This window comes from Rhodococcus sp. PvR044 (genome assembly GCF_040548995.1).
In the GTDB taxonomy this organism is placed as follows: Bacteria; Actinomycetota; Actinomycetes; order Mycobacteriales; family Mycobacteriaceae; genus Rhodococcus_G; species Rhodococcus_G oryzae.
This window is the reverse complement of sequence record NZ_JBEPSX010000007.1, coordinates 114,661-170,645: the sequence shown is the minus strand read 5'-3', so window position 1 is coordinate 170,645 and position 55,985 is coordinate 114,661. Positions and strand designations below refer to the sequence as shown.

General features: G+C 67.4%; 54 protein-coding genes and 1 pseudogene (2 of these 55 only partly in view). 34 read left to right on the top strand and 21 right to left on the bottom strand.

The window, feature by feature from the left end; translation table 11 throughout:
• On the bottom strand, positions 1–338 hold the beginning of the coding sequence (locus tag ABIC28_RS17745) for an inorganic phosphate transporter (RefSeq protein WP_097209672.1). The gene continues 667 nt to the left of window position 1, outside the view; the window shows 338 of its 1,005 coding nt (coding positions 1–338); the start codon lies at positions 336–338; the stop codon falls past the left edge of the window.
• A gap of 374 nt (positions 339–712) precedes the next feature.
• On the bottom strand, positions 713–1,864 hold the full coding sequence (locus ABIC28_RS17740; RefSeq protein ID WP_269590245.1) for a serine hydrolase domain-containing protein: 1,152 nt from the start codon (positions 1,862–1,864) through the stop codon (positions 713–715).
• A 293-nt stretch (positions 1,865–2,157) separates the two neighbouring features.
• On the opposite strand from ABIC28_RS17740, the gene ABIC28_RS17735 reads away from it, so the two are divergent.
• The 4 genes from ABIC28_RS17735 to ppsA all read left to right on the top strand — a co-directional run bounded on the left by ABIC28_RS17735 (position 2,158) and on the right by ppsA (position 8,111).
• Positions 2,158–3,261: a 3-oxoacyl-ACP synthase III family protein gene (locus tag ABIC28_RS17735; RefSeq protein WP_354580113.1), complete on the top strand. Its 1,104-nt coding sequence runs from the start codon at positions 2,158–2,160 to the stop codon at positions 3,259–3,261.
• Positions 3,245–4,156: a beta-ketoacyl-[acyl-carrier-protein] synthase family protein gene (locus ABIC28_RS17730; protein ID WP_097209669.1), complete on the top strand. Its 912-nt coding sequence runs from the start codon at positions 3,245–3,247 to the stop codon at positions 4,154–4,156. The genes ABIC28_RS17735 and ABIC28_RS17730 overlap by 17 nt, the downstream gene beginning before the upstream one ends.
• A gap of 180 nt (positions 4,157–4,336) precedes the next feature.
• Entirely contained in the window at positions 4,337–5,740 is a 1,404-nt protein-coding gene (locus ABIC28_RS17725; RefSeq protein WP_354580110.1) for a WS/DGAT/MGAT family O-acyltransferase, read from the top strand.
• Positions 5,741–5,804: 64 nt separating this feature from the next.
• Positions 5,805–8,111, top strand: a complete 2,307-nt coding sequence (gene ppsA / locus ABIC28_RS17720; protein WP_354580108.1) for a phosphoenolpyruvate synthase — start codon at positions 5,805–5,807, stop codon at positions 8,109–8,111.
• A 99-nt stretch (positions 8,112–8,210) separates the two neighbouring features.
• Here the strand turns inward: ppsA and ABIC28_RS17715 are convergent, their stop codons facing one another.
• Positions 8,211–9,374, bottom strand: a complete 1,164-nt coding sequence (locus ABIC28_RS17715; RefSeq protein ID WP_354580106.1) for a steroid 3-ketoacyl-CoA thiolase — start codon at positions 9,372–9,374, stop codon at positions 8,211–8,213.
• Between the two features lie 164 nt (positions 9,375–9,538).
• Between ABIC28_RS17715 and ABIC28_RS17710 the strand changes: the two genes are divergently transcribed.
• The 6 genes from ABIC28_RS17710 (at position 9,539) to ABIC28_RS17685 (ending at position 16,341) form a co-directional block, all read left to right on the top strand.
• On the top strand, positions 9,539–9,904 hold the full coding sequence (locus ABIC28_RS17710; protein WP_354580104.1) for an ArsR/SmtB family transcription factor: 366 nt from the start codon (positions 9,539–9,541) through the stop codon (positions 9,902–9,904).
• A gap of 287 nt (positions 9,905–10,191) precedes the next feature.
• A complete protein-coding gene (locus ABIC28_RS17705; RefSeq protein ID WP_354580102.1) occupies positions 10,192–10,863 on the top strand; it encodes a hypothetical protein in 672 nt (223 codons plus the stop codon).
• A gap of 94 nt (positions 10,864–10,957) precedes the next feature.
• Positions 10,958–12,829, top strand: a complete 1,872-nt coding sequence (locus tag ABIC28_RS17700; RefSeq protein WP_354580184.1) for a phosphoenolpyruvate carboxykinase (GTP) — start codon at positions 10,958–10,960, stop codon at positions 12,827–12,829.
• 264 nt (positions 12,830–13,093) lie between these two features.
• A complete protein-coding gene (locus ABIC28_RS17695; protein WP_502945045.1) occupies positions 13,094–14,776 on the top strand; it encodes a SulP family inorganic anion transporter in 1,683 nt (560 codons plus the stop codon).
• A gap of 3 nt (positions 14,777–14,779) precedes the next feature.
• Positions 14,780–15,172, top strand: coding sequence for a DUF5313 family protein (locus tag ABIC28_RS17690; RefSeq protein WP_354580098.1), 393 nt, complete (start codon positions 14,780–14,782; stop codon positions 15,170–15,172).
• 356 nt (positions 15,173–15,528) lie between these two features.
• On the top strand, positions 15,529–16,341 hold the full coding sequence (locus tag ABIC28_RS17685; protein WP_354580096.1) for an alpha/beta fold hydrolase: 813 nt from the start codon (positions 15,529–15,531) through the stop codon (positions 16,339–16,341).
• Positions 16,342–16,396: 55 nt separating this feature from the next.
• Here ABIC28_RS17685 and ABIC28_RS17680 read toward each other — a convergent pair whose 3' ends face one another.
• Entirely contained in the window at positions 16,397–17,359 is a 963-nt protein-coding gene (locus ABIC28_RS17680) for a 1-phosphofructokinase family hexose kinase (RefSeq protein WP_354580095.1), read from the bottom strand.
• 177 nt (positions 17,360–17,536) lie between these two features.
• On the opposite strand from ABIC28_RS17680, the gene ABIC28_RS17675 reads away from it, so the two are divergent.
• A complete protein-coding gene (locus ABIC28_RS17675; RefSeq protein WP_354580093.1) occupies positions 17,537–17,674 on the top strand; it encodes a hypothetical protein in 138 nt (45 codons plus the stop codon).
• The gene (locus ABIC28_RS17670; protein WP_097213288.1) at positions 17,671–18,552 is read left to right on the top strand and encodes a universal stress protein; all 882 of its coding nucleotides are present in this window, start codon (positions 17,671–17,673) and stop codon (positions 18,550–18,552) included. The genes ABIC28_RS17675 and ABIC28_RS17670 overlap by 4 nt, the downstream gene beginning before the upstream one ends.
• A gap of 37 nt (positions 18,553–18,589) precedes the next feature.
• Here ABIC28_RS17670 and ABIC28_RS17665 read toward each other — a convergent pair whose 3' ends face one another.
• Genes ABIC28_RS17665 through ABIC28_RS17655 form a run of 3 tightly spaced genes read right to left on the bottom strand, consistent with a single transcriptional unit; the run spans position 18,590 to position 21,244 of the window.
• The gene (locus ABIC28_RS17665) at positions 18,590–20,080 is read right to left on the bottom strand and encodes a bifunctional aminoglycoside phosphotransferase/ATP-binding protein (protein ID WP_097213289.1); all 1,491 of its coding nucleotides are present in this window, start codon (positions 20,078–20,080) and stop codon (positions 18,590–18,592) included.
• An 18-nt stretch (positions 20,081–20,098) separates the two neighbouring features.
• Positions 20,099–20,950, bottom strand: coding sequence for a universal stress protein (locus ABIC28_RS17660; RefSeq protein ID WP_097213290.1), 852 nt, complete (start codon positions 20,948–20,950; stop codon positions 20,099–20,101).
• A 36-nt stretch (positions 20,951–20,986) separates the two neighbouring features.
• Complete coding sequence (locus ABIC28_RS17655) at positions 20,987–21,244, bottom strand: SHOCT domain-containing protein (RefSeq protein ID WP_354580090.1); 258 nt, start codon at positions 21,242–21,244, stop codon at positions 20,987–20,989.
• A gap of 229 nt (positions 21,245–21,473) precedes the next feature.
• On the opposite strand from ABIC28_RS17655, the gene ABIC28_RS17650 reads away from it, so the two are divergent.
• On the top strand, positions 21,474–21,737 hold the full coding sequence (locus ABIC28_RS17650) for a DUF1876 domain-containing protein (protein ID WP_097213399.1): 264 nt from the start codon (positions 21,474–21,476) through the stop codon (positions 21,735–21,737).
• Here the strand turns inward: ABIC28_RS17650 and ABIC28_RS17645 are convergent.
• Complete coding sequence (locus ABIC28_RS17645; RefSeq protein ID WP_209926484.1) at positions 21,713–24,082, bottom strand: heavy metal translocating P-type ATPase; 2,370 nt, start codon at positions 24,080–24,082, stop codon at positions 21,713–21,715. The two genes, ABIC28_RS17650 and ABIC28_RS17645, sit on opposite strands and share 25 nt — an antisense overlap.
• 306 nt (positions 24,083–24,388) lie before the next feature.
• Here ABIC28_RS17645 and ABIC28_RS17640 point away from each other — a divergent pair, with 306 nt between their 5' ends.
• Positions 24,389–25,783: a wax ester/triacylglycerol synthase domain-containing protein gene (locus tag ABIC28_RS17640; protein WP_354580087.1), complete on the top strand. Its 1,395-nt coding sequence runs from the start codon at positions 24,389–24,391 to the stop codon at positions 25,781–25,783.
• A gap of 21 nt (positions 25,784–25,804) precedes the next feature.
• Here the strand turns inward: ABIC28_RS17640 and ABIC28_RS17635 are convergent, their stop codons facing one another.
• Both ABIC28_RS17635 and ABIC28_RS17630 read right to left on the bottom strand, forming a co-directional pair.
• A complete protein-coding gene (locus ABIC28_RS17635; protein ID WP_097213293.1) occupies positions 25,805–26,389 on the bottom strand; it encodes a CBS domain-containing protein in 585 nt (194 codons plus the stop codon).
• An 85-nt stretch (positions 26,390–26,474) separates the two neighbouring features.
• A complete protein-coding gene (locus ABIC28_RS17630) occupies positions 26,475–29,189 on the bottom strand; it encodes a cation-translocating P-type ATPase (protein ID WP_354580084.1) in 2,715 nt (904 codons plus the stop codon).
• A 149-nt stretch (positions 29,190–29,338) separates the two neighbouring features.
• Here ABIC28_RS17630 and ABIC28_RS17625 point away from each other — a divergent pair, with 149 nt between their 5' ends.
• From ABIC28_RS17625 to ABIC28_RS17615, 3 genes are all read left to right on the top strand, one after another.
• Positions 29,339–30,250, top strand: a complete 912-nt coding sequence (locus ABIC28_RS17625) for an ABC transporter ATP-binding protein (RefSeq protein WP_097213295.1) — start codon at positions 29,339–29,341, stop codon at positions 30,248–30,250.
• 4 nt (positions 30,251–30,254) lie between these two features.
• Entirely contained in the window at positions 30,255–31,040 is a 786-nt protein-coding gene (locus ABIC28_RS17620; RefSeq protein WP_269590258.1) for an ABC transporter permease subunit, read from the top strand.
• 1,409 nt (positions 31,041–32,449) lie between these two features.
• A complete protein-coding gene (locus ABIC28_RS17615) occupies positions 32,450–33,211 on the top strand; it encodes a dienelactone hydrolase family protein (protein WP_354580081.1) in 762 nt (253 codons plus the stop codon).
• 54 nt (positions 33,212–33,265) lie between these two features.
• On the opposite strand, the gene ABIC28_RS17610 is transcribed toward ABIC28_RS17615, so the two are convergent.
• The gene (locus tag ABIC28_RS17610) at positions 33,266–33,931 is read right to left on the bottom strand and encodes a DUF8020 domain-containing protein (protein WP_097213298.1); all 666 of its coding nucleotides are present in this window, start codon (positions 33,929–33,931) and stop codon (positions 33,266–33,268) included.
• Between the two features lie 350 nt (positions 33,932–34,281).
• Positions 34,282–35,115, bottom strand: coding sequence for an alpha/beta fold hydrolase (locus tag ABIC28_RS17605; RefSeq protein WP_354580079.1), 834 nt, complete (start codon positions 35,113–35,115; stop codon positions 34,282–34,284).
• A 752-nt stretch (positions 35,116–35,867) separates the two neighbouring features.
• Between ABIC28_RS17605 and ABIC28_RS17600 the strand changes: the two genes are divergently transcribed.
• Together ABIC28_RS17600 and ABIC28_RS17595 are read left to right on the top strand one after the other, a co-directional pair.
• Positions 35,868–37,016 carry a tyrosine-type recombinase/integrase gene (locus ABIC28_RS17600; RefSeq protein WP_097213299.1) on the top strand — a complete coding sequence of 383 codons (1,149 nt, stop codon included), beginning with the start codon at positions 35,868–35,870 and terminating at the stop codon, positions 37,014–37,016.
• Between the two features lie 108 nt (positions 37,017–37,124).
• Positions 37,125–39,506 (top strand): ATP-binding protein, encoded by a 2,382-nt coding sequence (locus tag ABIC28_RS17595; protein ID WP_097213300.1) that lies wholly within the window; start codon positions 37,125–37,127, stop codon positions 39,504–39,506.
• Between the two features lie 39 nt (positions 39,507–39,545).
• On the opposite strand, the gene ABIC28_RS17590 is transcribed toward ABIC28_RS17595, so the two are convergent.
• Positions 39,546–39,818 carry a cupredoxin domain-containing protein gene (locus ABIC28_RS17590; protein WP_179800662.1) on the bottom strand — a complete coding sequence of 91 codons (273 nt, stop codon included), beginning with the start codon at positions 39,816–39,818 and terminating at the stop codon, positions 39,546–39,548.
• 310 nt (positions 39,819–40,128) lie between these two features.
• On the opposite strand from ABIC28_RS17590, the gene ABIC28_RS17585 reads away from it, so the two are divergent.
• Both ABIC28_RS17585 and ABIC28_RS17580 read left to right on the top strand, forming a co-directional pair.
• Entirely contained in the window at positions 40,129–40,506 is a 378-nt protein-coding gene (locus ABIC28_RS17585) for a hypothetical protein (protein WP_097213302.1), read from the top strand.
• A 46-nt stretch (positions 40,507–40,552) separates the two neighbouring features.
• Positions 40,553–41,107: a type 1 glutamine amidotransferase domain-containing protein gene (locus ABIC28_RS17580; protein ID WP_097213303.1), complete on the top strand. Its 555-nt coding sequence runs from the start codon at positions 40,553–40,555 to the stop codon at positions 41,105–41,107.
• Positions 41,108–41,148: 41 nt separating this feature from the next.
• Here the strand turns inward: ABIC28_RS17580 and ABIC28_RS17575 are convergent, their stop codons facing one another.
• The gene (locus tag ABIC28_RS17575; RefSeq protein WP_354580193.1) at positions 41,149–41,364 is read right to left on the bottom strand and encodes a hypothetical protein; all 216 of its coding nucleotides are present in this window, start codon (positions 41,362–41,364) and stop codon (positions 41,149–41,151) included.
• A pseudogene (locus ABIC28_RS17570) lies at positions 41,336–41,545 on the bottom strand (hemerythrin domain-containing protein); the annotation flags it as partial. The pseudogene ABIC28_RS17570 and the gene ABIC28_RS17575, both read right to left, overlap by 29 nt.
• A gap of 171 nt (positions 41,546–41,716) precedes the next feature.
• Between ABIC28_RS17570 and ABIC28_RS17565 the strand changes: the two are divergent.
• Positions 41,717–42,409, top strand: coding sequence for a PAS and ANTAR domain-containing protein (locus ABIC28_RS17565; RefSeq protein WP_373560280.1), 693 nt, complete (start codon positions 41,717–41,719; stop codon positions 42,407–42,409).
• A 194-nt stretch (positions 42,410–42,603) separates the two neighbouring features.
• Here the strand turns inward: ABIC28_RS17565 and ABIC28_RS17560 are convergent, their stop codons facing one another.
• A complete protein-coding gene (locus ABIC28_RS17560; RefSeq protein ID WP_354580075.1) occupies positions 42,604–43,566 on the bottom strand; it encodes a TIGR03557 family F420-dependent LLM class oxidoreductase in 963 nt (320 codons plus the stop codon).
• 306 nt (positions 43,567–43,872) lie between these two features.
• Entirely contained in the window at positions 43,873–44,373 is a 501-nt protein-coding gene (locus ABIC28_RS17555; RefSeq protein ID WP_354580073.1) for an STAS domain-containing protein, read from the bottom strand.
• 183 nt (positions 44,374–44,556) lie between these two features.
• Here ABIC28_RS17555 and ABIC28_RS17550 point away from each other — a divergent pair, with 183 nt between their 5' ends.
• The 5 genes from ABIC28_RS17550 to ABIC28_RS17530 all read left to right on the top strand — a co-directional run bounded on the left by ABIC28_RS17550 (position 44,557) and on the right by ABIC28_RS17530 (position 46,692).
• Complete coding sequence (locus ABIC28_RS17550; RefSeq protein WP_179800663.1) at positions 44,557–44,997, top strand: ATP-binding protein; 441 nt, start codon at positions 44,557–44,559, stop codon at positions 44,995–44,997.
• Positions 44,994–45,776: a SigB/SigF/SigG family RNA polymerase sigma factor gene (locus ABIC28_RS17545; RefSeq protein WP_097213308.1), complete on the top strand. Its 783-nt coding sequence runs from the start codon at positions 44,994–44,996 to the stop codon at positions 45,774–45,776. The genes ABIC28_RS17550 and ABIC28_RS17545 overlap by 4 nt, the downstream gene beginning before the upstream one ends.
• A gap of 109 nt (positions 45,777–45,885) precedes the next feature.
• Complete coding sequence (locus ABIC28_RS17540; RefSeq protein WP_097213309.1) at positions 45,886–46,155, top strand: DUF7218 family protein; 270 nt, start codon at positions 45,886–45,888, stop codon at positions 46,153–46,155.
• Positions 46,156–46,179: 24 nt separating this feature from the next.
• The gene (locus tag ABIC28_RS17535; RefSeq protein WP_097213310.1) at positions 46,180–46,353 is read left to right on the top strand and encodes a CsbD family protein; all 174 of its coding nucleotides are present in this window, start codon (positions 46,180–46,182) and stop codon (positions 46,351–46,353) included.
• Positions 46,354–46,491: 138 nt separating this feature from the next.
• Positions 46,492–46,692 (top strand): hypothetical protein, encoded by a 201-nt coding sequence (locus tag ABIC28_RS17530; protein ID WP_097213311.1) that lies wholly within the window; start codon positions 46,492–46,494, stop codon positions 46,690–46,692.
• A 15-nt stretch (positions 46,693–46,707) separates the two neighbouring features.
• Here the strand turns inward: ABIC28_RS17530 and ABIC28_RS17525 are convergent, their stop codons facing one another.
• Together ABIC28_RS17525 and ABIC28_RS17520 are read right to left on the bottom strand one after the other, a co-directional pair.
• Complete coding sequence (locus tag ABIC28_RS17525) at positions 46,708–46,863, bottom strand: DUF6131 family protein (protein WP_097213312.1); 156 nt, start codon at positions 46,861–46,863, stop codon at positions 46,708–46,710.
• 99 nt (positions 46,864–46,962) lie between these two features.
• Positions 46,963–47,136, bottom strand: coding sequence for a hypothetical protein (locus ABIC28_RS17520; protein WP_354580069.1), 174 nt, complete (start codon positions 47,134–47,136; stop codon positions 46,963–46,965).
• Between the two features lie 255 nt (positions 47,137–47,391).
• Here ABIC28_RS17520 and ABIC28_RS17515 point away from each other — a divergent pair, with 255 nt between their 5' ends.
• Entirely contained in the window at positions 47,392–47,667 is a 276-nt protein-coding gene (locus tag ABIC28_RS17515; RefSeq protein WP_354580067.1) for a hypothetical protein, read from the top strand.
• Here the strand turns inward: ABIC28_RS17515 and ABIC28_RS17510 are convergent.
• Positions 47,637–48,905, bottom strand: coding sequence for a hypothetical protein (locus tag ABIC28_RS17510; protein ID WP_502945044.1), 1,269 nt, complete (start codon positions 48,903–48,905; stop codon positions 47,637–47,639). The two genes, ABIC28_RS17515 and ABIC28_RS17510, sit on opposite strands and share 31 nt — an antisense overlap.
• A 112-nt stretch (positions 48,906–49,017) precedes the next feature.
• Positions 49,018–50,295, bottom strand: coding sequence for an ATP-binding protein (locus tag ABIC28_RS17505; RefSeq protein ID WP_097213315.1), 1,278 nt, complete (start codon positions 50,293–50,295; stop codon positions 49,018–49,020).
• Between the two features lie 218 nt (positions 50,296–50,513).
• On the opposite strand from ABIC28_RS17505, the gene hypF reads away from it, so the two are divergent.
• The 6 genes in view from hypF to hypD are tightly spaced (at most 33 nt apart) and all read left to right on the top strand, a layout consistent with a single transcriptional unit that may run on beyond the window.
• Positions 50,514–52,907, top strand: a complete 2,394-nt coding sequence (gene hypF / locus ABIC28_RS17500) for a carbamoyltransferase HypF (protein ID WP_354580065.1) — start codon at positions 50,514–50,516, stop codon at positions 52,905–52,907.
• Positions 52,904–53,647, top strand: a complete 744-nt coding sequence (locus ABIC28_RS17495; protein ID WP_269590264.1) for a HypC/HybG/HupF family hydrogenase formation chaperone — start codon at positions 52,904–52,906, stop codon at positions 53,645–53,647. Before hypF ends, ABIC28_RS17495 begins: the two co-directional genes overlap by 4 nt.
• Complete coding sequence (locus tag ABIC28_RS17490; RefSeq protein ID WP_354580064.1) at positions 53,644–54,333, top strand: D-sedoheptulose-7-phosphate isomerase; 690 nt, start codon at positions 53,644–53,646, stop codon at positions 54,331–54,333. Before ABIC28_RS17495 ends, ABIC28_RS17490 begins: the two co-directional genes overlap by 4 nt.
• Positions 54,330–55,442 carry a hydrogenase expression/formation protein HypE gene (gene hypE, locus ABIC28_RS17485; protein WP_097213319.1) on the top strand — a complete coding sequence of 371 codons (1,113 nt, stop codon included), beginning with the start codon at positions 54,330–54,332 and terminating at the stop codon, positions 55,440–55,442. The genes ABIC28_RS17490 and hypE overlap by 4 nt, the downstream gene beginning before the upstream one ends.
• Positions 55,443–55,472: 30 nt before the next feature.
• Complete coding sequence (locus ABIC28_RS17480; protein WP_027501456.1) at positions 55,473–55,745, top strand: HypC/HybG/HupF family hydrogenase formation chaperone; 273 nt, start codon at positions 55,473–55,475, stop codon at positions 55,743–55,745.
• 33 nt (positions 55,746–55,778) lie between these two features.
• Positions 55,779–55,985: the 5' portion of a hydrogenase formation protein HypD gene (gene hypD / locus ABIC28_RS17475; RefSeq protein ID WP_354580061.1), read on the top strand. It continues 930 nt past the right edge of the window; 207 of the gene's 1,137 nt are visible here — the first part of the coding sequence; its start codon is at positions 55,779–55,781; its stop codon lies beyond the right edge, outside the window.

Here is a 55,985-nt window from a genome sequence, read left to right as displayed (position 1 = left end):
CCGACCAGTCCACCGACGAGAGCGTGCGACGAACTCGACGGCAGCCCCAGCCGCCACGTCAGCAGGTTCCACGCGATCGCCGCCGTGACCGCGGCGCCGACCGCCGTGATCGTTGTATCTGCGGGCAACTCGACGACCCCGCCGACTGTGTCGGCTACGGCCGTTCCGACGAGCAGCGGTCCCGCGAAGTTCCCGGCCGCGGCGAGCATCAGTGCGTGTCCGGGGCGGGCGGCCCGGGTGGCGACGAGCGCGGCGATCGAGTTTGCCGAGTCGTGGAAGCCGTTGGTGAGGTCGAACGCGAATGTCGTCGCGATCGCCAGGAGCAGGGCAATCTCCATCGTTCAGTCCGTGGGGCAAGCGCCGCTGGGTGCGCGTCGCAGTCGAGGTACAGGGGACTCAGGCCTGTCGGTGAATGTCGTCGTCGCCAGTCCACGCGGACCATAGGAAAGCGCGGCTGTCATGGCGTCCTCGATGACGTCGGGACCGAGGTCCCGCAACGGATCCCGGGGCACCCTGTCACGGACACACGCCTGCAACGTCGCTTCGTCGGATTCTCCTCATCTACTCAACCACCCACGAGTGTGCGTATCACGGATCCGCCTGTGCTGAGCACCCTTCGGAAAAGCGAACCACGGAATGGCGCGACCCTCCGAACGACTCCAGCCGAGAAGGTGCCTCTGCCTGCGATGTGAAGCGCGACCAGGAGTCCTGGCTACAGTCGCCGCGCGATCGACTCGGCCTCCGCACCCAGTTTCGCCAACCGCAGGTCGGCGAGGGGGGTGAGGGTGTTGCCCATCCGGTTGGTCACGAACGCCACCGACAGACCCGTGTCCGGGTCGGCGAAGGCCCCAGAGCCACCGAGGCCGTAGTGACCGAAGGCGTACGGCGACTGTGTTCGGCTCGCGACGAACGCGGCGTGGTAACCGAGCCGCCAGTTCATCCGGATTCCGAGCACGTAGTCCCTGGCCGTTGTCTGCACCTCACCGATCTGCGCGAGGCCGTCCTCGCTCAGGAATCGGGTGCCGTCCACCATGCCCCGGTTGGCGATCGCCCCGTACATGCGAGCCAGGCCACGGGCGCTGAAGACCCCGTTCCAGCCGGGCATGACGTGGTCGTGGATTGCCGGGTTCCTGACGAGTTCGTCGAACCCTTCCGGCATGCCTGCGGCGGCGAGGTTGTGCAGCCCCGGGGTCCGCGACAGGAGGTGGGACGCCACATCCCATGGGATCCCGAAGGGAGTGATTCGCGGAAAGGTTTTCGCGATGCGTCGGCGCTCTTCATCTGGCACCTGGAACCAGAACTCGGGGATGCCGAGGGGGCCGGCGATCTCGGTTCGGACCAAGTCGGTGAACGACATTCCGGTGACCCGGGTGGTCAGTTCGGCGACGAGCGATCCAAAGGTCACCGCGTGATAGCCGGGCATGACACCGCGCCGTCGGTCGGGAACGGCCGCTGCCAGCGCGGTCACCACCCCGTCGTGATCCAGGAGCGCCAAGCGTCCCGGTACCAGGCCACGCACACGATGGAGTCCGGCCCGGTGGCTCAGCAGTTCGCGCACCGTGATGGAATCCTTGCCCGCGCTCGCGAATTCAGGCCAGTACTCGGCGACCGCGGCGTCGTAGTCGATCAGCCCACGGTCGGCGAGGCGGTGAAGGACAGTGCTCGCGACGCCTTTCCCTGTCGAGAACGACATAGAGACGGTGCTGGACCGCCAGCGCGTGGTCGGAGTGGACCAGCCAGACCAGATATCGACGACCGGTTCACCGTGCAGGTACACCGCCAGCGCGCCACCACCGTCCGGCGTCCGGTTGAACAGCCCGAAGAACTGCTCCGCCAACGGCGCGAAGGTCGGGGCCACCACCATCGCCGTCGGCTTATACAGCCCACCACACGAGTCCGGGCGTCCGGATTCGTTGTCGTCCGACCTTCCGTGTGCGTGCATCATGGTGTCCGCTTTTCGCTGTTCGGGGGCCGCCCTCACACGTCCCTATCTGTGTATACAACGCTGAGATACCCCCGGGGGATTCCCGCCGAGGCATCGACAGACAAACCAGCGTCGCCGCCGGGCACGGCTGTGAGAAACCCGAAGAGAGGCCGAAATACTCTGGTCCGCACGCCAGCGCTGCGAGATCGTAGAGGGGCGGAGGTGGCAGTTCGATGGTCAAGCATTGGCTCGTGATGGAGACCGAGAACCCAGATGGTCGGTTGCCCTTCCACACCCGGGTGGCCGGTGCCGGACGGCATCTGCCGGCGACGCGGCTGACAACCGACGACCTGATGGCGGCCACCCGCCATACGACGCACATCGACCTCGAACGACTGACCGGGATCCACGAACGTCGGATCTCGGTCGGAGACGACGACTCCTACACACTCGCGACCACTGCGGCGCAGGATGCGCTGCGGCATTCCGGGCGGACCGCGGAATCGATCGACGTCGCGATCAGCTGCAGTATCACCAAGTTCCGTGACGGATTGACCCAGTGGCTCGAACCGACCATGAGCAGCGCCGTCGCCCGTGCCCTCGGCGCCGGGACAGCGATGACTTTCGACCTCGCGAACGCCTGCGCCGGGATGTTGACCGGTGTCACCGTGGCGAACAACTGGATTCGGCAGGGACTGATCGAACGGGCCCTGATCGTCAGTGGGGAGTACATCTCCCAGCTCGGCCAGAACGCGGCCCAACACATCCACAACATCATGAGCAAGGAGTTGGCGTCGCTGACCCTGGGCGACGCAGGCGCTGCTCTGCTTCTCGAGCGTGCCCCTGCCGGGTCTGCCGGGATCCGGCTGGCCGGGTTCACGACGGTGGCCGACTACAGCCGGCTGTGCCTCGCGTACCCGAAGGGTGACGATCCCGGCGCCCGCATGTTCACCAACTCGCGGGGGATCCAGAAGGCTGCCATCGCAGACACCCCCCTTCTGCTGCACGAGGTCCTCGACACCCTCGGCCTGTCCATTCACGACATCGACCACGTGATCACACATCAGACTTCTGCTCGAGCGATCCGTAAGGGGATGGCCGAAGTGATGGCATCGTTCGGCGACTCACCCCGGCACGACGCCGTCATCACCGTCGACAAATACGGGAACACGGCCTCCACGAGCCACACCGTCGCACTGGTAGAAGAGCTCGAGGCTGGCCGAATCCGACCGGGGGAGACGGTTGCACTGATCGCCCTCGCGTCCGGCCTGGAGATCGGAATCGTCCTGGTGGAAATCGACGAGGAGTTGGTGGCAGGTTATGGGCACCGTCATTGATCGACTGGAGATCGTGCACGGTCGGTGGCGATCACGGCACAGCGCCCTGCATCTTGCCGTGGCCGCGGCGAAGTCCTGCCTGGAGGGTGCCGGGCGCAGTGCGAACGATCTCGATCTGCTCGTCAACACGGGCTTGTACCGGGATCGGAACCTCGGTGAGCCCGCACTCGCCGCGATGATCCAGGAAGACATCGGCGCGCACCCCGAGGACCCGCACACCGATTCCCACGGCACGTTCTCGTTCGACGTCGCGAACGGCACCTGCGGAATGCTGACAGGCCTGCAGATCGTCGATGGATTCCTGCGCTCGCATGCGATCCGATGCGCGCTCGTCGTGGCCAGTGACGCCGATCCCGGTCATGGCATGAGCGAACACTTTCCGTTCTCCGCCACCGGGGGAGCGATGTTGTGCAGCTGGCGTGGCGGTGGCTACGGGCTGGGTTCGGTGACCTGGGTGAACGAGCCCGACGACGGCGAGTCGTTCCGAGCCACGGTCGCTCAAGGTGACAACCGGAACGTCCTCCACATCAGCCAGTCCGATTCCCTGGACGAACGCTATGCGTCCGCGTCCGCTGCGGCCGTGACCTCGTGCCTGGCGCGCGCCTCCCGCGGCCTCGACGAAGTCGACACGATCGTGGCCGCACCGGCCCGCCCTGGCTACCGAGCAGCGCTCGCGACCCGACTGGGTGTTCCCGAGACCCGGATCAGCGTGGCCGAAGACGTTCGCATGCACACGGCCGCGTTGGTGGGCGCGCTCGACCACGGCCGTCACCGCATGGCGGCCGGCACCCGCACGCTGATCGTCGCGGCGGGGGCGGGTGTGACTGCCGGTGCCGCCCTCTACGAGGAGCCACCGGTGCCGGACACAGTCCGGAGGCATCGTGATCGGGAATGAGACCGCCGCGATGGGACACTTGACGATCCCGACGATCCCGAACCGACGGACAGTCGAATCGGCCGTCGCACTCGCCTGTAGGGCACCGTCGATACACAACAACCAGCCCTGGTGGTCGGTCACCGGCCCCGACCACCTGATGTTTCAGGATGACGACCGCCCGAAGCCGAGGTGAGACAGATGGCATCCGACAACCTCAGCTTCCTCGACGCGGGCTTTCTCGAGACAGAGGATTCCGATCGACACGCGAGCCTCAACATCGGGGCACTCTCGATCATCGAAGGCCCGGCTCCCGACCAGGACGAGTTCCGCGAGGCCGTCGCCGTCCGTCTGCTGAACCTTCCGCACGCGGAGCAGAAACTGCACACCGCCCCCATGGATGTGGGCGCCCCGTCGTGGGCAGACGACCCGAGCTTCGACCTCGACCGACACCTGCGACGCGTCGCGCTCCCCGAGCCCGGAGGGGACGACGAACTGTTCGGCTTCGTCGGACGGGTGATGGCACACCGGTTGGACCGCGACCATCCACTCTGGGAGTGCTGGGTTGTCGAGGGCCTCGCCGACGGCAGGTGGGCAATCCTCGCCAAGCTGCATCACTGTCTGGCAGACGGCATCACCGGGACGAAGCTGTTCGATGCCATGTGTGACGAGCCGGACCCGCGAGTCACCCCGGAGCCCGGACCGGCGCCGCCGCGGGTGCGGGCTGCGGGACTCGTGGAGTCCCTGATGTCTCCGCGCCGTCAGCTTCGGCTTCTGTCCACCGTCGTGACCGCTCCACAGCGAATGGCAGCGGTGGCCGCCGGAGCTGTCGAAGGTCTCGCACGGCTACTGACGGGGATGGTGACCACCTCGTCGGCTACCTCTCTGAGCGGGCCGATCGGCCGGCAGCGTCGGTACTGCGGGGCCCGAGCCAAGCTGGCGGATGTCCGCGAGATCTGCGACGCCTACGACGTCACCGTCAACGACGTCGCCCTGTCGGCAATCGCGAGCGGGCTACGCACAGTCCTTCTGCAACGAGGCGAGCAGCCCGACGCCCACGCGGCGCGAACCCTCGTACCCGTGTCGGTGCGCTCAGGACGCGACCGTGACTCGACACACAACCAGGTCTCGCTGATGCTGCCGTTCCTTCCCGTCGACATCGAGGACGACGTCGAACGCCTTGTCACGGTGCACGAACGGCTCACGGCGCACAAGAACCAGGGCGAGGCGGAAGGGGGTAAAGCGTTCACGTCCCTGGCGCAGTACGGGCCGTTCATGCCGATGGCATGGGCCGTTCGACTGGCCCTTCGCTACCCGCAGCGCAGCGTCGTCGCCGTTGCCACCAACATTCCCGGACCACGCGACGAACGACATGTGTTGGGACGGAAGATCCTCGACGTCTTCCCCTACGTGCCCATCGCGGTGCGCCTGCGTATCGGCATCGCGATTCTCAGCTACCACGACCGCCTCGCCTTCGGACTCACCGGCGACTACGACACCACTGCCGACCTCGGCGACCTGGCCCGGGCAATCGAGCGCGCGGTCGAGTCTCTCCTTCCCGCACCCGCGCGCCACGCCGACGTCGATTTGCCATTCAGGGACTAAATGCCCTGGATTCGGCCCCTGCACTGGCGTTTGCTGAGTGTCAGCGGCCACTAGGAGGCGAGCCATGCCTGACCAAGGTGCGACGACATCGAAGTACGTACTCGGACTCGACGAGGTCGGACTCACCGACGCCGCAACAGTGGGCGGGAAGGCCGCCAACCTCGGTGAGCTGACCCGCTTGAGGCTGGCGGTGCCGACCGGATTCGTAGTCACCACCGACGCCTACCTCGAGACAATGGGGCAGGGCGGTGTCCGGTCTGAGCTGTACGCACACCGGGTTCCGGACGCCGGCGCTGGGCCGTTGAGCGACCAGGCCGAGCGGCTGCGGGGGATCGTTCTGGCCGCGCCGATACCGGATGATGTGCGAGACGGGATCGCGGGTGCGTATCACCGCCTCGGCGACGGCATTCGGGTCGCGGTTCGGTCGTCTGCCCCCGCCGAAGATGCGGCGGACACGTCGTTCGCGGGAATCCACGACAGCTTCACCAATGTCAGCGGCGACGATGCGGTGCTCGATGCGGTGCGGCGGTGTTGGGCGTCGCTGTGGTCCGAACGGGCCCTGAGCTACCGGGCCGCACGCGGCTACGGTGAGGAGCCATCGCTCGCCGTCGTGGTGCAGACGATGGTGTCCTCGGACCGTTCCGGGGTCGTCTTCACGGCGGATCCCCGGACCGGCTCGCGCGAGCGGATCGTCATCGAAGCCGCGCGCGGTCTCGGCGAGGTGGTGGTCGGTGGACAGGTCGAACCGGATACCTACACGATGGACAAGGACTCCGGCACGCTCGTCGAGATGCATCTGGGCACCCAAACGTTTCAGATCCGAGGCGATTCCGCCGGCGAGAGTCAGGAAGAGATCGCGCCGGCGGCACAGCGGCATCGGGTGCTAGACGAGGGGATGCTGAGCCGGATCGCCGAGCTGGCCACGACCATCGAGAAGAGTTACGGCGCACCGCAGGACCTCGAGTTCGCCATTGCCGGCGATGACCTGTGGGTGGTGCAGACCAGGCCGATAACGACATTGGAGACATCGGTCCAACCGACACAGCCCAGCGAGGCGGCCCCCGTCGACGTCCTGGCGAGCGGCCTCGGGGCAGGACCAGGGTCCGCGAGCGGCCGGGTCTGTGTGCTGACGTCCCCGAAGGACGGCGATCGCCTCCGCTCCGGCGACGTCTTGGTGGCCCCGATGACGAGACCGGATTGGATCCCGATTCTGCGGCGCGCGGCCGCGATCGTCACCGATCGAGGGGGCATCACGTGCCACGCCGCAATCGTGGGCCGAGAACTCGGCCTGCCGGTCGTGGTAGGTGCGCACAATGCGACGACGGTCCTGACCGATGGGCAGGTCGTCACGGTCGACGGCAGCAAGGGCGTCGTGGTTGCCGGAGCCGACGTCCACGACCGCGCCGTTGCGGCGCCTGCGACGCCCTCCACCAGAACAGGTGGCAGCCGAGCGGGACAGACCGCCACCGCGATATATGTCAACCTCGCGTCCCCCGACACCGCGGAAGCCGCGGCCGCACTCGCCGTTGACGGAGTGGGCCTGCTCAGAGCCGAATTCATGATCACCGAGGCGCTGGGCGGGAAGCACCCGAGCAAGTTGATGGAGGAGGGGCACAGGGATGACTACGTCGAGTCCATGGCCGAGGGCGTGGGCCGGATCGCGGAGGCCTTCTCGCCTCGGCCCGTCATCTACCGCGCGATCGATCTGCGGAGCAACGAGTTCGCCAATCTCGACGGCGGCGAATGCGAGCCGGTCGAGGAGAACCCGATGATCGGGTACCGGGGTTGTTTCCGGTATGTCCGTGAGCCGGAACTGTTCGCCCTCGATCTCGACGTGCTGCACCGGGTACGCCAGCGGTTCGCCAACGTGCACCTGATGATCCCGTTCGTCCGCACTCGGTGGGAGCTCGCCCGGTGCCTCGAACTGGTCGACGCTCACCCGCTGGGGCGAGACCGGAGCATGCTCCGCTGGATCATGGCCGAGGTTCCCTCGGTCGCGTACTGGCTGGACGAGTATGCCCGTCTCGGGATCGACGGGCTGTCGATCGGAACCAACGACCTCACCCAGTTGGTCCTCGGCGTCGACCGGGACTCGGACATCTGCGAAGACCTGTTCGACACGATGGATCCGGCGGTCCTGGCGACGATCGATCTCATCCTGGATCGCGCCCGAGCGGTGGGGATGACGACGTCGCTCTGCGGTCAAGCGGTGTCGAGCGCGCCCGCACTGGCCGAGCACCTCGTCCGGAGGGGCATCAACTCGGTGTCGGTCACACCGGACACCGTCGAGCAGACCCGCCGCACGGTCGGCATGGCCGAGCGCCGAATCCTGCTGGAACACGCCCGGATCGGCGACCGACCACGCGAATGAACTCAGGCCGAATCGTGCGCCGCCCGACAGTCGACGAGGCGGTCCACATTGTGACCTGGTGTCGGCCGGCGGACCCATCCGACGGCCGACACCACGAGGTCAGATCCGCTCGATGATGGTGCCGGTGGCCAGCGCGCCGCCGGCGCACATGGTGATCAGTGCGGTGGACTTGTCCGTCCGCTCGAGTTCGTGCAGTGCGGTGGTGATCAGGCGGGAGCCGGTGCTGCCGACGGGGTGGCCGAGGGCGAGGGCGCCGCCGTTGACGTTGACCTTGTCCATGTCGGGGCCGTGCACCCGAGCCCAGGACAGTGCGACGGACGCGAAGGCTTCGTTGACCTCGAACAGGTCGAGGTCGCCGATCTTCATGCCTGCCTTCTCGAGCACCTTGGCGGTGGCCTGGACGGGGCCGTCGAGGTGGAATTCGGGTTCGGCGCCGACGAGCACCTGGGAGACGATCCGGGCGCGGGGCTTGAGGCCGAGGGCGAGGGCGCGGTCGGAGTCCATCAGCAGCACTGCGGCGGCGCCGTCGGAGATCTGCGAGGCGGTGCCCGCGGTGTGGATGCCGCCCTCGATGACCGGCTTGAGCTTGGCGAGCGACTCGAGCGTGGTGTCGCGCAGGCCCTGGTCCCGGGAAACCACTGTGGTCTCGGCGGTCGGCAGCTTGTCCTCGCCGATGACGGGGGCCGTCACGGGCAGCACCTCGCGGTCGAAGCGTCCCTCGGCCCAGGCCTGCTTGGCCAGGGCCTGCGAGCGGACTCCGAGTTCCTCGATGTCCGCGCGGGTGATGCCGCGACGCTTGGCGATCCGCTCGGCGGCCTCGAACTGGTTGGGCATGTCGATGTCCCAGGACGCGGGGCGGCGCGGGCCTGCCTCGGTGCCGACGTTGGCGCCGAGCGGGACCTGGCTCATCTGCTCGACGCCGCAGGCGACGCCGATGTCGATGGCGCCGGTGGCGATCAGCCCGGCGATCAGGTGGTTGGCCTGCTGCGCGGAGCCGCACTGGCAGTCGATGGTGGTGGCGCCGGTCTGCCACGGCAGACCCGCGGCCAGCCAGGCGACCCGGGTGACGTTGTTGGACTGTGCACCGGCCTGGGTGACGCAGCCGCCGATGGCCTGCTCGACGAGGAGGGGGTCGATGCCCGCCCGCTCGAGCAGTCCGACCTGAACCGCGCCCAGGGTCTCCGCCGCGTGCAGGCCGGACAGCCAACCCCCTCGCTTGCCGATCGGGGTACGGACTGCCTCGACGATTACTGGTGTGCCCACGGTGAACTACCTCTCAAAGAAGAACCCAAACTAGAACTTGTTCTTCATATCAGTCGACCTCGCTAAATTGCTAAGATTCGCAAGTAGCGTTCGGATTGTGGAATGATGCCGGCGAGGCACGATGTCGCGGACTCACCGCCCATCGGAGAACAGCAGGAGGCGCCATGGTCGCAAACTCGCGCCAACCGCTCTATCAGATGAAAGCGGACTTCTTCAAGACACTGGGTCACCCGGCGCGCATCCGGGTTCTGGAATTGTTGAGCGAGCGCGATCACGCCGTCTCGGAGATGCTGCCCGAGGTCGGGATCGAGCCCGCGAATCTGTCGCAGCAGCTGTCGATTTTGCGACGCGCCGGACTCGTCACCGCCAGGCGGGAAGGCCTGTCGGTCACCTATGCGCTGACCTCACCGAAAGTCGCGGATCTGTTGACGATCGCCAGAGGGATCCTCACCGGTGTCGTTGCGGGCCAGGCTGAACTGTTGGAGGACCTACCAGAGTCGGCCGCATTGGCCAGCGACTCCGCCAGCTGACAAGAAAGCTCGGACGTGGATCCGTGCCAACCTTTAATTGCAGAATTTCTTAAATGCATACCTTGCACGAACGGACAACGAGGGTGACTGACGAGGACGACGACACGCGTGGACGCTCCGGCCACGCGGACCTGCAGCTATTGGGGCTCAACGTAGCCGTGGTGACAGTTGCGGAGGCTCAAAACCGTCGTTCTCGGGCCGTCCCGCCGCGCTCGCCGTGGACATCGATGGAGCAGTACGCGGGCTTGATCCGTACGCACACACCGATTCGCGTGTTGCGGCTGCCCATGACCACGGGCGACGCGAGGGTCATCGCGGTGCAGATTGTCGCACTCGCACCACCCGTGTCGGTTGCGTTCGTGACCGGCCTCGCCGCCCGGGAGTCCTCGCAGGTCAAGGGTGAGGTGGCGGCGCGCGGAGGGCCCTTGATCATCACCGAACTCGACGTGGTCACCGCCGGGCTTGCGGCGACCACGATCTCCCTCCTTCGTCGACGCGGCGCCGCGCCTCGTTCGGGGAGGGTGGTGGTCAATGGTCCCGAGTGCGCACCCCTGCTCGGCCCGACCTTGATGAAGTCCGGGATCGGGCAGATTGCCAACTGGCACGGCGGCGACGCGCACGCCTTCCCACTGCGTCGATTGATGGAGCGAAACGACGTTCTGATCGACCTCGCCGGAACTGCCGCGGACACCGACGCACCGGGCCGCACCGTGCCGTACCCGACGGACCCGTACTCGGTGGGGCAGCTGGTTGTGCCGGGTCTGATCAGCGCCATGTGTGGGCACGACGCGAGGGAGGTGACCTCGGAGGTGCTCGCCGCCACCGCGCGGGCACTGGCACTGACCACGCCGGCCGGGCAGGCGCTGCCCGCGCCGGACGACGGTCTGGTCATCCGCGCGATCACCCGCCAGGTCGGGCGCATCTTCGCCCATCTCACCGACCGCAGCAGGCACCAATAGCAGTGCACACAGCTTCGTTCGCACCACATTCGACGACTTTCGCGAGGAGAACACCGTGACCACACCCGCAACCGACATCGGGGCCGCTCCGACAATGCACGATGAGATCGTGTCCTGGGTCGCGGAGGTCGCCGACCTCACCGGGCCCGACGCCGTGGTGTGGTGCGACGGATCTGCCGGCGAATGGGATCGCCTGACGACACAACTGGTCGGCAAGGGAACCTTCGTCCGCCTCGAGGGCAAGCCGAACTCCTTCTGGTGCGCCTCGGACCCCGAAGACGTCGCGCGCGTCGAGGATCGTACGTTCATCTGCTCCCGCTTCGAGGCCGATGCCGGGCCGACGAACAACTGGATGGACCCCGTCGACATGAAGACGGTGATGACCGAGCACTACCGCGGTGCGATGTCCGGTCGCACGATGTACGTCATCGCGTTCTGCATGGGCCCCATCGACGCGGCCGAACCGAAGTTCGGTGTACAGGTCACCGACTCGGAGTACGTCGCCGTGTCCATGCAGATCATGACCCGCTCCGGGGCCGCGGTGTGGGACAAGCTCACCACCGGAGTCGACTTCGTCAGGTGCTTGCACTCGGTCGGCGCCCCGCTCTACCCGGGCCAGGCCGACTCCGCCTGGCCGTGCGATGGCACCAAGTACATCTCCCACTTCCCGGAAGATCGGACGATCTGGAGCTACGGCTCCGGCTATGGCGGCAATGCCCTGCTCGGCAAGAAGTGTTACTCGCTGCGCATCGCCTCGAAGATGGCCAAGGACGAGGGCTGGCTGGCCGAGCACATGCTCATCCTCAAGCTCACCTCTCCAGAGAAGAAGACGCACTACATCGCGGCGGCCTTCCCGTCCTCGTGCGGCAAGACCAACCTCGCGATGCTCGAGCCCACCCTCGCCGGATGGACCGCGGAAACCGTCGGCGACGACATCGCCTGGATGCGCTTCGGTGACGACGGCCGGCTCTACGCGGTCAACCCCGAAGCGGGGTTCTTCGGCGTCGCCCCCGGCACCGGCGTCCACACGAACCCGCATGCCATGGCAACCATCGAGCGGGGCAACTCGATCTTCACCAATGTCGCGCTGACCGACGACGGCGACGTCTGGTGGGAAGGCATGACAGATCGGCCGCCGGCCCACCTGACCGACTGGAAACGCCGAGACTGGACCCCGAACTCGGGTGAGCGTGCAGCGCACCCGAACTCGCGGTACTGCACCCCGATCGCGCAGTGTCCCACCGTGGCCCCCGAATGGAACGACCCGGCCGGGGTGCCGATCTCGGCGATCTTCTTCGGCGGCCGCCGCGCCACCACCATCCCTCTGGTTGCCGAATCGCTGAGCTGGCAGCACGGGGTCTTCCTAGCCTCGACCCTGTCGTCCGAGACGACGGCCGCCGCGACCGGTCAGGTCGGCGTCGTGCGACGAGATCCGATGGCGATGCTGCCGTTCCTGGGGTATCACGTCGGCGACTATTTCGCGCACTGGCTCGAGATCGGAGCGAAGGCGGATCCGGCCAAGTTGCCGAAGATCTTCTACGTCAACTGGTTCCGACGCGGCGACGACGACCAGTTCCTGTGGCCAGGATTCGGGGAGAACTCCCGGATCCTCAAATGGGCACTGTCGCGGATCGACGGCGAAGGCGTGGCCGACGCGACGCCAATCGGCTACGTGCCAACTCTCGATGCACTCGACCTGGCGGGAATGAAGTTCGACCGCACCAAGATCGCTGCCGCACTGAAGGTCGACCCGGTCGAGTGGATCGCCGAAACACGGCTGATCGACGAGTGGTACGCCACCATCGGCGGCAACACCCTGCCCGATGTCCTGCGCGAAGAACTCGGCGCCCTCAAACTCCGACTGAGTGCGCCTTCTCTCGCCGATCCGCTTCCTGGCAAACCTGCCACAACACGAGACGCCGACTTCCGCCGCGTGCGGGTCCGCACCCGCCGCGGCAAGGCCTGACGGCCGCGGCACACGATCCAGGCATGGAGCGCATCACGTCGATCCACCCGCGTTCCGTGCCGTCCCGGACCCGGCGCGAGGAGAGGGATCGCCCTCCTCGCGCCGGGTCGCCGCTTCCGCCGGCAGGGCCTGATTCCCCCTCAGCAGGCCCTGCCGGCGGAAGTGAATTGCTTGAGAGATTCACGGCACACTGAGGAACTGCACATGTCTGAACTCGAAGTCCCGACCGGGCCCGCGAAAACGACCGGCCCCGCCGGAGCCCGTATGGCCGGGGCCTTACGGTCGGTCGCCGAACTCCTGCCCAGATGGAGCGAGTGGAAACCCGCACTCCGGGCACCCGGTGCGGACCTGCTCGCCGGCCTGATCGTCGCGCTGGTGGCGCTGCCCTTGGCCTTGGGCTTCGGAGTGAGCACCGGCCTCGGCGCCGCCGCGGGCCTGACGACTGCGGTCATCGCCGGAGCGGTCGCGGCGGTGTTCGGCGGTTCCCGCTTCCAGGTGTCGGGCCCGACCGGAGCGATGACGGTGGTCCTGGTGCCGATTGTCGCCCAGTACGGGCCGACCGGAGTTCTGGCGGTCGGGTTGATCGCGGGGGCGGTCCTGGTCGGGCTGGCGTTCGCGGGCGTCGGCCGGGCCGTGCGGTACATGCCCGCCCCGGTGATCGAGGGGTTCACCGCCGGCATCGCCGTCGTCATTGCCCTCCAGCAGATCCCGGCCGCACTGGGGATCTCCGGCGCGGAAGGCGAGAAGGTGTGGCAGTCCGCGTTCGACGCGGCTCGCAAATTCGTGGCGGACCCGTCGATCCTGACACCGTCGATCGCGCTGGTGGTGGCCGTGGCGATCCTCATCGGCGGACGCTACTTCCCGAGGGTCCCGTTCTCCCTCGTCGCGGTCGCCGGAGCAACCGCCGTTGCTCAGCTGTTCGGCTTGGACATTGCGCGAATCGGCGCCATTCCGTCCGGGTTCTCCACGCCGACGCTGAGCTTTCTCCGCCTCGGTGATCTCACCTCCCTGATCGCGCCGGCCCTCGCTGTCGCAGCGTTGGCGGCACTCGAATCGCTCCTGTCGGCGACGGCCGCCGATTCGATGGGCGTCGGCACGCGCCACAATCCCGACCGGGAACTGTTCGGGCAAGGCCTGGCGAACATCGCCGCACCCCTGTTCGGAGGAGTCCCCGCCACCGGCGCGATTGCCCGGACCGCCGTCAATGTCCGCTCCGGCGCCCGTACCCGACTTGCCGCCCTGACCCACGCGCTCATCCTCGCCGCGATCGTGTACCTGGCCGCCGGGCTGGTCGCCGAGATCCCCCTCGCCGCCCTCGCGGGAGTGTTGCTGGCCACCACCGTCCGGATGGTCGAGACCGCCTCCATCCTCGCCATCGCCCGCGCCACCCGCGCCGACACCGTGGTGATGATCGCAACGTTCCTCGTCACCGTCGTGTTCGACCTGGTCACCGCGGTCGCCGTCGGCGTCGGGTTCGCCGCGATCCTCGCCCTGCGGGCGGTCGCCAAGTCCGCGCGGATCGAACAGGTACCCCTCGAGCACGACGATCACCTAGCCGAGGAACACGAACTCCTCCGCGAACACATCGTCGCCTACCGCATCGAGGGCGCGTTGTTCTTCGCCGCCGCGCACCGCTTCCTCCTCGAGCTCGCCGAGGTCTCGGACGTGAAGGTCGTGATCCTGCGCATGTCACGGGTCACCGCCCTTGACGCGACCGGCGCCATCGTCCTCAAGGACGCCATCACCAAACTCGAACACCGCCACATCGCTGTGCTGATCTCAGGCGCCAAACCAGAGCATCTGCGCCCGCTCGAGGTCCTCGGTGTGTTCACCACCAAGGACAGCGAGGACCGCCACGTATTTGACACCACCCCGCGAGCGATCAGCTATGCCCGAACGCTCGTCCTGCCCGAAAGCCGCTACGCCTCCACCAGCACAGAGGACTGACCGATGCCAGAGACCCAACCCACCACCACACCGACGACACGCCAGCGTCTCGGCTACCTCGGCGGCCGAACCCTGCCATCAAGCCTCCACGGCTGGGTCGTCAACGACATCACGGGGCCCGGAGCCACCCGCCGGTACGCGATCCGCTGCCTGGTTCCCCTCGTCCCCATTCTCGCGGCCCTGTTGTTCATCCCTGGACCGTGGCTCATCCGGATCAGCATGGTCCTGCTGCTGTTCCTGCCGTTCGTCTACTTCCTGTTCGCCCTGAAGAACATCTACCTGCGTCACCGCCTCGTCAGCCACGGCCTCGACCCGCAGCTCCTCGACAAACACAAGCAGTCTCGGCTCGACAAGGAACGTGCGGAGTACGAGACCCGATACCGATCGGCCCCCTAGACGATGCCTCATCCAGCGAAAGCTCCTGCGTGCGTCCACGATCTGCGACACGGGGGCCCTTCGGCATGCCGTCGCACGTTGCGCCGGAATCACCATCTCGGCAGAGGTCCACGCGCCGCGAACCCCGACACGACAAGAACTGACAGGTGAACCGAGCTCTCACAGCGCAGAAGGGCGGGCGTGATGGCGGCGCCCATCGCCGCGAGGACGACACACCGATCCCGCCTTCCCACGATCGTCCAGGTCGGCACGCCCGGATAGAGCCGCCGGCCACGGGCGAGCAAATCCCGTCCGGGGCCGGCGAATAGACGGACACCCCACCCGCACCTCCTGCACGATGAAAGGGACCCACTCACATGCCCATCGCCACCCTCAACGGGATCCGACTCAACTACACCGTCACCGGCACCGGTCCACTTGTTCTGCTGGTCATGGGGAGCGGCAGCCCGGGCCGCGTGTGGAACTCGTACCAAGTCCCAGCTCTGGTGAAGGCCGGATTCCGGGTCGCCACCTTCGACAATCGTGGGATCGCGCCGTCGGACGAGGGCACGGACAACATGAGCATCGACGATCTCGTTGCCGACACTGCTGCGCTCATTGCGCATCTCGGCGCCACCCCGGCCCATGTCGTCGGTACGTCCATGGGAGGACGGGTCGTCCAGGAACTCGCGCTGGCGCGCCCGGACCTGGTCGCGAAGGCCGTCATGCTCGCCACCACCGGGAGACCGCATCCGGTCGAAAGTACTCTCAATCTGGGGCGGCAGGCCCTCCATGACCAGGGAATCGTACTGCCACCACAGTATGCCGCGGCGGTGAACGCACTATTGCACCTGTCGCCGCACACCCTCGAGAACCCAGAGAAGGCGCAGGAGTGGCTCGACATCTTCGAGTTCTCCGCCACATCCCGAACCACGGCTGGCGTGCGGGCCCAACTCGGAATGGACAGATCGCGCAACCGGCTCGGAGACTATGCCCGCATCACTGTCCCCACCATGGTCATCGGCTTCGCCGACGACCGGATGACACCACCCGTGTACGGCCGCGAAGTTGCCCACGCCATCCCAGGCGCCCGCTACGAAGAGATCGCCAACTGCGGCCATTACGGATACCTCGAGCGGCCCGACGCGGTCAATCGCCTGCTCATCGACTTCCTCACCAGTGTCGGATAGTCGACACCGAGGTGTGCTCACCACTCGCAGAACCGCTGGGGTGGGAGCGGGATGGTCAGCGGCACATATCCGTCGCACCCGAGGCCGCTTCGATGCCGTGCAACTCCGATCGACACTGCTCGACCTGGTCGCGGGTGCACGCGGCGGTGCCCGGTGTCATCAGCATGGCCGCGCTCGCGGCGACCCCGAGCCTGACGGCCTCACCGAAACTCGATCCACGACACAGCCCCACCACCGTGCCCGCAACCAGGCTGTCGCCCGCACCGACGCCGCTGCGCACCTCCTTGGGGAGGGCGGGGATCGTGTACTGCCTGTCTGGAGTGACGGCGAGAGCGCCCCGAGATCCGAGAGACACCACGACTCGAGCGCACACGCCTGCCTCGATCAGCTCCCGCGCCGCACGCACCTGGTCGCTCAGCGTTACGAGCGCTCGTCCGGTGAGGTCGCGTAACTCCCGGATGCTCGGTTTGAGCAGATACACCCCGGAATGCACCTGTCGCAGCGCCTCGCCGGAGCTGTCCAGGACGAAGCGGGCCTCGGAGCCCCGCACCACGGTCGACACCCGCTGATAGAAGTCGGTCGGCACGCCTGGCGGGAGGCTGCCGCTGGCGACGACGAAGGGGGCGGTTGCGGAGAGCCTTTCGATCGCGTCCAGGCAGGAACTCTGTTCATTTCTCGTGAGGGTGGGTCCGGGGAGGACGAATCGGTATTGGCGGGCCGTGTCGGTCTCCGCCACGGTGATGCACTCCCGTGTCGATCCTCGAATCGGCACCACCTCGCACGGCACCCCTTCGCCTGCAAGCAGGGTGCGCACCACCTGGCCGGTGGGGCCGCCGGTGGGCATCACGGCAAGGACCGAGGCACCGAGAGCGTGCGCAATCCGAGCGACGTTGACGCCGCCGCCTCCGGGGTCGTTTCGGAGCGAGGCACACCGCAGCTTGTGGTCCGGTCGAACCTTTGGGGTGGCAGTTGCGATGTCCAGGGCGGGATTCATGGTCAGCGTGACGATGTCGTGCACCGGTCACCTCCCGGTCGCGGTAGGCGGACACACCGTTTCCCATCCAGTGTTCAGCCCAACTGCCATCCACGGTAGGGCCTACCGAACCCACACGCCGGGACCACGGGTGACCAACGGCCCTATCGACCGCACATCGCGCCTTCGTACCGTCGGAGGCGAGGCAGAAGGAGAACCGCCATGCGCGCCCAGGCCGGGGATTGGCTCGTCGTATCGGCCACCGAGATGTCCCGTCGACAGGAACACGAGCGCGAGCGAATTGCGAAGCTGCAGAGACTCATCGGCGAAACAGCCGCGCAAGGCGGCGAGATCACGTGAACGCATCGACCAGGCGTCAGGTCCTGGTGGGGGTTGACGGGTCGGTGGCCAGCCTCAACGCGGTGCGTTGGGCCGCTGAGGACGCCGCGCTTCACCAGCTACCGCTGCACCTGATCAATGTGCTCGCCGCTGACACCGCCGGTGGACCCAGCCTTGGATACGGTGGGCCCGGTCTCGCGAAGGTACGCGCCGAATCCCAAGCCATTCTCGACCGCGCCGTGCCGCTGGCCGTAAAGACGGCGAGCACGATTCACGCCATCGAGGTGACCACTGAGATCGCGGACGGCCAGGTGAGGCCGATCCTGTTGGGCAGGACCGAGGACGCGAGCATGGTCGTGGTCGGTAAGCACGGCCTCGGCACGTTTCACATGGGCTTGCTCGGATCGGTGAGCTCTGCGCTCGCCAGGCACTCCCGCTGCCCGGTGGCGGTGGTGGGGGATGCCCCTGTCCTCGCGGATCCGGCTGGCGGCGCGGTGCTGGTCGGCGTGGACGGCTCGTCTAACAGCGAACCGGCGCTCGGTGTCGCATTCGACGAGGCTTCACACCGACGTGCGGAACTGCGCGCACTATATGCATGGAGTGACGTGAGCGAATCCCTCGCCTTCGCTGTCGACTGGCAGGCAGTGTCGACTGCCGAGGAGATGGCGCTCGCCGAGAGCCTCGCGGGGTGGCAGGAACGCCATCCCGACGTGCACGTGCAGCGGATCGTCGTCAAGGACCGCCCGGTTCGCAACCTACTCGCGAGATCCCAACAAGCGCAGCTCGTGGTCGTCGGCAGCCACGGGCGAGGTGGATTCGCGGGCATGACGCTCGGCTCGACCAGTCAGGCGCTGCTATACCTGGTGGAGTGCCCCATCATCGTGGTTCGCGGGCCCTGAGCCGAACTCACCCTCCGCAGCTCGCTGCCCGACGTGGTCAGGGATCACTATGGTGGGATCTCCAGATTCGTAGAGTCTCGGACGCGGCCTCGTCCACCGTGCGCATGGTGTCGATCGTTACCGCGTCGGTCCACGGATCGGCGTCCGTGGACATCCGGTCCGCGATGGCCGCCGTCGCATCAGAGAACCCAACCGTCCGATCGGCGATCCGCTGTGCGGACACCGTTGGTGGGCACGCGCAGCGGAACTGCACGAGCGTGCTGGCGGTGTTTTCCGCGAGCTCCCGCGCGCGGCGCCGTTCTTGAAGATCGGACCACGATGCGTCGACGACTACCGATTCGCCGTTGCGCAGGTGTTCCTCGGCTCGGCCGAGCATCGTGTCGTACACCGCCGAGATCGCTGCGGGGGAGTACAGGCCGCGCCGGTACGCTCCCGGCTCGCCGCGCAGCACGCCGGAACGTCGAAGCTCATCGCGGACCGAGTCGCTGCTGACGACCACCGCGCCGGCCGCCTCCGCGAGCCGGGTGGCCAGGGTGGACTTTCCCGTGCCGGGGAGACCACCGACGAGGCCCAGTCGGACCGCCCCGGCGCGCAGGTGCTCGAGGGTGAGCAAGGTGTGTCGGGTCGCCGACAATCCGGCATGTTCGACGCCTTGGGAATGTTGGATGCAGTCGACCTTCGCGCGAACCAGCGCGCGGTACGCGGTGTAGTGGTGGACCAGTGAGCGCGGCGCGGTGTCCCCGGCGAGGTCCCGATACCGTCCAACCATGTCCTGGGCCAGATCCGGCCTGCCCAGGAACTCGAGATCCATGGCCAGGAAGGCGACATCGTCGATACAGTCGACGAATCGCAGCCGGTCGTCGAAATCCAGGCAGTCGAGGATCCGAGGACCATCCGGAAGGCAGAAGATATCGTCCGCGATCAGGTCGCCGTGCCCGTCGACGATTCGATGTTCGGTGATGCGCCGATCGAACAGGCGTTGCCGGCCGCTCGTGTACCGGGCCGCGTGCTGGTCGATCTCGGCGAGGACCCGTTCCGGTGGGATCTGGTCGTGGAAGCCACGGATCTCTGCGATGTTTGCCCGCCACCGCGCGAGTACGGATGCGGCCGTCCCACACTCATCGATGACGCTGCCGCGTTCGGCTCGGGCGTGGAATGTGCAGAGCTGTTCGACGAGCCGCTGTAGATCCTTGTCCGCAAGTGTTCGAGTTGTCACCAGGTGGGACAGCCGTAAGCGGTCGGGAAGCCGGCGCATGACGAGAATCGGCTCGCGGCATTCGCCGTCCGGGGACGTCAGGTGCGCGATACCGAGGTAGACGTCCGGCGCGAGTCGCCGATTCAGACTCAGTTCGTTCCTGCATGCGGCGTCACGTCGTTCGACGGAGCGAAAGTCCAGGAATCCGGTGGCGATCGGTTTCTTCCCCTTGTAGCAGCGGTCGCCGATGAGGACGACGATGCCGGTGTGGGTCTCCCGGATGTCCGGCGCTTGGTGCTGATGCGCCGGTCGTGCGGCCTTCGAATCATCCATGAGCAAACGTTGCCGATGTCATCGCGACTCGCGGTACACCAGAATCGGACACTGGGCACTCAGCAGGAGTGACTGACTTGTCGAACCGAGGGCTGCACCCTCGACGAAGCCGCGCCCGCGACTACCGACGACGATCATCTGCGCATTCGCGCTCAACGCGGTCAGGGACTCGGCAGCGGTGTCCTGGACGACCAGGGTCTCGACGCGAATCCCAGGAAACGTCGTGTGCCATCGTTCGACACGACCGCGAATCTCCTCGTCGAACTCTCGCTCGACCTCCAGCGCACGCCGCCGCCGGAGGTCGGGCATCAGATCCATCTGCGCGCGCACTGCCAGTACCTGTGTACTTCTGATCGAGGCCTCGTGCATCGCCGATCCGAGCAACGCATCGTCGATGTGATGTCCACCGAGTCCGGCGAGCACGGGCCCCGCCGATGGTGGCGCTGCGTCCGGGTCGGAGCCACGGACCACGACAACGGGGCACGCCGCGCCCGCAGCAAGGGCCGACGCGGTGGATCCCACCATCGCCCGGCGGATGAATCCCATTCCGACCGAACCGAGTACGAGCACGGTCGCGGATTCGGTCTGTGCGCGGAGGGTCGACACAAGCGGTCCGCGCACCATACGGGACTCGACCTTGACCGAACCGTCCACACGCATCGCAGCGGCCTCGGCGACGGCAAGTACGCGCTCGGCGTATCTGCGTTCGAGTTCGTCCTTCGAGATCACGTAGACAAGGTGCAGTTCCACCCGCCGACTCACCGCCTCGACCGTGGCCCACTCTGCGGCCCTGACAGCCTGGTCCGAACCATCGATGCCGACGACAATCGGTTCGTCTCGATGTGGGTTGTACACCGTCTCGACTCCCATTCGATGTTTGAGGTCCGTGATGTTGAGCGCGCGCAGCTACGAAGGTTCAACCTCGTCCAGCACCGCCAGCCTGCGCCGGAACTCGTCCTCGTCCAGTTCGCCGCGCGCGAATTGCTGCAGCAAGATCTGACGCGCGGAGCTCATGGGTACGGCGTAATGACGGTCCGGCGCGTTCCGGTTCTGGAATCTGATCACCGCCACGACAGCGAGGACCACGACCACCACGAGAATCGTGAACCATCCGATCATCAGCACAAACATCCAGCCATTCGAGGCGTGGTCGTCCCAGTTCATGACATGCCCTCCTCCGCGAGCCCCCTAGTCCGGTTCTCCGGGTGATCGCCCGGCCTCTGCCGCCCCGCAAAGACCACTGTTCCGCTGCCACGACGGCGGCGCTAGGGTCCTTGTTCCCTCCCTTCGGATGGGCCGACAAAGGGACCTTGTGCCCTGCAACGATTCGCGGGCGGCGGGAAGGCTGACGGGGAGATCGAGACGAGCAACTCGGTCAGTGAAGGAGCACGTCATGAGCGACAAGACCTGGATGATCGACGTGACGATCGACGAACGCGATCGTCGGACCCGCGCGAAGGCCACCCTGACGATCGATCAATCCAGACTCGTCGGCGTCGGGTTCGCGAGGCGAGATCCGGCCGACCCGGAGGTGCCGGTGATCGGCGACGAGCTCGCCACCGCGCGGGCTCTCCGTGACCTGGCGGACCAACTGGTTGCGACGACATCCAGGGACATCGAGAACGCCACGCATCAGCCCGTCCGGTTGGCCCGATGATCGTCGCGACTCCGCGCGAGGCGCTCGGCCGGATCCGCGGCGAGTGAGAAATAGCACTCTTCCTCCTGAATGAAATGAAGCCTCAGAAGGGCGTGGAGACCGTACAGGCAGGAAAGCAGGTCGTCGGTTTGGTCCGCGCTCAGCGCGCCCGCGCTATCGGCGAGGACCAGGTGCTGCTGAAGGCGTTGGCATTGGCGTTCGATCTCGACATGCATGCGGCTCATGGGTGCGGTCGCCTCCGAGCTACCGAGCGGACGCGCCAATGCTGGGTACAGGTCGGCGTCTTCCGCGCGCTCGTGCGGCAGGAGGGTGCGGCGAAGGAAGTCGTCGGTGCGGCGCAGTGCCGCGTGTGCCGCACCGAGATCGCCCCCGGTGATCAGCTCCGCGGTCTCGCGCAGGATCGACAGTTCGTCGCGCATGAGGTCGTGCTCGGAACTGAACCGCACGAGCATGGCGTCGGTCCTGGGGTCGATGTCGACAGCCGGTCGTCCGCCGAGCGCTCGCATCGCGTTGAGGATGACGGCGACATCGATGAGCTCCTGAGTCAGCGCGCCCATGGCAGGTGCGAGCAGGCCGAACGCAGCGAATCCCATTGCAATACAGGACATCACCATCCCGCCGACGGCGCTTTGGGTCGCAATGCGGCGCGCCCGTCGTGCCGTGACCATGGCATCCGCCACCCGGTCCAGTCGATCTGCGGTGAGGACGACATCAGCTGCCTCGGTACTGGCGCTCGAACCCCGAGCGCCCATGGCTATCCCCACCGACGCGGCGGCGAGCGCTGGCGCGTCGTTCACGCCGTCGCCGACCATCACGGTGATGGCCGCGTCCGTCTCGCTGCGCACACGCGCAACCTTGTCTGAGGGTGATTGCTCGGCGTAGATCTCGTCGATCCCCAGAATCGTGCCGATCTCACGCGCCGGCTCGGGGCGGTCGCCGGTCAGCAGAACCACCCGACGCAGGCCTTGTGCGCGCAGTCGACGCAAGGTGCGAGGGGCATCACTTCGAATCGGGTCGTTCAACACGATCGCCCCACGGATCACACCATCGATCGAGACCCACGCCGCTGCCGTTCCGTCGAAGGCGAGCCGGTTCTGCAGGGTGACGACCCAGTGCGGGGGGTGAGCGAGGGGGACGAGGGCTCCGACCGTGACGCGGTGACCGTCGACGGTCGCGCTGACACCGGTACCCGGCTGCTCGACGACATCGACGGGAACCACCACGTCGAGCCCTCGAACTCGGGCCTCGCGCACGATGGCCTCGGCGAACACATGGGCCGAGAACTGGTCAGCGGAAGCCGCCGCCCGCAGGATCTCGTCTGCGGTCACGCCGGGTCCGGCCACGATCTCGCTCCCGGTCGGGCGTCCCATGGTCACCGTGCCGGTCTTGTCCAGCACCAGTGTTCGGGCCCGGCCGAGGTTCTCCAGGGCGCCGCCGTCGCGGATCACCACCCCGAGGCGAGCAGCACGTGAGAGCCCGGAGACGATCGCGACCGGAGCCGCGAGCAGGAGGGGGCACGGTGTCGCGACAACCAGCACTGCAACCGCTCGGGTCGCGGACCCGCTCGCCAGCCACGCGACAACCACGATGGCCGCGACGAACGGGAGGAACCACAGCGCAAACCGGTCCGCGAGGCGGACGATTTCGGCGTTCTCGGCACCCGCTTCCTGGGCCAGACGCACGATCCCGGCGTACGTACTGTCGGCTGCCGTCGCGGTGGCGACGATCTCGACCGGGCCGCCGGCATTGAGCACCCCGCTCCGAACATCCTCGCCGTGGCGTCGTTCGACGTGCATCGGTTCGCCGGTCAGTGCCGATTCGTCCAGGATGGCGACCGGGGTCGACAGCCAGCCATCGACCGGAATCAGCTCGCCTGGACCGATGGCCACACGATCGCCGACGACGACCTCTTCGAGCGGAACCCGGCGCACGTCACTTCCGGTGCGCAGCCGAGCGGTGCGCGGCGCCCGATCGACGAGTTCGCGAAGGTCCTTCGTCGCCCGCGTCGAGGCGGCTGTCTCCAGTGCCTGGCCGGACGCGAACATGACGCCGATGAGGGCACCCGCGAGGTACTCGCCCACGAGTGCTGTGCCCACCAGCGCCAGGACTGCGATGATGTCGACGCCGAGCCGGCCGCGTCGGATCCCCGCGATCACCGACCAGGCCGCGGGGACGAGTGCCGCCCCGGTCGCCGTGATCCAGCAGCCGTCGGCCAGGTCGCGGTGGCCCATCAGGGAACTCGCGATTCCCGCCACCAACCCGGCGGATGTGACAACGAACAGGGCGATGGTCAACCCGTAGCGGGACACCCGCTGCGGGAGGCTCGGCCTCGGCTCTGTCGGCATGCGGATGAGGTGTTGTCAGTGCATGCCGTCCATCGGCGGCATGGGTACGCCCATGTGGTGTAGCCACATCATGAACGCATGGCACATGGCCATCAGATCTTTCGGCATGTCCATCACTCCTCGACCGGATCCGACATCGCCAGCTGGGATCCTGATAACCCCAGTATTCGCCGGGCGACCGCCGTGGCACAGGGCCGAAGGTCATAGTCGACTCCTGGAGCGAGGCCTGTGACGGATCCATACTGGAGGCGTAAGTGCGCGCGGAACACCGCGGCGCACGCACCGCGACCGAATGAGTTGGTGGCAATGGCCGATGAGTCGCCGCTGTACATGAACCAGGCCGACCTGATGGCGTGGCGGATGGAGGCGGATCCGCCACTGCGCTCGACCATCGTCGCGCTGTTGGTACTCGACCGAAGTCCCGACTGGCGCCGCGTGGTGTCGATGATGGACAGGGCCACCGCTCTCGCGCCCCACTTCCGATGCAAGGTGGTCGAGGCGAAACTGGGTCCGGCTCCGCCGCGGTGGGTCGTCGACCCGGACTTCGACCTGTCCTGGCATCTGCGGAGATTCACCCTCACGGAGCCCGGGATGCAGTCGGTGCTGGATTTCGCCCAGACAGCAGGATCGACGGCCTTCGACAGGGAACGGCCGTTGTGGGAGTTGACGGTGTTGGACGGGCTGTCCGGCGGCCGTGCGGCGCTCGTGCTCAAGGTGCACCACGCACTCACCGATGGGGTCGGTGGGATGGCCATCACCCGCGAGATCGTGGATCTCACGCGCGAGGGGGAGCGCCCCCTCGCAACACCGCCCGTTCAGCGCGAACCAACGAACGGTGCGGTGCCGTCGTGGTACCGACTGTCCGCCGCCGCGCTGTCCAGACAGATCATTGCGCGGGCACCTGAACGCGCACGGTGGGTGGCAGGCAACCCGTACGGAACGGCGCGCGCGGTCGCCGCGAGTCTCATGTCGGTCGCCCGTTTCGTTCGACCGATAGCGACCACGCTGTCTCCCGTGATGACCGCCAGGTCCATACGCAGGCGCTTCGCGGTGCTCGAGGTGCCGATCGAGGACCTGTCCCAGGCGGCCTCCTCCGGTGGCGGATCGATCAACGACGCCTTCATCGTTGCGGTACTGCTCGCGATGCGGCACTACCACCGCCGGCACGGGGCCACGATCGACAGGCTGCGTGTCACGATTCCGATGAGCCTGCGGACGGAGCGGGATCCCTTGGAGGGCAACAAGATCACCCTGGCCCGCCTGACACTGCCCGCCGACACGGACGACCCGGCAGTCCTGATCCGGCAAGTGCACGCGATCATCGGCAGGTGGCGCAGCGAACCGGCCATAGCCCTGTCGCCTGTCATCGCCGGTGTGCTGAACGTCCTGCCGCCGACACTGCTCGGGAAGATGCTCAGGCACGTCGATATCGTCGCATCGGATGTGGTCGGCTCTCCGAAACCGCTGTTCATCGCGGGATCCCGGGTCGATCGCTACTACGCGTTCAGCCCCACTCTCGGTGCGGCATTCAACGCGACGATGGTGTCCTACGGATCTCATTGCTGCGTGGGGCTCGACTCCGACGGCGCAGCGGTGCCGGATATCGATGCGCTACGGGAGTCGATGGCCGAGGGATTCCGCAAGGTCCTGGGACTACGAGAGCAGCCCGCCCTCGATCGTGTCGAGGACGCGGCCAGGTGATCGCCCCGGACCGTCCGAGGATCAGGAAAACGAAACGTCGTTGACGCCGGGAACCGTCTCGGCCAGCGCAGCGATGACACCGCACTCCGGGTCATCGCGCTCCGTGCCGTCGATGGTCACGCTGCCTCCCGCCACGTGGACCTCCCATCGCCGAGTGCCGCTGTAGACGTCGAGGCGGTGCTGGATCTCATGGGCGATGTGGGTGTCGTCCATCGTCAGGACGCCGATCAAGTCTCTGCGGGTCACGATGCCGATGATGTCCTTGTCGTGCACGATCGGGATGCCACGCAACCTCGATTTGAGCATGGCCGACGCCAGGTCACTGATGTCGGCCTCTGCGGTCATGGCAACGACGGGGCTGCTCATGGCATCTGCGGCGGTCGGGGCCTTGCCCGCCTCGTCGTCGTCGGCAGCCTTCGAATGCGACCAACGAAACTGCTCACGGAGGAGGTCACCTTCCGAGACGATCCCGGTCAGATGCTGGGAGTCGTCGACGACGGGGAGGACCGTGAAGCCCGTGGTCTCCATCGTGCGAAGGCAGTCGATGACCGACTCCGACCCTGTCACGGTGGTGACCGGGCTGCTCATGATGTGTCGCGCGCGCATGATTGCTCCTTTGGCTACGTTTCCAGCGTCCGCGTGGCCGGCCCGGGGGACTAGGGCCATACGTCCCAAGTCCGTCGATACACGATCATGTCGACCCTCCCGTGCCCGATCCGACGCGGTTGCGCCGTCGCCGGGTCCAGCGCCAGAACTCGTCGCACCCCCAGACCACGATGGGGAACGGGAGGAGCCACACGACCTGATCCCAGCTCGGGGTCACCGTGCCGAAAGCACGCTGGAGTGGTGCGACGAGGACCACCGCGGCCGCGAACAGGATTTCGAAGGCTATTCCCCAGAGCAGGAGACGGTTCGTCGTCACCCCGATCTGACGAAGGGAGGCACGCTCAGTTCGGGCCGCGAACGCGGTGCCGATCTGACACGAGACGATTCCCAGGAAGGTCATCGTCGTCGCGAGCTGCCAGGTGTGGTGCAGGGGCCCCGACGACACATCGGCCCCCATCGACCAACCACCCCGAACGAGGGTGGCGAAGAACGCGGCCAGCACGAGGGCCGCCGATACCCCACCCAGGAGCGCCCAGGACCGGAGCAGGAGCGTGGAATCGACGATATTGCGGCCGCGCGGGCGAGGAGCACGTTGCATGAGGTCCGGCTCCGGCGCTTCGCGCCCGAGCGCCAGGGCAGGCAAGGTCTCGGTGCCGAGGTCGATCGCGAGAATCTGCATCACGGTGAGCGGCAACGGGATCTGCCCACCCGACAGCGCGTAGAGGAGGATGGGGACCACCTCAGGGGTGGCGTGCGCGAAGATGTACACGATGAACTTACGGACGTTGTCGTAGACGCGCCGGCCCGCCTCGACCGCCGTGACGATGGTCGCGAAGTTGTCGTCGGTGAGGACCATGGTCGCGGCTTCCCGTGCCACGTCGGTGCCCGAGCGTCCCATCGCGATGCCGATGTCGGACCGGCGAAGGGCCGGTGCGTCGTTCACGCCGTCGCCGGTCATCGCGACAACATGGTCGGTGAACCGCAACGCATCGGTGATCCGCAGCTTGGCCTCGGGCGAGCTGCGGGCGAAGACCAATTCCTGATCCGTCGCCAGGAGCTGATCGAGCGCCGCCTCCGGCATGGCGTCGAGCTCGGTTCCGGTGATGACGCGAAGTCCGTCGCGTCCGATCCCGATGTCCTTGGCGATACGGGATGCGGTCAGACCGTGATCACCGGTGATGACGACGATCCTGATGCCCGCCGAGTGACATCGTGCGACCGCATCGGCGACCTCCGGCCGGGGCGGATCGACCATCGCCGCGATCCCGAGGAGGGTGAGGTCCCGTTCGACCGCGTCTCGCGTCAGCGTGGAACCGTCCGTGACGTCGAGCGTCCTGTCCGCGATCGCGAGCAGCCGAAGACCTTCACCAGACCATTCACGGATCAGATCGGCTATTCGGTCGCGCTCAGCGCCGCCCAACGTCAGATCATTGCCGTCCGGACCTGCCATGAATGCGCTTCGCGCCAGCACCTCCTCCGGAGCGCCCTTGGTGTAGACCTGCAAGGAGCCACCGAGATCGGCGACGATCGACATCCGTCGGAGCGACGGATCGAAGTAGAACCGCGCGGCAGGGGACCTGACCCCGACCGTGACATCGGGATCCACGACAAGCGCGGCGTGCAAGAGCGCCGATTCCGTCGGATCGGCGTTCTCATCGAGGGTCCCATCGGTGCTCATCGCCACGGTGCAGCACCCCGCGAGCACCCGCGCCGCCCTGGCCGGCTGGGATCCCGCAGCGATGGTTGGAAGGGGTCCGGCGAAGTCGACGACCACGCCCGGGGTCCACATCTTGACGGTCCGCATCCTGTTCATCGTCAGCGTGCCGGTCTTGTCGGTACAGATGACGCTGGTGGATCCCAGTGTTTCGACGGCCGAGATCCGTTTGACCAGCGCGCCGCGCCTGGCCAGTTCGCTCACGCCGACGGCGAGCGCGAGCGTGATCGTGGGCAACAGCCCCTCCGGGACGTTGGCGACGAGCAATCCGATGGCAAAACTCGTCGAATCGTCCAGCGAGAGCCCCGCGAGCAGGGTTCCGAGCGGTATGAACGCGACTCCCATCGTGACCGCGACCGCGGCGATCAACCAGGCGACTCGTTTCACCTGATGCTCGAGCGGGCTCTCGGTTATCGACACCCGCTGCGAGAGCGCCGCGACCCGCCCGAGCTCGGTGTGCATCCCGGTCGCGAAGACCACGCCGTCGGCGTCGCCACCGACGACGGTTGTTCCGCTGAAGACGATGTCGGGTGCGGCGATGAGCGGTCCGACGGTGACATTCGCGTTCGCCATGATCAGGGTGGGCACCGATTCTCCGGTCATCGTCGACAGGTCGACCTCCACGCTGCCCGAGAGCAGGCGTGCGTCGGCGGACACCCGATCGCCTTCCCGAAGATGAATCACGTCGCCAGGCACGAGTTGCCGAGCTTCGATCGGTGTGGACCTGCCGTCTCGGATTGCGGCAGCATGCGCAGGCAGATAGGCGGCCAGCGCTTCCACTGCTCGCTCAGCGTGGCGCTCCTGAATAAAGGCGAACGCCGCGTTGATCACGATCACGAAAACGATGGCCAACGCGAGCTCCGGGGCGCCGTTGACTCCTGCCAGCGTCGCAGCCAGCCACAGGAGCAGGGCCAGCGGATGAGTGAACTGGCGCACGATCTGTCCCGGCCATTCTCGCCCGGCTCGCCTGACGAGTTCGTTCGGGCCGAATACCTGCATGCGGCGCGCCGCCTCACGTTCGGTTAGTCCGGCCGCGCCCGTGCGGAGATCACGAAAGAGCCTGTCGATCGACTCCTGCGGATTCACTGGCTGGTCCTGTACCGAAGCGGTCGGTGACACGGTCGCCTCCCTGAGTGCACTGTCGACCCGATATTCACATTGCCGAGTCGCACTGGATCAGGGGAAGGGACCTTGGACCCTGATCTGGTGGGGCGCGCGCGGTCCAGGCTTGGGGCATGCCCCGTCGCCCAGCGATCACCACCTCGGGCCTGTCCAAGTCCTACGGCCGGCAGCTGGCGCTGGTCGACGTGGATCTGAGCGTCGATGCGGGGGAGATCTTCGGGTATCTGGGGCCCAATGGCGCGGGGAAGTCGACGACGCTCCGAATCCTGATGGGCATGCTGCGCCCGACATCGGGATCGGCGACCGTGCTGGGGTTCGATTGCTGGTCGTCAGCACCTCGGGTGCACCGTCGGGTCGGTTACGTTCCGGGCGAGCTCGCGCTGTACGAGAAGATGACCGGTTCCGATCATGTCTCCTACTTCGGCCAGGTCGGGGCTCGCCGAGGAGGGTTTCGGGCGGCCGACATCGCCGAACGCCTGGATCTCGATCTGGGCAAACCCGTGCGGGTCATGTCGCGGGGAAACCGACAGAAGCTCGGGCTAGTGCTGGCGCTGATGTCGTCTCCGGAGCTGCTCATACTCGATGAACCGACGACCGGTCTTGACCCGATCATGCAACGGGAGTTCGACGCGATACTGCGAGAGCACACCGCTGCCGGGGGAACGGTGCTGCTGTCATCACATCTACTCAGTGAGGTTCAGCAGGTCGCGGACCGAATCGGAATGCTCCGCGAAGGCCGGTTGATCGCAGTGGAAAAGCTCCACACGCTCCGCCAGAAGTCCCTGCACCACGTGGTTGTCGAGTTCGACCGTCCCGTGCGAGCGGACGCGTTCCGCGACGTCAAGGGTGTTCGCAACCTCGATGTGGACGGGGAAACCCTGAGGTGCGATGCACCGGAACAGGCGCTCAACGAATTGGTCCACCGTATCGCCCAGTTCACGGTGGTCGACCTCGAATGCGCCGAGGCCGACCTCGAGGAGACGTTCATGACCTACTACGGAACAGAGTCCAGCGATGTTTCGTAGCGTGATGACAAAGACGCTTCACGATCAACGCCGCGCGTTGCCCGCATGGGCCATCGGCCTCGTACTGCTGGTCGGGATGTATGTGGCCATCTGGCCGAGTGTGCGCGGCGAACCGTCGATGAACGAGTTTCTCGACCAGATGCCGGAGACATTTCGTGCGCTCTTCGCGATGTCCGGCGCGGACATGTCCACACCGATCGGCTACGTGAAGATCGAGCTCCTGTCGTTCATGGTGCCACTACTGCTGTTGACGTATGCGATCGGAGCGGGCGCCGCGGCGATAGCGGGAGAGGAGGATCGAAGGACGCTTGATCTGCTGCTTTCCGCGCCCATCAGTCGGCGCCGCATCGTATTGGAGAAGGGCGCGGCCATGCTGATCGGCACGGCGCTCCTGGGAACGGTCACCGGCGTTGCGTTGATGCTGCTAGGTTCGCTCGCGAACATGGACCTGCCCCAGAATGGGGTGGCCGCCGCGATGGTGCATGCGGTGCTCCTCGCGTTGGTCTTCGGCACACTGGCCTTGGCGTTGGGTGCGATCACCGGTCACCCAGCAGTCAGCAGGTCGGTGCCCGTTGCCGCAGCCGTCCTGGCGTACATCGTCAACGGTCTCGCGCCCATGGTGTCCTGGCTCGAGCCGTGGCAGCGCACCTCGCCCTTCTTCCAGTACGCCGGCCACGATCCGATCCAGCACGGGTTCTCCGCCGGATCCGCGGTCGTCGCGTCGGCGACGGTCGCGGTGTTGATCATCATCGCGATCGTCGGCTTCAATCGACGTGACGTTCGCGGATGACGAGTCCGGACCCGTCGGGATCATTTCATCACAGTGACGCAATGACAAAGGGTAGGCCCCAAGGGAGCGAGAGGGGAGGCGCGGTCATGCCCGGCGCCGACTTCGCCGCGGGACCGATCAGTGTCAGTTCGGGGCGCCGGAACCATCGCCACCGCTGCGCGCACGGGGGCGAGCGACGAGCTCGGACTCGGCTTCCGATCCGGCCTGGAGCATCAATACACCGCCCATCAGCCAAGCCCATGCACCGAACATTTCGTCACAGTGACGCAATGGGCGACGTAGGACGGAAGCGGGAGCCCACGCGAGGAGGGAGTCGCAAGTGCCCGGAAGCAAGCCCGACGGGCGCGCGACGGACACCGGCATCACGGGCCACGCGGCTCGAGGGAACGCGCAAACCTGCAGCGGACCCGTCGCCGGAGTCTGCAGGCAATCGCCAACCGGCAAGGTGCGCTCTACATCCGAGCGCGCCGAGTAAGACGCCTGAAGGCGGCGGACGGAACAAACGAACAACCGGCCGCGCGTGCGGACGCGTTATCAACGCAGTTCAGCGCACAACCGATAATCGACATTATGTCATCTAAAATGCATCCGGGCCGCCCCCACGAGCACGGATAGACCTCGGATCGACGCGAGCACATCGCACACACCGAACACCCATCGGACGGGATGGATCACCCGAAGACGGACCCCGGCACCGCCCCCGCGAGCACCTCCGCCGGAGCGACGGGTTCGTCGCACGCGTGCGGACGACGGCGTCCCGACGGACCGCCGTCCAGGCACCGACGCATCCGAATCGTCCGAACGGATCAATTCGCCGCCGCAGTCGGTCGCCCGGCGACCGAGACCTACCGCAGACCCCCACCGGCGGCACGGGCACACCGATCGTCGGTACCGCAACCGAGTTTCATGGATAATCACTGTTATCCATGAAACTCGGTGCAGTACAACAGAATACGTGATTTTCAAGTATCCCCGTCGGGATTTGCCAGAACCTGAACCCAGTCGACGCGGCGCCACCCGACCCGACCCGTCCCGGGTTCCCCGCCACTCAGACCGGGTGCCCCGAGGCCGACCTCGGGCCACGACTCCCCCCAGCGCACCACCCGGCCCACTCCTCCACCACCTCGTCGCCGCGGCCGAGCCGGCGGTCCTATTGACCGATCCCCCGCGACGGCGATCCGTCCGACACGCGCCAGTTGAACCACGCCGGTCGGGTGGGTGGACAGGAAATAGGTTGGACGGGATTCGTTTCAGGTTGATAGCGTCTACGAGACCGTGCATCACGCGAGGAGGTGAGACCCATGAACGCAGTAATCATGTGGGTGCTCCCACTCGTTTCACGGTTCGGCGATTGACGTAGGTGTCGCCGGGAGCGCCTCGACTACAAGGCAACCCCGAAAGGCAACACCATGCAATTCACCTCTGAGACACCGTCGAGCGGTGTCATCGAACGCAATTTCACTCTGGACGAGATCACCGGCGTGCTCTGGTCGCCCACATCCGGAACGGTTGGCGCACCGCTGCTGCTGTTGGGGCACTCCGGCGGCATGCACAAGAAGGCGCCGGGGCTGGTGGCCAGTGCACTCCACAGCGTGACCACCTATGGGTTCACCGTCGCCGCCATCGACGCGCCCGGGCACGGTGACCGGCCACGAAACCCTCAGGATCAACGGTGGGTCGAGGCGATCCATCAGGCCAGGGCGGCGATCGAGCCGATCGCCCCTATCGTCATCGACTACAACATGTCGCTGGCGGAGCGTGCGGTGCCGGAATGGCAGGCGACCCTGGACGCCCTGCAGGCTCTGCCCGAGATCGGCGCCGAAGCGCCGATCGGCTACGGCGGGGTGAATCTGGGCGTCGTGACAGGGCTGATGTTGACCGCGGTCGAATCCCGGATCGCTGCCGTGAGCTTCGGCGGGGTTTACGTGCACGACGCTCTGATCGAGGCGGCGAGAAAGATCACCGTCCCGGTCGAGTACCGGATTCCGTGGGACGAGGACGAAATCGACCACACCTCCGCGGTGGCGTTGTTCGACGCCTTCGCCTCGAGGGAGAAGGCAATGCACGCCCACCCGGGCAGGCACAACCAGGTGCCCGAATACGAGCGCGACAGCTCGGCCCGGTTCTTCGCCCGCCACCTCGGCCGGGCCGCCGACACGGCTCCGGACTGACCTGACCGGTATCGGCGCCCGGCCCCGTGCCGGGCGCCGATATCGCTTATCGGACTACTTCTTGGCGGCGGGCGGCGCGTTCAGCAGCGTGATGAAGGGCTGGGCGTTGGCGGCGACGGCGCCCAGTCCCCCGATCGCGGTACCCGCCAACGACGCGCCGGCTCCCACCAGCAGCGCGCCACCGATGCAGCCCGCGAGCGGGCCCGCACCGAACAGCATTGCCGCAGGCGCCGAGACCACGCCGGCTGCGACCGCGCCCAGGATGCAGCCGCCGACCAGACCGGTCGCGGCGCCGAGGAAGCCGCCGACGGCGCCCGTCATGGTGATGTTGTCCTTGACCCCCGCGACGGCGGCGGGCAGGTCGATGTCCTTGACCGGCAGGGCGACCGGGGTCGCCGCGGCCGGGCTGGTGTCCGCGGTCAGCGTCGCGGTGCGGCCGTCGATCGTCGCCGTGACCGGGTGCGCGATGCCGTCGACCGCGAGCGCCAGCGGCACCGACTCGACGATGGCGCCGCTCGAGTCCCGGACGATCAGGTGGTTGTTCTCCTTGGCCAGCGAACCCGCGGCCGTATCGAGGATCACCTGGTTGCCGCTGCGGGTGACGTTCCACCCCACGCCCGCCGTCGTGGCGGGCGTGGGATCCGCGTAGGCGGTACCGGCAATGATTCCCATCGACGCGATCGTCATGGCCGAGACGGCCGCAAGTTTGGTCATTTTCATGGTCGGTGAGATTCCTTCTCGTTCTGTCGCAGGGACCGATGGTCCCTGCGCTGCCGGACGAAGCCAGCCGATGGGTGACGCGTCGATCGACGCAGAGGGGCACGCTGAGCTGCTGCGACGGTGAAGACAGACAGCGGGTGGAGATGCGAATGACCCTAGAGACGGATTGTGTCCACCCCGTGGCGCACGGTGTCCACGCCCTTACGATTCGCGCACCTCGTCAGCTACTCGCGAGTCAGGAACGCGCAATCAGCACGTGACTCGGCCGAAACGCCGCGTGTACCGGGCCGTCGGGCACCGGACCTTCTTCGCGCGGCCGGAGGATCCTTCGACGACGACTCGGCCGACGGTCACGTCGACGAGAGGAACCCGCGGATGGCGGAGGTCAGCTCGCGCGGACTGTCCTCCGGGATCAGCGTGTAGCAGTCGGCGAGTTCGACCAGCTCCGCGCGGGGAAAGAGCTGGGCCAGGCGGCGGCCGTGCTCGACCGGCATCACCCGGTCCTCGGTCCCCCACACGACCAGCACCGGGCCCTGGTAGCCGGCGGACGCGGCGGCCCAGGTCCGGAGTGTGTCCCGGTCCGGCACGGAAGTCACGTACTTCCGAAGGTCGCGCCGCACCTGCGCGTTCTCCGTGGCCGGACGGAACCAGCCGTCCATCACCTCGGTCGGGACCGCGCGCTTGCTCATCCCTCCCCACGCTCTCGGCGATCGTCGCATCGCACGCAGGCGCATCGCCTGCATGGTCAGGAACAACCCGCCCGGGATCCGGGCGACTGCCGCGATGGGCCGGGCCGGCGGCGGCGGATAGTTCTCGAAGGCCTCGCTGGCGGTGATGATCATCCGGCTGATCCGCGAGGTGTCGCCGTTCGCGATCAGGACCTGAGCTCCGCCCCAGTCATTCTGCGCGAGCGTCACCTGCGTCAGCCCGAGCCGTTCGACGAACTCCCCGATCAGCACAGCGAGCGAGGAGAGCGACAGATCCGCATCCGGCTTCATCGGAATCCGGTGGCCGCCGAGCGGCCACGTCGGCAGGATGCACCGATAGTCGTCGCGCAGGTCGGCGACCACGTGCCGCCAGAGCGTCCCATCCATGGTCAGCCCGTGCAGGAACACGATCACGGGCCCCGGCCCACCCGTGTCCTCGTACTCGATCGTCCCCACCGATAGTTCGACCGTCTCCACGACAACCCCCTGCCGGAACATTCGCACGGAACACTGCACCCGAGCCTAGGGCGTCGCGGCACGTCCGCGGCCGAGGCGCGGCCCTCCCCTTTTCTGTGCCAACGGACGGCAGCGTCGGTGGACGTGAGAAGACCGTGGGAGGTTCCCTCGGTTCGGCTCAGGAGCCGATAGGCCAGGCGTTATGTCATTATCACCAGGGATACCGCCGCGCGACGAATGACCGCAAGGCCCGATCGCCGATCGCCTCCCCTGGAATCGACACCCGGCTAACGCAGCCAACTCCCCCGCCGTACCACCTCGACGACTGATGCAAGAGCGGGCGCCGCAAAGAACGTCGACTCCCCCTCCACTGTCGACCGGGGGGATCGCGACCACGCCCTGGCGCCACCGCACTCCCCCGCGGCGAGGACGACTCACCGTCGCGGGCGGGCGGCCGCGGCAGGCCCTCCGCTCGACACGAGGAATCACGACCGCACACGCCCCGGACGCCGACGCAGGCCCCCCTTCTCCTTGCCGGCAGACGCGAGCGGGCACGAACAGGCGGCCGACTACGGCGAATGACCCCCGCTGCGGCACGAGTGCCGATATCCTCGGCGTTATGACATTATCAAGACCACCCGATCGCTCGGATCGACGCGCTCCCGTGTCGGCGGCGGCCGCTGCCGCCCAAAGGCCCCTGCCCCAACGTGTTTGACGGAAATCCCCGGACCCGCTCCCCTCGATGTCGGTGCCTGCCGCTAGCGTGCCCGCTCATGGTGACGGAGCGAGACCCCGATGACGAGAGCGTCCCGACGGGAGGTCGGGCACGGGATCGGCTGTCCCCCTGGTTCGAGGAGTTCCTGGTCCACCGCAGCACCGCCAAACCCTCACCGAACACCCTCAAGGCCTACCGTCAGGACTACACCCTCATCGCCGATGCCCTCTCGCGTGCCCGCGGGGTGACCGCCGCGGACCTCACCCTCGACGCGCTCGACAAGACGACAGTGCGGGCGGCCTTCGCCGACTACGCGCGGACCCACCAGGCGGCCTCGATCAGGCGATGCTGGTCCACCTGGAACATGCTGTGCGACTTCCTGTTCTCCGTCGACGCCATCGTCGCCAACCCGATGTCGGCGGTGCTGCGGCCGAAGGCACCCAAGACACTGCCGAAGGCGTTTCGTGCCGACTCGATCGAACGGCTCGTGGCAACGCTCCAATCGTCGGACGACAACGGCGCGCGCGCCTGGCCGGAACGCGACCTCGCGCTCATTCTCACGGGGCTGCTGACCGGGATGCGTTCCGCCGAACTCATCGCGGTCGATCTCGGAGACCTGCGCGACGCGATCGACGACGGGGACGGCCACGCCAAGGTGATCCACGTGCACGGTAAGGGGAACAAAGAGCGGGTCGTCACCGTCGAGCCGGCTGTGGTCGATGTACTCGGCGACTACCTCGTCAGCCGTTCCGAGCGATTCCCCGACACGGCGCGACGCAGGCCGCGGGCCGAGGTCTCCCCGTGGGAGCGGTTCACCGACGCCGACCCCATGTTCGTCGGTGGCGACGGCAGACGGATCACCAGGGGGACGCTGCAGTACCGCGTCGAACGCGCCTATCGCCGCGCGGGGATCAACGGTGACCGCGCCAAGGGCGCCCTCGTCCACCAGCTTCGGCATACCTTCGCCACCGCCATGGCGGACCAGAACGTCAGCATCTACACCTTGATGCGAATGCTCGGGCACGAGTCCATGAACACCACGCAGCGGTACACGGTGGGCGCGGGCGCCTCTGTCCGGGACGCCGCTGCCCTGAATCCGGCCTACCAACTCGTCTCGAGGGGCACGCCCCTCCCCCGCGCCGACGCGGCCGAAACGTACGGGAACGCCCTGCATACCGGGGTGATCGGTGCGGTGGACCGAGTATGAGCCGAGCGGCTGAACAAAATGAACGCAACGATATGGCCACCATCGGCCGGGCATAGCCTTCCAGGGATAGCGTCGATCACAGCACACCGCGAAACGAGATGACGTTCGATGACAACCTCTGTCAAGGAAAAGCCCGGAAACCTGCGGGTTGAATTGACCAGTTTCATCGGCAGGCGCCACGAGATAACCGAGGCACGGCGGCTGCAGTCCACCTCGCGGTTGGTCACGTTGACCGGCATCGGCGGGGTCGGCAAGACCAGATTGTCTTTGCGGGTAGCCGAGGATTCGCGGCGCGCGTTCGCCGACGGTGTGTGGTTCGTCGCGCTCGGCGACCTTCATGATCCTGCGTTGTTGCCCGAGACCATCGCCGCGGCGCTCGGGCTGCCGGATCGGCCCGGACGTTCGGTCTCTCGCCTGCTGATCGATCGCCTCTCCAGCAAACAGACGCTGTTGGTGCTGGACAACTGCGAACACGTGCTCTGCGCCGCTGCTGCGTTGGTACAGACACTGCTGCGAGCGTGTCCAGAGCTGCAGATCCTGGCGACGAGCCGCGAGGTCCTCGGGGTGGACGGCGAGCAGGTGATGCGGGTGCCGCCGTTGGCGGTGCCCAGCACCCATCAGGCCCCGCCGCTCGAGGCGATGGCCGATTGCGAGGCGGTGGCGTTGTTCGTCGCACGCGCCACGGCCTGCCTGCCGGACTTCGTGCTCACGGAGAGCAATTGCGCGGCGGTTGCGGGAATCTGCGGCAGGCTGGACGGGCTTCCGTTGGCGATCGAGCTGGCGGCCGTGCGGATCCGGGCGATGACCGCCGAACAGATCCTGCACCGCCTGACCGACCGGTACCAGTTGCTGACCGTCGGTTCCCGGGTCGCGCCGACCCGACAACAGACCCTACGGTCGTGCGTGGACTGGAGCTACGACCTGTGCACGGCGCGCGAGCAGCAGCTATGGGCCTGGCTGTCGGTTTTCGCCGGCGGTTTCGAGCTCGATGCGGCCGAGGGCGTCTGCCCCGAGGCGCTGGTTGCCAACGATTTCTTGGACGCGGTGTCGTCCCTGGTGGACAAGTCGATCCTGGCCCGTGAGCAGGTCGGTGAGGTCGTGCGCCTTGGCATGTCCGAGGCGATCCGCGACTACGGCCGCGAGAAGCTACGCGAATCCGGCGACCTTCCGCTGGCGCAGCGGCGGCACCTCGCGTGGTACGAGCAGGTGGTGGAGCGCGCCGAGTCCGAGTGGATCGGCCCCCGCCAAACCGAATGGATCGCCAGACTCGATCGGGAACAGTCGAACCTGCGGGATGCTCTGGCGTTCGGTCTGACCGACGCGGTCGTCCGCATCGATCCAGATGTCACTGCACGCACCGCCAATGCCCTGTTCATGTTCTGGTCGTGCCGGGGCATGCTGGCGGAAGCAAGGCGATGGATGGGCCGCTGCCTCACCAGCTCCGACGCCATGAAGGCCGAGGAGCGCGTGGAGATGTTGTATTGCGACGGCGTGTTGGCAGGCATGCAGGGTCAACTCGGGGAGGCCTCGGCGCGGGCGGAACAGTGCTGCTCGCTTGCGGAGCAGCTGGGGAGCGCGGAGTCACTCGAGATCGGCAACTACGCGAGGGGATACCGGGCGCTGTTCAGCGGTGACCTCGCGGCGGCGGTAGAACCGCTCCAGACTGCAATCGCCAGCGCGGGCGCATCGTCCGCTACCGGGGCCGACCGAGGTCCGAGCGCGTCCCGGATCGGCCGACAACTGGGTGGCCTCCTCGGCCTGGCAATCGCGAGTGGACTGTCCGGGGATGAGGCGACAGCCAATGCGTGTCACGAGCAGGTGCTGGCGATCACCACCCCACGGGAGGAGTCCTTCTTCCGTGCGTACTCGTCATGGACCCTCGGACTGACGGCGCTCCGCACGGGAGACACCGGTCGCGCGTCAACCGTGACAGAGCTGGCGTTGCGGCTGATCCGGAAGGTCGATGACCCTGTCATGACGGGCTGGTGCCTGGAGTCACTGGCCTGGATCGCGACCCGCGAGGACGAGCCGACGCGTGCCGCGGTGCTGATGGGCGCCGCCGAGACGCTCTCGCGGACTGTCGGGAGCAGCTCAGCGACCCTCCCCTATCTCCTGGCCCACCATGAGGAGTGCGAACAGCTCGCCCGCGACGCGCTCGGTACCCGCGCTTACGGCGAGGCGTTTCGTACCGGTGCCGCCATGAGTCTCGACGAGGCTGTCGCGTATGCGCTCGGAGACCGCTGCGTCGCCCAGGCCCGGACGACGCCGGTCGCGCCCGTGCTGACCCCCCGCGAGACCGAGGTGGCGCACCTGGTCGCGGCGGGCCATTCGAACAAGGCGATCGCGTCCATGTTGGTGATCTCGCCCCGTACCGCCCAGGGCCACGTCGAACACGTGCTGTCCAAGCTCGGGTTCACCTCGCGCACACAGATCGCGGCCTGGATGGCCGAGAACCACCTCGATCGACAGGCTGATCCGAAGCCGGTGTAGTCACCGATCAGGACGGGGAGCGCACCCCTTCCGCCGACGTCATTCGACGACGAGTATCCCCTGCATCTCGGGGTGGTACGTGCAGTGGAACGGATAGGTGCCCGGGTTCATCGGTGCGTCGAAGGTTGCGGTGTTGTTCCCGTCGACGTCCTCGTCGAATTTCCCCGCCTCGTTCGAGGTCACCGAGTGCTCCACGTCATCCTGGTTCACCAGGGAGATCTCGGCCCCCGCCCGGACCGTCGTCGGGACCTCGAACTTGAAGTCCCTGATGGTGACGACCATGGATTCGGCCGGCGTGCCGGGTGCGGTCATCGTTCCTGTTCCGGGGCCATAAGAATTGGTCAACGGCGCTTCAGGAGTCGTGGGCGTGCCGTCGTCCGAGCCGCACGCCGGTACCGCGGCGATCGCGAAGCCGGCGAGTGCCACACCGATCCGCCGACCCCATCGGCTCGGTCTCTTTGCGTGCCGGCCGCTGGATGCATGTGTGAACATCTGTCCTCCCGAGGTCGCTTCTTGATTACCGCACCGGAGCGCCGCCGAAACGTTTGAGAACTCGATCCGTTTCGACCGCGTGCCTACCGGGCATCCCCTGACCGACAGGGCACTCGATCGGGAGGAGAGCATGGCCGAGGACGTCGGGAAGCGGGACGTCGAGAAGCGCTGGGGCGATCGCGACACGCTCCGCGGCGCCGCCGTGTACACGCTCGCCGTCGTCGGGTTTGCGCTGACCGTGATGGCCGTCTCCCTGGCCTGGGGCTTGTCGAACCGCGACGAGTGCGCGGAGGCCTCGACCGCGGTGTGTTCGAACCCGGAACGCTACATTCTGGCGCTCGGACCGACTGTCATCCTCCTGCTCGGCGGCCTGGGCGCCTTCGTGCGCACCTATCGCCTGTGGCGGGAGGGTGGGACATGGCCCGTCTGGCACGGCGCCGGCTGGGTCCTGTTCATTGCGATGCTCGTCTACCTCGGCATGTCCGCGAACGTTCTCGCCACGGGATAGATCGTCGGTCACACCGGCAGTCGCTGCCCACGGAACAGGAGGAACCATGAATTCCGTCAAGCTCGCCGGAAAGCGGGTGGCCGTACTCGCCACCGACGGCGTCGAAGAGGTCGAGCTGGTCGAGCCGCGACGCGCGCTCGAGGACGCAGGGGCGGAGGTGAGATTGCTGTCTCTCGACACCGGCGAGATCCAGGCGATGAAGGGCGACGTGCACGAGGCGGGGCGATACCCGGTCGACGAGCGCGTGGCGGCGGCAACGGTCGCCGAATACGACGGACTGGTCCTGCCCGGAGGGACCACCAATCCCGATCATCTGCGTCAGGATCGCGCGGCGGTCGACTTCGTTCGCGACTTCATCTCGGCAGGCAAGCCCGTCGGCGCGATCTGCCACGGCCCGTGGACCCTCGTCGAGGCGGACTCGGTGCGCGGCCGGACCCTGACCGCTTACCCCAGCATCCGGACCGACATCGCGAATGCGGGCGGCACCGTCGTCGATCGAGAGGTCGTGGTCGACCGCAACCTGGTCTCGAGCCGCAACCCGGGCGATCTTCCGGCCTTCTGCGAAGCCCTCGTCGATGTGATCGCGGCAGGCAGTGCGTGACCACGGGCGGGTCGATCATGGCCGCGCAGTGGCCGGTATCTCTAGCCTTGGCTCATACCGGGCGGCCTCCGGTATGCCGGATGGCGCACCTTCGCCCGCACGATCACCACGATCCCGCCACTCGCGAACAGCAATAACAGCAGTTCCAGTATGTTTGCGTTCATCTCGCCCGGTTCCTCACCGAGGGGCCAGTCGATCGCGTCGCGTGCTCGGTCGAGCATGGCCGCGAACAAATGGGCCACCATTGTCGAGGTCACGCCGGGCCCGAGGATGGACCACTTCCTCCTCCGCCGTCTCGTGGATCGCAAGCAATCGACGAAGCGCGAAGAACGCCTCACCGCGAGCCTTCCCAGACAGGGCGAGAACGTCGTTGAACAGCGCCTTGATCTGTTCGTGCTGACCGACCAAGAACTGGATCACGTCATCGGTCGATCGAATGGGTGTGGGGGTCTTCGGATCCCGCCTTCCGGGTTGCGTGTTCGGTTCACCGCCCCTTGCTACCCGTCCGCACGCGGCGTGAAACGCCACGCCTCTCCGTCCGGATGCCTCCGAAGAAGGTCCGCTTCTCGTTGATCGCCACTGCCCTGGAAATGGGTCCATACTCAGAGGGTGAGCGAAGTCGCGCCCGAGGCGCAGCCTGAGTTCAGCGCGACGACGCCCGTCGGCGGCGAGTCGGGCATGCTCGTCGGCAGTTTTCGCTTTCGGGTCGCGGACGACGCGTGGGAATGGTCGGACGCAGTTGCCAGAATGCACGGGTACGCGCCCGGGTCGGTCGTGCCGACCACCGAGCTACTGCTCTCGCACAAGCACCCCGACGACAAGGCACATGTCGCCGCGATCCTCGACAACGTCCGGGCCCACGGCGCGCCCTTCAGCAGCAGGCACCGGATCATCGACACGGAGGGCGAGACCCATCGCGTGGTGGTCGTCGGCGACCGACTGCTCGACAACGATGACAACGTGATCGGGACGTTCGGCTTCTACATCGACGTCACCGACGCGTTCGAATCCGACATCCAGGAATCGATCGATGACGCGGTCGCGGAGATCGCCTCGTCACGAGCCGCGATCGAGCAGGCGAAGGGCGCGTTGATGCTCGCATACGGGATCTCCGCTGACCGCGCCTTCGAGGTTCTGACCTGGCGTTCGCAAGAGTCGAACGTCAAACTGCGCGACGTGGCCCGTCAGTTGCTCCGCGACATCTCCAGCCTGATCGCGACACCGCAGGGATTCCGCGAGGATTTCAACCACATCCTGTTGACGATGTCGATCCGAGCCGACGGGCAACGTCCGGGCGGATAAGGCCTCGTTCTGCGTTTGATCGCGGTATGCACGGGCACTCAAGGGACAGGGCCTGTGGCCGCCCGGGTAGTCGCAGGAACCGAGGGATCGGCGGTTCAGAATCCCGAGCCGCCGATTCCGCCCGTTCGACGGCGGTGATGCCGGCTCCGAACAGCTCATGGCGGAAGCGATTGGCGCCGAACACGCATCGGAGTTCAGCCACCCAACTGACGCAGCGGGCCCGACAGCTCGTCGGCGAAGAAGTCGAAGAAGCCGTCCGGATCGGGTCCCGCGTTGATCAGCACCAGCCGATCGAAGCCGGCATCGACGTACTTCCGCGCCACCGCCAGATGGTCGTCAACCCTTGGACCGCAACCGAACACGGCGCGCATGTCGTCGTCGGTCACATACGCCGAGGCGGCCTCGAAACCCGCGGGGTTGGGCAACTCAGCCTGCACCTTCCAGCCCAGCACTCCGAACCGGAACTTCTCGCGGGCCGACTCGGCGGCCGCGGAGTCGTCGGCCGCCCATGACAGCGGTACCTCGGCATAGGTGGGCCCCTTGCCGCCTGCCCCCCGGTAGCGCTCGACGATCTCGGGCCGCGGCTCGGTGGCGAACAACGCGTCCCCCAGCTCGGCCGCCACCGTCGCGGCGGAACGTCCGCCTGCGGCGACCGCGATTGGCGGCAGCTCTCGGGGCAGATCGAACACCCTCGCGTCCTCGAGCGTCAGGTGCTTGCCCTCGTACGACCGATAGCCGCCCGACCACAGCAACCGAATGATCTCGAGCGACTCGCGGAGCATCTCGTGCCGCCGCGTGACCGCAGGCCACCCCCTACCGACGACGTGTTCGTTCAGACGCTCCCCTGAACCGACACCGAGGGTGAACCGGCCTTCGCTCAGGAGGGCGGTGGTGGCCGCGGCCTGCGCGATCAGCGCGGGGTGATATCGGAGGAACGGACAGGTGACACCGGTCGCGAGGCCCACCGTCTTGGTTCGCGCGGCGACGGCAGCCAGCACGGACCAGACGAAGCCGGAGTGGGCGTGATTGTCCAGCCACGGATGGAAATGGTCGCTTGCCTCGACGAAGTCGAAGCCCACCACCTCGGCGCGGACGGCTTGGCGGACAAGCTCCGTCGGCGAGTACCCCTCCGCGAAGAGTTTGTATCCGATCTGCACTGCACGCCTCCGATTCACTCATCGGGTCCGGTTTCCGGCACCCACTCGGCGGGTATCACCGGGGCATGACCAGAATCAGCGGCGCTTCGGATCCGGGCGAGCCGGAACCGGGTGACCCCGTTTCACAGCCACCGATCCCGACTCCGCCCGTCCCCACCCCGCCCCTCCCAGGGCCGGCACCCGACCCCGCGCCGCCGGGGCCACAGCCGCCGCAACCGGGACCGGTGCCGGGACCATCCCCCGAGCCCGTGCCGCCCGCACCACCGCCGCCGGCGCCGCGATGACCACGGGCCCGAGGGGCTGCGATCAGCCGACCGCCTGCCAAGCCCCGAGGGAAGCGGTATCGACAGGACGCGATCGACCATCATGCTGCAGCGCGAGCGCGCTCTCGACCGAAGCGAAGCAGCGGAATCGGTTGTCCAGCTCGGCAACCCGGAGGGTGTGGTCGACCGCGCGCGACCCGGCGATCACTGAGAATTCCACCCCGTCGGCCCGGGCTCGCCACTGTGCGTCGGCCAGCACCTCCGCACCCCTGATGCTCAGGAACGTGACCTGCGACAGGTCCACCACGAGCCTGTCAGCTGCCTCGTCGATCCCGGCATTGATCTGTTCCCGCACGGCTGGCAGCGTGGCTGCATCGACATCTCCACTGATCGGGACGACAACCGTCGATGTTCTTCTCGGCGGAGATTCCACCGGGCGCGACACTCGATCCGTTCCCTTGAACTGGTGACGTTGAAGCACGACACCCTCCTCATCATCGCAATTGACAGTGCGGAGTGAAGCGGTGGTGTTGCGATCGTTCATCAGGCATTCGAGTGGATTTTCGGGAGCTGCGACGATTGCTCGACCTACCGCCGGCTGTTGGCTCAACCTGTCTCTTTCTTACCAGATCGATCTGAGCGAGGCCATACCTTCGTTTCGGCGATGAGGAAGGTGGGTAGTCTGCGTTCAGCGAACGCAACATCCCACGTGGGGGAACGAGGCCGTATGTCACGGGCGCACGCCGAAGAGTTCGGAGAGCAGACCGGATCGGAATTGGAGCTCCGGTTGCCGGCCGACGCCGACCAACTTTTCCTGGTTCGCGCGATGGTCACGGCCATCGCGACACAAAATGACTTCGATCTCGACACCATCGCCGATCTGAGACTCGCCGTCGACGAGGCCGCCACCCGATTGGTGCGGGCGGCGCTACCGGAGGCACTGCTCCGGTGTCGGGTTCAGGTCCACGACCGAGAATTCGTGTTCTCCGGATCGACATCGGCCGGCTCCGACGAAGCGGTGGGTGGATTGGACCAGGGGTTCGGGTGGCATGTGCTGCGAACCCTCACCGACGAGGTCTCCGCACACCACGCACCCGACCCCGAAGATGGATCCCGGTTGATCCTCACGATCGACTTCACTCGCCGTGCGGAGGGCACGCCCGGGTGAGCCGGCACTCGGGCCCTGATTCTGACGAGTACTCGGATGTCAATGTCCGGTTCGAGGTACTCGCGGCGATGACGCCCGACGATCCGGCACGAGCAACCGTTCGAGCCGAGATCGTGGAGCGCTGCCTGCCGTTGGCAGAGCACATAGCCCGCCGGTTCACGGGCCGCGGCGAACCGCACGAGGATCTCGTCCAGGTCGCCCGAGTGGGTTTGGTCAACGCCGTCAACAGATTCGACCCCGAACGTGGCACGGAGTTCGTGTCCTTCGCCGTTCCGACCGTCATGGGCGAGGTGCGTCGCCATTTCCGCGACGCGGGCTGGGCGCTGCGTGTTCCGCGCCGCACCAAGGAACTCCATGTGGCCATCGGAAAGGTGACCGGGGTTCTCAGTCAACAATTGGGCCGGTCCCCGACGCCGACAGAGATCGCGTCGGAGCTCGGCGTGAGTCGCGCCGACGTCAACGAGGCACTGCTGGCGGGCAATGCGTACCAGACGACGTCGGTGGACGCCCCCGGTACGGAGCGCCCCGGCGCGCCGCCACTTGCCGAGTCCGTCGGAAACCTCGACTCCGCCTTCGACACGATCGACAATCGTGAAGCTCTCCGGCCGCTGGTCGCAGCGCTGCCCGAGCGTGAACGCACGGTTCTGATGCTGCGGTTCTTCGGCAACCTCACCCAGACGCAGATTGCCGAGCAGGTCGGGGTCTCCCAGATGCACGTGTCGCGGATACTGGCGCGGACTCTTGCCTCGCTCCGGGCGGCGATGGACGAATCGGGCTGACGTCTCGGTTTCGGCGGGCCTCGGGCTGGGTACCAGTGTGGGGCAGAGCCCGGGCAGATCATTGCTCGCCGGCCCGGCTCCCACAGGCGGGACCAGGAAGGAGAAGTCGATGCCGCGAAAGGGATCAGACCCCCACCTCAAGGATCAAGACCTGTACGAGAAACTCCGCAAGGAGGGCGATTCGAAGGAAAAGGCGGCACGGATCTCGAATGCCGCCGCGACCGAAGGTCGTTCATCCGTAGGGAAGACCGGGGGCGAGGCCGAGTCGTACAAAGACCGCACGGTGCCCGAACTGAAAGAACGGGCGAAAGAACTCGGACTCAGCGGCTACTCGAAGTTGAACAAGAAGGAACTCATCAACTCTCTGCGCAATCACTGAGCCAAGACCACAAGGAGGCACCCCATGGGAGCGACCGACAAGGCCAAGAACAAGGCTGAAGAGCTCGCAGGCAAGGCGAAGGAGAAGGTCGGCCAGGCGACCGGCGATCGTGAAACCGAGGCCCGCGGTCAGAAGGATCAGACCAAGGGCAACCTCAAGCAGGCCGGCGAAAAGGTCAAGGACGCCTTCAAGGACTGATCGGCCGAAGCCGACGCCTCCCGGATGGCACCGCCGCTGTACAGACGGACAACCCGGGAGGCGTCGACGTAGGTTTCGCTGCTTCACGGCGGGGTATTGCTCTGACAGGTCGCAACCGCGCGAAGTCGGAGGTCCGTGATGCGCTTGATCACTCTCGTCGTGCTGATCTGGCTCGTGGTCGGGGCCATCGCGGCAGGCCAGCGCGGCTACTACACGAATACCCCGGAGAACTGCGCCGGCGTCGGCACCATCGCGGTCACGGTACTGGCCGGGCCGCTGAACTACGCCGGCGTGAATCCGAAGGTCACCGATTGCAATGTGCCCCAGCCGAGTCCGTAGGCAACGTCGGTAGCGTCAATACCAGTACTTCCGACCCCCGACGGCCCGGCCGGTCGCACCGAGCAGGGCCAAAATCAATCCGACGACCACCAGGACGATGCCGATCGTCCACAAGATGGAGATGCCGGTCAGGAAGCCGATGAGAAGCAAGATCAATCCGAGCACGATCATGGCATGAACCCCGCTTCGTAGTGGTGGTCGAGAATCACGAAGGCGGCATACCCACTGTCGGTCACTCCGAAACGGCGCGTGCCGACGCAGTCGCACCGATCACAGCGGAGCTCCGCGATCCAATCTGCGCAGCCCGGAACCCCGGCGTCGCCCCTCCGGCCTGGCCGACACGAACATCGCGCCGAGGCGGGCCTTGATCTCCTCAGTGGTCATGGAGCCGCCGGCTCCGGTTGCCCCGGTCGCGGTCGACGCCGGTGTGTTCATCGCGTTCATGCCGAGCTCTCTGTGGTCGATTCGGATGAATCCGAGTTCCGGATTCGCTACTCCTCAATGCTGGGCCGCGCGGCACCGACGCCGCCATCACCCCAGGGCGAGGAATTGCCCACCCTGGGGTGACAACCCACGTCAGGGGGGCGGCTGACGCCGTTCGCCGAGGTCTGCTGACCGGGAATGACGGCTTGACAATAAGGTAAGGCGTACCTAATACTCACGGCCGGGCACAGTGCCTACACGTGAGGAGTCAGCGTCATGATCGACGGTCTCATCGAAGAGGCATACGCGCGCGGTGTGGTCCGCGCGGTGACGCCGACCCCGGCGGGCGACGACGAGTACCTTCTCGACCGTGCGAGCGATCCAATGCGCCGGGAGGCGGCCGTCGCGGTGCGGGTCCGGGCGGACGGGCGGTTCGCCCTTGCGACCGGCAATGGCGGAGCACTGACCATCGGACAGGTGGCGGCGCTGTGCGGGCTCACCGGCCGCCCGGCCGACCGGACTCAGCCGTCCCCGTCCAGGCAGGCCAGGTAACCGCCCGCCTCGAAGTCGGCGCGCGCGCAGTAGGTCGCCCGCGGGTAGTACTCCCCCATGGTCGTCGCAGGGTCGGAGTTCGCCGCCTGGGACGCCTGCACCGACTGGGGGTAGAAGGCCGGGCTGGGCAGCATGTGCCGCAGGAACAGCACCTTCTTCGGAACCTCGGTGGAACCCCAGGGCAGAACCGTCACCGTGGGGTCTGACGCGGCGGCCGCGGGCACGTCCTCCGGCACCGCCACCACATAGGTGTAGTAGCCGCGCGCATCGAGGTTGGTCTGGAAGTCGGCCGCGCAGGCGACCACGGGATACGGCGACACCTGGTCGTTCTGACACATGGACCAGTACCGCACCTGCTGCCCCGGCTCGGTCACCGGCACGCCCTCCCGGGTGTCCGGGAAGGTCGGCGCCCGTCCCCGCACGACGACGATCCGGCCCGGCTGATAGGTCAGTCCGGCGCCGATGTACTTGTTGTCGCCGTTGGGGAACAGCCCGGAGGTGCTGGCCGGGTTCACGAAGGTCGCCTCGGGCACGTTCCCGGGGAACGCGCCCGATGCCGCGCCCGCGATCAGTCGGTCGAAGGTCGCCTCCATCGCCTGCCCCATCGGTCCGTTGGTGGCGTCCGCCGGGTCGAATGCCGCCGGGCAGGTCGAGATCGGGATCGTGGTGGCGCCGTTGTTCAGCACCAGGGCGACCGCGGGCAGCGGCACCCCTCCCGGCGGCGAGGCCGCGTCGTCGGGGACGTACACCCGGATGATCAGGAAGCCCATCGGCACGGTCTGGCTCGCGGCTCCGGCGGGCAGCGCCCGGATCTGGTTGAGCGCGTGGTCCGCCTCGCCGGGCACCACGGTGGCGTGCCAACGCCCCGCCGACTCCGGCGACCCGGCCGGCGAGGGATCCACGAACGGGTTCCCGCTGCCTCGATCCGGGACGATCTGGTCGTCGCGCAGGGTGTCGACCGTGTTCAGGTCGGTGCCGTAGGTGTTGAGCGAGAAGTAGCGCGCAGCGGGATAGTCCCCGCTCAGCTCGATCCGGTCGTCGCCCCCCAACGCGTACGGCAGCACCCAGTAGGTCGCGTTGGCGTCCGGGAACGCGACATTGAGAACGGTCTCGTTCGACATGAAGCGCCACGCGCACGCGGGCGACTCCGGGCCGGCAGGGGCGGCGCGGGCGGCCATCGCGGGCGCTCCGAATGCCGCGGCCAGCACCGCACACGCCAGCACGAGCAGGACCCGCATCGCGGGTGTCGAATGACGCGCCGAATCGGGCATACCGACTCCGTTTCGTTCCGTCTGGTCACGCTACCGCCCGATCCCGCCTCGGGCGGGTGTTCCGGCGCAGGTCAGAACGTCACAGGCGTGTGTACTGCTCGGTGTCCTGGTCGAACTCGGCCAGCAACTCGGCACTGAGGGTCGGCCGCGTGTCGGCGATGGCCGCGAGATAGTCGTCGGTGTTCGCCGGCTCGCCGCGGCGGTGGAGAATCTCCCGCTCGAAGGCGGTCTGCGCGCCCTTCCGCGCCGCGAACTCGATGTCGGCGGGCGTGAACAGCTCGCTGGAATTCACGATCAGGTTCACGTCGACCGCACCGTGTGCGGCACCGAGGTACCGCTCCCACACCGCACGACGGGCGGGCGCATCCGGCGGACCGACCGGGATCACGTAGTCGAATCGACCGGGGCGCAGGAACGCAGAGTCAAGCGAGTGCACCGAGTTCGTCGCACAGACCATCAGTCGCCGGTCGCGTTCCCGAAACAACGGGATCAGCTTGAGCAGTTCATTGGTGACCCCATGCGCGGCATTGGCCGCCGACCCGGTGCGGGCGGCCGCGATCTCCTCGACCTCGTCGATGAACAGCACCACCTCCTCGAGCTCGGCCAGTTCGGAGAAGACGTCCCGTAACGAGGCGGCCAACCCACCGTCCACCGCCGCGGCCAGGCGAGAGGGGAACAGTTCGACGAACGGCCAGCCCAGTCTCGATGCCACCGCCTTCGCGAAGCTGGTCTTGCCGGTACCGGGCGGGCCGAACAGGATCACCGCCTTGGGGGGCTGGACGCCATACCGTTCGGCGACGTCCGGCTCCGCCAGCGGCAAGACGACCCGGCGCTCGATGGCTTCCTTCACCCGCTCCATTCCGGCCATCGCCTGCCACAACCCAGTGGGCAGTATGCGACCACCCAACTCGGCGAGCAACGCCCGATCCGGGCCGAGCGGCTCGAGCATTTCGTAGTAGACGAGACCGTCCCGACGGGTGTAGCCGGAGTTCTCGAACGCCGCCGAACCGGTGGCACCCTCGGTCAACACCGCACAGATCCGCTGAACCCCGGAGGAACGCAGGCGTTGTTCCAGATTCGCCAGCAGCGCGCTACCGATTCCGCGTCCTCGCCATCTCGATCCCAGTGCCACCAGGAGCACCCAGGCCCGCTCGCCCTGTGTCTGTGCCACCGCCATCCCGACCAGTTCGTCCCCGACCGCGGCCACCACGGCGGGCTGACCAGCCCGGGCCGCAGCCATCACCTCGGCGACCGCGAACACCGGCTCCTCCGACCCCGGCGCACGGCTCTGATCCAGGATCTGGATGGCTTGATCGAGATCCCCGTCATGGAAGTCACGCAGCCGCCACACCGGCATGCTCACACACCGCCGCCCGCCGAGCCGGGCCCGAGGCTCATGCGATCAAGTACACACCCGTAGACCGCTCCGCGTCTGCACCTGGGTCCTCCGGATGCTGCGGATGCTGCGCCGATGCCCCTTGCGGGTCCGGAGCGCGAGGAGAAAGATCCGATGAAGGCCGGTCGTCACCCAGCACCCCGGACCCGGGGTGAACCGTCTGCGATGTGGAGTCGGGTATGACAACCCACTTACAGCCAGCACACCGGGCGGAAGGCCGTATCGAACGGCGTCGGATCGTGGTTCGCGGAATCGTCCAGGGGGTGGGGTTTCGGCCCTTCGTCGCCAGGCTGGCGGCGGACCTGGCGATCGGCGGCCACTGCGGCAACGACGATGCCAGTGTGTTCATCGAGGCGGAGGGCCCCGCCGCGGCCCTCGCGGAGTTCGAGCGCCGGATACGGGCCGAGGCGCCACCGATCGCCGTGATCGTCGACCTCGCCGCGGAAGCCCTTGCCCCGCAGGGCGAGAGATCCTTCCGCATCGCCGAGAGCAGGCACGTGCCCGGCTCGCGGACGCTGATCTCCCCGGACGTCGCGACCTGCGAGGACTGCCTACGCGAGTTGCGGGACCCCGCCGACCGCCGCTACCGGCATCCCTTCATCAACTGCACCAACTGCGGGCCGCGCCTGACCGTGATCACCGACCTGCCCTACGACCGTCCTGCGACGACGCTGGCCCCGTTCGCGATGTGCCCACGCTGCCTGCGCGAGTACGGGACCGTGGAGGATCGGCGCTACCACGCCCAGCCGATCAGCTGTCACGACTGCGGCCCGCGGATCTTCCTGGAGCGCGACGGCGTCCGGACCGTCGGGGACGACGAGGTGCTCGGTGGCGTCCAGCGGGCGCTGAACGACGGCCTGATCGTCGCGATCAAGGGGCTCGGCGGCTTCCACCTGGTGTGCGACGCGACCCAGCCGGGCGCGGTGCGGCGTCTGCGGATCCGAAAGCGCCGCCCCGCCAAGCCGTTCGCGGTGATGGCCGCGGACACTGCCACGGCCGAGCGGATCGTCGAGGTGTCCGACGCCGAGCAGCGCCTGCTGGGCCACCCCGCGCGGCCGATCGTGCTGCTGCGAACCCGGAGACCCGGCCCCGTCGCGGACGAAGTGGCGCCCGGCCTGGACGAACTCGGAGTGATGCTGCCCTACACCCCGCTGCACCACCTGCTCTTCTCGCCGGCTCCCGGGTCGCCACCGGATGAGCACCCCCGTGTCCTGGTGATGACCTCCGGGAACACCAGCGGCGAGCCGCTCTGCTTCGACAACGACGACGCCCGCGCGCGGCTCGCCGGGATCGCCGACCTCTTCCTGATGCACGATCGCGACATCGCCGTGCCCTGCGAGGATTCGGTCCTGGCGGTATCCGAGGACCGGGAGGTCCCGATCCGCCGGTCGCGAGGGTATGCGCCGCTCCCGATCCTGCTGCCCTCCCCGGGTCCGGTGGTGCTGGCGGTGGGGGCCGAGGTGAAGAACACCTTCTGCCTGACCCGCCAGGATCTCGCATTCTGCTCGGCACATCTCGGCGACATGGGCACACTCGAAAGCCGGCGCGCGTTCGAGACCTCGGTGCGCCAGCTCACCACCATGCACCGGGCCGCGCCCGCGCTGATCGTCGCGGACGATCACCCGGGCTACTCGACCATGCAGTGGGCGGCGCGGTACGCCGGCGCGAACGAGATCGAACTGCGCACGGTGCAGCACCACCACGCGCACGTCGCCTCCCTGCTCGCCGAGCACGGCCGCCTCGACTCGAGGGTCCTCGGCGTCGCCTTCGACGGCACCGGATACGGGTGCGACGCGACCGTGTGGGGCGGCGAGCTCCTGTTGGTCGGCCCGGACATCCTGACCACCGAGCGGTCGGGCCACCTGCAGTCGTTCTGGCTGCCCGGCGGCGACGCCGCGGTCCGCAACCCCGCCCGCGTCGCGCTGTCGCTGCTGCACGAGGCCGGGATCGGCGAGGTCGACGACCTGCCCTGCACCCGAGCGCTCGCGGCCGCGGAACGCCTCCTCGTCGCCTCTCAACTGTCCTCCGGCGCGGGCGCCGTCCGCACGACCAGCGTCGGGCGCCTGTTCGACGGCGTCTCCTCGCTGCTGGGCGTCTGCCACCGGGTGAGCTACGAGGCGCAGGCCGCCATCGAACTGGAGGCCCTCGCGCGACAGGCCGGCAGACCCGCGCCGCTGACGATGGCGATCGACGGCGGGCAGCTGCGACTCGATGCGCTGTTGACCGGTCTCGTCGCGGGCCTGCGGCGGGGCGAGTCCGCGGCCTCGCTGGCGCTGGGATTCCACCACGCGCTCGCGACCGCGACCGCGGCGCTGGCCCTGCGGATCGCCGACCGGACCGGCACCGGAACCGTCGGGCTCACGGGAGGCGTCTTCCAGAACCGGCTCCTGCTGAGCCTGCTGCGAACGCGATTGCAGGGCAACGGTGTCGAGGTCCTCACCCACCAGCGGGTGCCCGCGAACGACGGCGGGCTCTCGCTCGGCCAGGCGGTCCTCGGCCTGGCGTTCCTCGAGCGCGCCGCCCACCGGCGCGGTACCAGAACCGACCAATCGGAGATCGGAGCACGGCGATGACCACGACGGCGCATTCGGACGCCCCCCTGATCGACGACGATCTCTCCGCGGATCTCGCGTCCGCGGCGCTGTCGCTCGCCAGGAGGTTCAACGCGGGCGCCACGCTGTGGGTCATCTCGCCGCAGTGGGAGCCGCACGCCCATCACGTCGCGGTCGAGTTCGTGCACCCGGTGATCATGGGCAAGCGGGCACTGCCGTCCGTCGCGCTGGTCGAACCGGACCCGGTCGCGCAGTGCCGCGTCGCCACCCGGCCCGGCGACGTGATCATCGCGGTGGCCTCCGCCGACCAGCCCCAGGTGCGCGACGCGATGCAGCGCGCACCCGCGTGGGGCGCCGACACTATCTGGATCGGCTCCGGCCCGCGCCCGCCGGCGGGCAGCGCCGATCACACGCTGTGGGTGGCCTCCGACGATCCGATGATCCCGGCGACCGGCAGGTTCGTGCTGATGTACCACCTGCTGTGGGAGCTGACCCACGTCTGTTTCGAACATCCCGGCCTGCTGACCCCGGACGAGGACGCGTGCGCCGACGACGGGTGCGTCACCTGCAGCGACGAGGGCAGGCTCGCCGAGGTGGTGTTGCCTCCGGCCACCGCGCTGGACACCGCGCTGGTCCGCACCGGCTCCGGCGAGGAGTCCGTCGACGTCACCGTGCTCGGCGAGGTCGAGGCGAACGACCTGATCCTCGTGCACGGCGGCGCGGCGATCACCCGCATCGACAACGCCGAGGTGTCGCGATGAGCGAGCAGGAGAGCACCAACTTCCTCTATCCCTTCATCGACGCGGAGGAGAACGACGCCGACGCGTTGCTGACCGACCTGGCCGCGTCGGCGCGCAGCAAGGCCGCCGAGAGCGCACGGCTGCAGCGGGTCTCGCTCGAGGAATGGGGCGACGGGATCACCTCGGCGGGCGCCCGGATGGCCGAGCGCTTCCGCGCGGGCGCGCGGCTGTACACCTTCGGGAACGGCGGCAGTTCCACCGACGCGGCCACCCTGGCCTCGCTGTTCAGCCGGCCCGCCCGCGGTCGGCCGGTCGCGGCCTGGTCGCTGGCGGCCGACCAGGCGGTGGTCACGGCGCTGGGAAACGACGTGGGCTTCGAGCTGATCTTCTCGCGCCAGATCATCGCCCACGCCAAGCCGGTCGACATCGCCATCGCGCTGTCCACCTCCGGCAACTCCGACGATCTGATGACGGCGTTGGCCGAGGCCCGCACGCGCGGGCTGCTGACCGTCGGGTTCGCCGGCCACGACGGCGGCCGGATGTCGACCAGCGACGACCTGGACTTCTGCTTCACCATCCGGTCCCAGAGCATCCATCGCATCCAGGAGAGCCACGCGCTGGTCGGATACCAGCTCTGGTCTGCGGTGCAGGACAACCTCGCGAAACCCACACCGGGGCCGCGAGAGACGACAGGCGGTCCCAGATGAGCAGCTCACAGGTCGGCGACCGACCCTCGACCGCGGCCGAACGCGAGGGCCGGGTACTCGACCGCATCGACGAGTTCCGCAAACGCCGTCCGCGCCTGCTCGAATCGGTGGTGACGCTCGCCCACGGTGCGGGCGGCAAATCCTCGGCGGCCCTTGTCGATTCCGTCTTCGTCGAGGCGTTCCGCAACCCGGAGCTCGAACAGCTCGGCGACGCCGCGGTGCTGCCGCTCCCGTCGGGCGAGCGGCTCGCGTTCTCGACCGATTCGTATGTGGTGCAACCGCTGCGGTTCCCCGGCGGGTCCATCGGGAACCTGGCCGTGCACGGCACCGTCAACGACCTCGCGGTCTCGGGTGCCCGCCCGCAATGGCTCTCGGCCGCATTCGTCATCGAGGAGGGCTTCGAAATCTCCGCGCTGCGTGAGATCGTCGCCGACATGCGCGATTCCGGCCAGGCGGCCGGTATCGAGATCGTCACCGGGGACACCAAGGTGGTCGGCAAGGGCGCGGCGGATGGGATGTACATCTGCACGGCGGGCGTCGGCGTCATCCCCGCGGGCCGGGTGCTGTCCGCGGACCGGGTGCAGCCCGGTGACCGCGTCCTGGTGTCGGGCACCATCGGCGAGCACGGCATGGCGGTGATGCTCGCCCGCGGCGAGCTCGCCATCGAGGCCGACATCGACTCGGACACAGCGCCGGTGAACTCGCTCGTCGAGGCGCTGCTCGAGGCCGCACCGTCGACCCGGTGGATGCGCGACGCCACCCGCGGCGGGGTCGGCACGGTCTGCAACGAGCTCGCGCAGGTCTCCGGTCTCGCGGTGATCATCGACGAGCAGTCGCTCCCCGTCCAGCCGCAGGTGCTCGGCGCGTGCGACATGTTGGGGATCGACCCGCTCTACGTGGCCAACGAGGGCAAGTTCATCGCGATCGTGCCGCGCGCCGAGTCGGACGCCGCGGTCGACGCGCTGCGTGCGCAGCCCGGCGGCGCGCAGGCGGCCGTCATCGGTGAGGTGATGGCCGAGCCGCAGGGCATCGTGGCGCTGCGGACCGCGTTCGGGGGCAGCCGGATCGTCGACATGCTCGTCGGCGACCCGCTGCCGCGAATCTGTTGAGCAACAGGAACTCCTGAAAGGAGGACGGCTATGTGCTTGGGCATACCGGGGCAGGTGGTTGACATCGTCGACGCCCAGCAGCACCTGGCCAAGGTCGACGTCAACGGGATCCGTCGGGTCATCAGCGTCCGCCTACTCGCCGATGAGGGCCTGGTCGTGGGCGACTGGGTCCTGGTGCACGTCGGGTTCGCGATGTCGAAGATCGACGAGGCCGAGGCGCAGGTGACGCTGGACCAGGTCCAGAAGATGGGCGCCGACTACACCAACGAGATCGACGCGTACAACTCGTCCGAAATCGCCTGATCTCGGGCATCTTCCGTCAGCGAGGAACGCACGATGAAATTCGTAGACGAATTCCGTGATCCGGCCGCAGCCCGCGCGCTCGTGAGGTCCATCACCGACCTCGCGGGCACCGACGAGTTCAAATTCATGGAGGTGTGCGGCGGCCACACCCACACTATCTACCGCCACGGCATCGAACACCTGCTGCCGCCGACCGTGGAACTGGTGCACGGCCCCGGTTGTCCGGTGTGCGTCATCCCG

Excerpts from the sequence above, each read along its gene's own strand:
- ABIC28_RS17740 (WP_269590245.1), bottom strand. The coding sequence starts at position 1,864 with ATGGTGGTGGCCCCGACCTTCGCGCCGTTGGCGGAGCAGTTCTTCGGG.
- ABIC28_RS17735 (WP_354580113.1), top strand. The coding sequence starts at position 2,158 with ATGGTCAAGCATTGGCTCGTGATGGAGACCGAGAACCCAGATGGTCGG.
- ABIC28_RS17730 (WP_097209669.1), top strand. The coding sequence starts at position 3,245 with ATGGGCACCGTCATTGATCGACTGGAGATCGTGCACGGTCGGTGGCGA.
- ABIC28_RS17725 (WP_354580110.1), top strand. The coding sequence starts at position 4,337 with ATGGCATCCGACAACCTCAGCTTCCTCGACGCGGGCTTTCTCGAGACA.
- ppsA (WP_354580108.1), top strand. The coding sequence starts at position 5,805 with ATGCCTGACCAAGGTGCGACGACATCGAAGTACGTACTCGGACTCGAC.
- ABIC28_RS17710 (WP_354580104.1), top strand. The coding sequence starts at position 9,539 with ATGGTCGCAAACTCGCGCCAACCGCTCTATCAGATGAAAGCGGACTTC.
- ABIC28_RS17705 (WP_354580102.1), top strand. The coding sequence starts at position 10,192 with ATGACCACGGGCGACGCGAGGGTCATCGCGGTGCAGATTGTCGCACTC.
- ABIC28_RS17700 (WP_354580184.1), top strand. The coding sequence starts at position 10,958 with ATGCACGATGAGATCGTGTCCTGGGTCGCGGAGGTCGCCGACCTCACC.
- ABIC28_RS17695 (WP_502945045.1), top strand. The coding sequence starts at position 13,094 with ATGGCCGGGGCCTTACGGTCGGTCGCCGAACTCCTGCCCAGATGGAGC.
- ABIC28_RS17690 (WP_354580098.1), top strand. The coding sequence starts at position 14,780 with ATGCCAGAGACCCAACCCACCACCACACCGACGACACGCCAGCGTCTC.
- ABIC28_RS17685 (WP_354580096.1), top strand. The coding sequence starts at position 15,529 with ATGCCCATCGCCACCCTCAACGGGATCCGACTCAACTACACCGTCACC.
- ABIC28_RS17675 (WP_354580093.1), top strand. The coding sequence starts at position 17,537 with ATGCGCGCCCAGGCCGGGGATTGGCTCGTCGTATCGGCCACCGAGATG.
- ABIC28_RS17665 (WP_097213289.1), bottom strand. The coding sequence starts at position 20,080 with ATGGATGATTCGAAGGCCGCACGACCGGCGCATCAGCACCAAGCGCCG.
- ABIC28_RS17660 (WP_097213290.1), bottom strand. The coding sequence starts at position 20,950 with ATGGGAGTCGAGACGGTGTACAACCCACATCGAGACGAACCGATTGTC.
- ABIC28_RS17655 (WP_354580090.1), bottom strand. The coding sequence starts at position 21,244 with ATGAACTGGGACGACCACGCCTCGAATGGCTGGATGTTTGTGCTGATG.
- ABIC28_RS17650 (WP_097213399.1), top strand. The coding sequence starts at position 21,474 with ATGAGCGACAAGACCTGGATGATCGACGTGACGATCGACGAACGCGAT.
- ABIC28_RS17645 (WP_209926484.1), bottom strand. The coding sequence starts at position 24,082 with ATGCCGACAGAGCCGAGGCCGAGCCTCCCGCAGCGGGTGTCCCGCTAC.
- ABIC28_RS17640 (WP_354580087.1), top strand. The coding sequence starts at position 24,389 with ATGGCCGATGAGTCGCCGCTGTACATGAACCAGGCCGACCTGATGGCG.
- ABIC28_RS17635 (WP_097213293.1), bottom strand. The coding sequence starts at position 26,389 with ATGCGCGCGCGACACATCATGAGCAGCCCGGTCACCACCGTGACAGGG.
- ABIC28_RS17625 (WP_097213295.1), top strand. The coding sequence starts at position 29,339 with ATGCCCCGTCGCCCAGCGATCACCACCTCGGGCCTGTCCAAGTCCTAC.
- ABIC28_RS17620 (WP_269590258.1), top strand. The coding sequence starts at position 30,255 with ATGACAAAGACGCTTCACGATCAACGCCGCGCGTTGCCCGCATGGGCC.
- ABIC28_RS17615 (WP_354580081.1), top strand. The coding sequence starts at position 32,450 with ATGCAATTCACCTCTGAGACACCGTCGAGCGGTGTCATCGAACGCAAT.
- ABIC28_RS17610 (WP_097213298.1), bottom strand. The coding sequence starts at position 33,931 with ATGAAAATGACCAAACTTGCGGCCGTCTCGGCCATGACGATCGCGTCG.
- ABIC28_RS17600 (WP_097213299.1), top strand. The coding sequence starts at position 35,868 with ATGGTGACGGAGCGAGACCCCGATGACGAGAGCGTCCCGACGGGAGGT.
- ABIC28_RS17595 (WP_097213300.1), top strand. The coding sequence starts at position 37,125 with ATGACAACCTCTGTCAAGGAAAAGCCCGGAAACCTGCGGGTTGAATTG.
- ABIC28_RS17590 (WP_179800662.1), bottom strand. The coding sequence starts at position 39,818 with ATGACCGCACCCGGCACGCCGGCCGAATCCATGGTCGTCACCATCAGG.
- ABIC28_RS17585 (WP_097213302.1), top strand. The coding sequence starts at position 40,129 with ATGGCCGAGGACGTCGGGAAGCGGGACGTCGAGAAGCGCTGGGGCGAT.
- ABIC28_RS17580 (WP_097213303.1), top strand. The coding sequence starts at position 40,553 with ATGAATTCCGTCAAGCTCGCCGGAAAGCGGGTGGCCGTACTCGCCACC.
- ABIC28_RS17555 (WP_354580073.1), bottom strand. The coding sequence starts at position 44,373 with ATGAACGATCGCAACACCACCGCTTCACTCCGCACTGTCAATTGCGAT.
- ABIC28_RS17550 (WP_179800663.1), top strand. The coding sequence starts at position 44,557 with ATGTCACGGGCGCACGCCGAAGAGTTCGGAGAGCAGACCGGATCGGAA.
- ABIC28_RS17540 (WP_097213309.1), top strand. The coding sequence starts at position 45,886 with ATGCCGCGAAAGGGATCAGACCCCCACCTCAAGGATCAAGACCTGTAC.
- ABIC28_RS17535 (WP_097213310.1), top strand. The coding sequence starts at position 46,180 with ATGGGAGCGACCGACAAGGCCAAGAACAAGGCTGAAGAGCTCGCAGGC.
- ABIC28_RS17530 (WP_097213311.1), top strand. The coding sequence starts at position 46,492 with ATGCGCTTGATCACTCTCGTCGTGCTGATCTGGCTCGTGGTCGGGGCC.
- ABIC28_RS17525 (WP_097213312.1), bottom strand. The coding sequence starts at position 46,863 with ATGATCGTGCTCGGATTGATCTTGCTTCTCATCGGCTTCCTGACCGGC.
- ABIC28_RS17520 (WP_354580069.1), bottom strand. The coding sequence starts at position 47,136 with ATGAACGCGATGAACACACCGGCGTCGACCGCGACCGGGGCAACCGGA.
- ABIC28_RS17515 (WP_354580067.1), top strand. The coding sequence starts at position 47,392 with ATGATCGACGGTCTCATCGAAGAGGCATACGCGCGCGGTGTGGTCCGC.
- ABIC28_RS17510 (WP_502945044.1), bottom strand. The coding sequence starts at position 48,905 with ATGCGGGTCCTGCTCGTGCTGGCGTGTGCGGTGCTGGCCGCGGCATTC.
- ABIC28_RS17505 (WP_097213315.1), bottom strand. The coding sequence starts at position 50,295 with ATGCCGGTGTGGCGGCTGCGTGACTTCCATGACGGGGATCTCGATCAA.
- hypF (WP_354580065.1), top strand. The coding sequence starts at position 50,514 with ATGACAACCCACTTACAGCCAGCACACCGGGCGGAAGGCCGTATCGAA.
- ABIC28_RS17495 (WP_269590264.1), top strand. The coding sequence starts at position 52,904 with ATGACCACGACGGCGCATTCGGACGCCCCCCTGATCGACGACGATCTC.
- ABIC28_RS17490 (WP_354580064.1), top strand. The coding sequence starts at position 53,644 with ATGAGCGAGCAGGAGAGCACCAACTTCCTCTATCCCTTCATCGACGCG.
- hypE (WP_097213319.1), top strand. The coding sequence starts at position 54,330 with ATGAGCAGCTCACAGGTCGGCGACCGACCCTCGACCGCGGCCGAACGC.
- ABIC28_RS17480 (WP_027501456.1), top strand. The coding sequence starts at position 55,473 with ATGTGCTTGGGCATACCGGGGCAGGTGGTTGACATCGTCGACGCCCAG.